Origin of the sequence: Paucisalibacillus algeriensis, assembly GCF_000577245.1 — a bacterium.
In the GTDB taxonomy this organism is placed as follows: domain Bacteria; phylum Bacillota; class Bacilli; order Bacillales; family Amphibacillaceae; genus Ornithinibacillus.
In genome coordinates, this window is record NZ_CBYO010000007.1 from 173,015 (window position 1) to 230,685 (window position 57,671).

At 34.9% G+C, this 57,671-nt stretch carries 45 protein-coding genes (2 of these 45 running past the window's edge); 11 read left to right on the forward strand and 34 right to left on the reverse strand.

Going from position 1 to position 57,671, the window contains the following annotated elements:
* From TY11_RS05430 to TY11_RS05460, 7 genes are all read right to left on the reverse strand, one after another.
* Positions 1 to 789, reverse strand: partial view of a glycosyltransferase gene (locus TY11_RS05430; RefSeq protein ID WP_052345752.1) — the 5' end (the start) only. The gene continues 1,356 nt to the left of window position 1, outside the view; only the first 789 of its 2,145 coding nucleotides appear in the window; its start codon is at positions 787 to 789; the stop codon falls past the left edge of the window.
* A gap of 12 nt (positions 790 to 801) precedes the next feature.
* Complete coding sequence (locus TY11_RS05435; RefSeq protein WP_042143708.1) at positions 802 to 2,955, reverse strand: CgeB family protein; 2,154 nt, start codon at positions 2,953 to 2,955, stop codon at positions 802 to 804.
* Entirely contained in the window at positions 2,955 to 3,269 is a 315-nt protein-coding gene (locus TY11_RS05440; RefSeq protein ID WP_042143711.1) for a hypothetical protein, read from the reverse strand. Before TY11_RS05440 ends, TY11_RS05435 begins: the two co-directional genes overlap by 1 nt.
* A 1-nt stretch (position 3,270) precedes the next feature.
* Positions 3,271 to 4,557 (reverse strand): glycosyltransferase, encoded by a 1,287-nt coding sequence (locus TY11_RS05445; RefSeq protein ID WP_042143713.1) that lies wholly within the window; start codon positions 4,555 to 4,557, stop codon positions 3,271 to 3,273.
* 31 nt (positions 4,558 to 4,588) lie between these two features.
* Positions 4,589 to 5,773, reverse strand: coding sequence for a glycosyltransferase family 4 protein (locus TY11_RS05450; RefSeq protein ID WP_042143715.1), 1,185 nt, complete (start codon positions 5,771 to 5,773; stop codon positions 4,589 to 4,591).
* Between the two features lie 43 nt (positions 5,774 to 5,816).
* Positions 5,817 to 6,377 carry a LuxR C-terminal-related transcriptional regulator gene (locus TY11_RS05455; RefSeq protein ID WP_042143717.1) on the reverse strand — a complete coding sequence of 187 codons (561 nt, stop codon included), beginning with the start codon at positions 6,375 to 6,377 and terminating at the stop codon, positions 5,817 to 5,819.
* A 187-nt stretch (positions 6,378 to 6,564) separates the two neighbouring features.
* Entirely contained in the window at positions 6,565 to 7,218 is a 654-nt protein-coding gene (locus TY11_RS05460) for a response regulator (RefSeq protein ID WP_197025060.1), read from the reverse strand.
* A gap of 502 nt (positions 7,219 to 7,720) precedes the next feature.
* Here TY11_RS05460 and TY11_RS05465 point away from each other — a divergent pair.
* The 3 genes from TY11_RS05465 to TY11_RS05475 all read left to right on the forward strand — a co-directional run bounded on the left by TY11_RS05465 (position 7,721) and on the right by TY11_RS05475 (position 10,983).
* Positions 7,721 to 8,713, forward strand: a complete 993-nt coding sequence (locus TY11_RS05465) for an LCP family protein (protein ID WP_042143721.1) — start codon at positions 7,721 to 7,723, stop codon at positions 8,711 to 8,713.
* Positions 8,714 to 9,387: 674 nt separating this feature from the next.
* Positions 9,388 to 9,807: a glycerol-3-phosphate cytidylyltransferase gene (gene tagD / locus TY11_RS05470; RefSeq protein WP_042143723.1), complete on the forward strand. Its 420-nt coding sequence runs from the start codon at positions 9,388 to 9,390 to the stop codon at positions 9,805 to 9,807.
* A 144-nt stretch (positions 9,808 to 9,951) separates the two neighbouring features.
* A complete protein-coding gene (locus TY11_RS05475; protein WP_042143726.1) occupies positions 9,952 to 10,983 on the forward strand; it encodes an LCP family protein in 1,032 nt (343 codons plus the stop codon).
* Between the two features lie 55 nt (positions 10,984 to 11,038).
* On the opposite strand, the gene TY11_RS05480 is transcribed toward TY11_RS05475, so the two are convergent.
* From TY11_RS05480 to galU, 18 genes are all read right to left on the reverse strand, one after another.
* Positions 11,039 to 12,118 carry a glycosyltransferase family 4 protein gene (locus TY11_RS05480; RefSeq protein WP_042143729.1) on the reverse strand — a complete coding sequence of 360 codons (1,080 nt, stop codon included), beginning with the start codon at positions 12,116 to 12,118 and terminating at the stop codon, positions 11,039 to 11,041.
* Between the two features lie 236 nt (positions 12,119 to 12,354).
* Positions 12,355 to 15,726 carry a peptidoglycan-binding protein gene (locus TY11_RS19815; protein ID WP_052345753.1) on the reverse strand — a complete coding sequence of 1,124 codons (3,372 nt, stop codon included), beginning with the start codon at positions 15,724 to 15,726 and terminating at the stop codon, positions 12,355 to 12,357.
* 276 nt (positions 15,727 to 16,002) lie between these two features.
* Complete coding sequence (locus TY11_RS19820) at positions 16,003 to 18,237, reverse strand: peptidoglycan-binding protein (protein ID WP_052345754.1); 2,235 nt, start codon at positions 18,235 to 18,237, stop codon at positions 16,003 to 16,005.
* Positions 18,238 to 18,398: 161 nt separating this feature from the next.
* Positions 18,399 to 20,015 (reverse strand): YheC/YheD family endospore coat-associated protein, encoded by a 1,617-nt coding sequence (locus TY11_RS05495; protein ID WP_042143732.1) that lies wholly within the window; start codon positions 20,013 to 20,015, stop codon positions 18,399 to 18,401.
* 47 nt (positions 20,016 to 20,062) lie between these two features.
* On the reverse strand, positions 20,063 to 21,064 hold the full coding sequence (locus TY11_RS05500) for a YheC/YheD family protein (protein ID WP_231495784.1): 1,002 nt from the start codon (positions 21,062 to 21,064) through the stop codon (positions 20,063 to 20,065).
* Positions 21,065 to 21,122: 58 nt separating this feature from the next.
* Positions 21,123 to 22,706 carry an ATP-grasp domain-containing protein gene (locus TY11_RS05505; protein WP_042143737.1) on the reverse strand — a complete coding sequence of 528 codons (1,584 nt, stop codon included), beginning with the start codon at positions 22,704 to 22,706 and terminating at the stop codon, positions 21,123 to 21,125.
* 30 nt (positions 22,707 to 22,736) lie between these two features.
* A complete protein-coding gene (locus TY11_RS05510; protein ID WP_042143739.1) occupies positions 22,737 to 23,795 on the reverse strand; it encodes a CapA family protein in 1,059 nt (352 codons plus the stop codon).
* Between the two features lie 31 nt (positions 23,796 to 23,826).
* Positions 23,827 to 25,473, reverse strand: a complete 1,647-nt coding sequence (locus TY11_RS05515) for an acylphosphatase (RefSeq protein WP_042143742.1) — start codon at positions 25,471 to 25,473, stop codon at positions 23,827 to 23,829.
* Positions 25,474 to 25,504: 31 nt separating this feature from the next.
* Positions 25,505 to 27,130, reverse strand: coding sequence for an acylphosphatase (locus TY11_RS05520; protein WP_042143745.1), 1,626 nt, complete (start codon positions 27,128 to 27,130; stop codon positions 25,505 to 25,507).
* 11 nt (positions 27,131 to 27,141) lie between these two features.
* Entirely contained in the window at positions 27,142 to 28,569 is a 1,428-nt protein-coding gene (locus TY11_RS05525) for an ATP-grasp fold amidoligase family protein (RefSeq protein ID WP_052345755.1), read from the reverse strand.
* Complete coding sequence (locus tag TY11_RS05530) at positions 28,556 to 30,733, reverse strand: glycosyltransferase family 2 protein (RefSeq protein WP_052345756.1); 2,178 nt, start codon at positions 30,731 to 30,733, stop codon at positions 28,556 to 28,558. The genes TY11_RS05525 and TY11_RS05530 overlap by 14 nt, the downstream gene beginning before the upstream one ends.
* A complete protein-coding gene (locus TY11_RS05535; protein ID WP_081755840.1) occupies positions 30,723 to 32,651 on the reverse strand; it encodes a glycosyltransferase family 2 protein in 1,929 nt (642 codons plus the stop codon). The genes TY11_RS05530 and TY11_RS05535 overlap by 11 nt, the downstream gene beginning before the upstream one ends.
* Before the next feature lie 27 nt (positions 32,652 to 32,678).
* Positions 32,679 to 34,238 (reverse strand): ABC transporter ATP-binding protein, encoded by a 1,560-nt coding sequence (locus tag TY11_RS05540; RefSeq protein WP_042143747.1) that lies wholly within the window; start codon positions 34,236 to 34,238, stop codon positions 32,679 to 32,681.
* Positions 34,239 to 34,270: 32 nt separating this feature from the next.
* Entirely contained in the window at positions 34,271 to 35,050 is a 780-nt protein-coding gene (locus TY11_RS05545; RefSeq protein WP_042143750.1) for an ABC transporter permease, read from the reverse strand.
* 29 nt (positions 35,051 to 35,079) lie between these two features.
* Complete coding sequence (locus TY11_RS05550; RefSeq protein WP_042143752.1) at positions 35,080 to 35,868, reverse strand: glycosyltransferase family 2 protein; 789 nt, start codon at positions 35,866 to 35,868, stop codon at positions 35,080 to 35,082.
* 71 nt (positions 35,869 to 35,939) lie between these two features.
* On the reverse strand, positions 35,940 to 37,061 hold the full coding sequence (locus tag TY11_RS05555; protein WP_042143753.1) for a glycosyltransferase: 1,122 nt from the start codon (positions 37,059 to 37,061) through the stop codon (positions 35,940 to 35,942).
* A gap of 4 nt (positions 37,062 to 37,065) precedes the next feature.
* Positions 37,066 to 38,226, reverse strand: coding sequence for a glycosyltransferase (locus TY11_RS05560; protein WP_369797393.1), 1,161 nt, complete (start codon positions 38,224 to 38,226; stop codon positions 37,066 to 37,068).
* A gap of 278 nt (positions 38,227 to 38,504) precedes the next feature.
* On the reverse strand, positions 38,505 to 39,386 hold the full coding sequence (galU, locus tag TY11_RS05565; RefSeq protein WP_042143755.1) for a UTP--glucose-1-phosphate uridylyltransferase GalU: 882 nt from the start codon (positions 39,384 to 39,386) through the stop codon (positions 38,505 to 38,507).
* Positions 39,387 to 39,569: 183 nt separating this feature from the next.
* On the opposite strand from galU, the gene TY11_RS05570 reads away from it, so the two are divergent.
* Positions 39,570 to 40,883, forward strand: coding sequence for a nucleotide sugar dehydrogenase (locus TY11_RS05570; protein ID WP_042143758.1), 1,314 nt, complete (start codon positions 39,570 to 39,572; stop codon positions 40,881 to 40,883).
* A 53-nt stretch (positions 40,884 to 40,936) separates the two neighbouring features.
* On the opposite strand, the gene TY11_RS05575 is transcribed toward TY11_RS05570, so the two are convergent.
* Entirely contained in the window at positions 40,937 to 42,394 is a 1,458-nt protein-coding gene (locus tag TY11_RS05575; RefSeq protein WP_042143761.1) for an APC family permease, read from the reverse strand.
* A gap of 217 nt (positions 42,395 to 42,611) precedes the next feature.
* Here TY11_RS05575 and TY11_RS05580 point away from each other — a divergent pair, with 217 nt between their 5' ends.
* Both TY11_RS05580 and TY11_RS05585 read left to right on the forward strand, forming a co-directional pair.
* Complete coding sequence (locus tag TY11_RS05580) at positions 42,612 to 44,054, forward strand: sodium:solute symporter family protein (RefSeq protein WP_042143763.1); 1,443 nt, start codon at positions 42,612 to 42,614, stop codon at positions 44,052 to 44,054.
* Between the two features lie 18 nt (positions 44,055 to 44,072).
* The gene (locus TY11_RS05585) at positions 44,073 to 45,731 is read left to right on the forward strand and encodes an amidohydrolase (RefSeq protein ID WP_042143765.1); all 1,659 of its coding nucleotides are present in this window, start codon (positions 44,073 to 44,075) and stop codon (positions 45,729 to 45,731) included.
* Between the two features lie 46 nt (positions 45,732 to 45,777).
* On the opposite strand, the gene TY11_RS05590 is transcribed toward TY11_RS05585, so the two are convergent.
* The 4 genes from TY11_RS05590 to TY11_RS05605 form a co-directional block, all read right to left on the reverse strand.
* The gene (locus TY11_RS05590) at positions 45,778 to 46,500 is read right to left on the reverse strand and encodes a GntR family transcriptional regulator (protein ID WP_042143767.1); all 723 of its coding nucleotides are present in this window, start codon (positions 46,498 to 46,500) and stop codon (positions 45,778 to 45,780) included.
* A gap of 222 nt (positions 46,501 to 46,722) precedes the next feature.
* The gene (locus tag TY11_RS05595) at positions 46,723 to 47,808 is read right to left on the reverse strand and encodes a glycosyltransferase family 4 protein (RefSeq protein ID WP_042143770.1); all 1,086 of its coding nucleotides are present in this window, start codon (positions 47,806 to 47,808) and stop codon (positions 46,723 to 46,725) included.
* A 186-nt stretch (positions 47,809 to 47,994) separates the two neighbouring features.
* Positions 47,995 to 48,246: a hypothetical protein gene (locus TY11_RS05600; protein WP_155982670.1), complete on the reverse strand. Its 252-nt coding sequence runs from the start codon at positions 48,244 to 48,246 to the stop codon at positions 47,995 to 47,997.
* Positions 48,247 to 48,372: 126 nt separating this feature from the next.
* Complete coding sequence (locus tag TY11_RS05605; protein ID WP_042143774.1) at positions 48,373 to 48,867, reverse strand: hypothetical protein; 495 nt, start codon at positions 48,865 to 48,867, stop codon at positions 48,373 to 48,375.
* 294 nt (positions 48,868 to 49,161) lie between these two features.
* Here TY11_RS05605 and TY11_RS05610 point away from each other — a divergent pair, with 294 nt between their 5' ends.
* The gene (locus TY11_RS05610) at positions 49,162 to 49,503 is read left to right on the forward strand and encodes a hypothetical protein (RefSeq protein WP_042143775.1); all 342 of its coding nucleotides are present in this window, start codon (positions 49,162 to 49,164) and stop codon (positions 49,501 to 49,503) included.
* 235 nt (positions 49,504 to 49,738) lie between these two features.
* Here TY11_RS05610 and TY11_RS20825 read toward each other — a convergent pair whose 3' ends face one another.
* Both TY11_RS20825 and TY11_RS05615 read right to left on the reverse strand, forming a co-directional pair.
* On the reverse strand, positions 49,739 to 49,894 hold the full coding sequence (locus TY11_RS20825) for a hypothetical protein (RefSeq protein WP_231495785.1): 156 nt from the start codon (positions 49,892 to 49,894) through the stop codon (positions 49,739 to 49,741).
* 39 nt (positions 49,895 to 49,933) lie between these two features.
* On the reverse strand, positions 49,934 to 50,434 hold the full coding sequence (locus TY11_RS05615; RefSeq protein ID WP_052345757.1) for a glycerophosphodiester phosphodiesterase: 501 nt from the start codon (positions 50,432 to 50,434) through the stop codon (positions 49,934 to 49,936).
* A 271-nt stretch (positions 50,435 to 50,705) separates the two neighbouring features.
* Between TY11_RS05615 and TY11_RS05620 the strand changes: the two genes are divergently transcribed.
* Positions 50,706 to 51,320 carry a type 1 periplasmic-binding domain-containing protein gene (locus TY11_RS05620; protein ID WP_042143777.1) on the forward strand — a complete coding sequence of 205 codons (615 nt, stop codon included), beginning with the start codon at positions 50,706 to 50,708 and terminating at the stop codon, positions 51,318 to 51,320.
* 199 nt (positions 51,321 to 51,519) lie between these two features.
* Here TY11_RS05620 and TY11_RS05625 read toward each other — a convergent pair whose 3' ends face one another.
* A complete protein-coding gene (locus tag TY11_RS05625; protein ID WP_052345758.1) occupies positions 51,520 to 54,612 on the reverse strand; it encodes a S8 family serine peptidase in 3,093 nt (1,030 codons plus the stop codon).
* A 375-nt stretch (positions 54,613 to 54,987) separates the two neighbouring features.
* On the opposite strand from TY11_RS05625, the gene TY11_RS05630 reads away from it, so the two are divergent.
* Positions 54,988 to 55,395: a hypothetical protein gene (locus TY11_RS05630; protein ID WP_042143779.1), complete on the forward strand. Its 408-nt coding sequence runs from the start codon at positions 54,988 to 54,990 to the stop codon at positions 55,393 to 55,395.
* Between the two features lie 310 nt (positions 55,396 to 55,705).
* Here TY11_RS05630 and TY11_RS05635 read toward each other — a convergent pair whose 3' ends face one another.
* Positions 55,706 to 56,128, reverse strand: coding sequence for a hypothetical protein (locus TY11_RS05635; protein ID WP_042143781.1), 423 nt, complete (start codon positions 56,126 to 56,128; stop codon positions 55,706 to 55,708).
* A 306-nt stretch (positions 56,129 to 56,434) separates the two neighbouring features.
* Between TY11_RS05635 and TY11_RS05645 the strand changes: the two genes are divergently transcribed.
* Both TY11_RS05645 and TY11_RS05650 read left to right on the forward strand, forming a co-directional pair.
* A complete protein-coding gene (locus TY11_RS05645) occupies positions 56,435 to 57,127 on the forward strand; it encodes a threonine/serine exporter family protein (protein WP_081755853.1) in 693 nt (230 codons plus the stop codon).
* A 139-nt stretch (positions 57,128 to 57,266) separates the two neighbouring features.
* Positions 57,267 to 57,671, forward strand: partial view of an RNA polymerase sigma factor gene (locus TY11_RS05650; protein WP_042143787.1) — the 5' portion only. Its footprint extends 150 nt past the window's final position; only the first 405 of its 555 coding nucleotides appear in the window; the start codon lies at positions 57,267 to 57,269; its stop codon lies beyond the right edge, outside the window.

Sequence of the window (57,671 nt, forward strand, 5' to 3'; positions counted from 1 at the left end):
CCAATTAATACCACTCTCACCTTTTAAAGTGATAATGATATCTTTTTTACGCGCAATTAACTCACCTTGGAATTTATCGCCAGCAATATTTAATTTAATATTAGTATCTTGTTTCTTAATTTTTTTATAAGCATCAATAATTTCTTCGGTATACCAATCTTGCGCAAATTTCCCGGAATAAACCAAACTACTATTTCTATTTTTAAATTCAGGTACTTCATTGTAATCTGGAATCATGGGAAGTAGTAGATTCAGCTTTTCACCATTTACATTTGCAACCTTTTTAAAGGCTTCTCCCATCTGAGGAGTTTGTACAAATATTTGTGGGAAATGTTGATAAATTGAGTTTAATAATTTTGCTTCCCTATCAGTAATTATATTTTCATCATGAGTAAAATCGGTAATATAAGGGATTGTTATACGAACTAAGCTAGGTGATTTAAGAATACTCTTTACTAGTTCAAAACCCCTTATAATAATACAATCATAATTATTTTCCGAATGTAGTTCCTCCATTAATTGAACTGCTTCTGTAGTATTCATTCGGTTCCCATTATTAAACTTTTTCTTTCTAAATTGATTATAAGTATCAATTATATTTATCTGATCTAAATCTTCAATCTCAGAAACCAAATTTTTATTTTTTATTTTCGCTTTTAATAGTAAGTCTACATTAATATTTTGATCGTAGTTAAGAGTATTTGCTATGGAAGTTAGCCATACAGCTGATCCATCCAAGAAATTTAAATCAACATCTCCATATAATAATACTTTCAATTTCTTACACATAATTATCACCTACTATAGTTCAATAATTTCCTTGTACTTATTACTAATCTCTTGACCAGATTGTATATAGTTAAATTTGTCAATACTCAACAGCTGATGACCTTTTTTGAAGAATTCGTTTAAACTACCAGCATGTTTAAGTTTTTTTATTACTTTTTCTAAATCGACACCATGAAAAACCTTCTTGTTTACTATAGAACGAGTAATTGTCAAGTCATTAACAAATTCGTATTCATGCCCTGGGTTTTTAGATACAAGCTTTTTTTCAAATTCAAAAATAGTACTTTTACCAATAATAGCTGATCTACTATATTTTGTTGCTATCATTAAATCCATAAGATAATTTTCCCCGTAATAATCCTTAGAGTTAAAGAATGCTATAAACTCTGAGTCTATAATTTCCGAAACTCTCTTATAATGGTTCATATAACTTAGAACAAAAGATGAAATATGAGCACTGTTATATTTATTCATCACTTCGATATACCCATTAAAATTATTGAGCAGTATGATTAATTTTTTTTCTCTCCATGACTGTAAATTAAATCTCTCAACTAAATATTCAACCTGTTTTTTCGAATTAGCAATAGCTAATACTGTAACTGATGGAATTGAATACTCAACACTAATTCCGACTTTTTCAAGTATGAATCTTATTCGATTTTGGTACGTATGATTTAAAAATACTTCCCGAATACCTTCCAAGGATTTTTCATTATAAAACAGGTCATCATTCATTAATTTATCTAAATTTCTTTTAAGTTCTTCTTTATTCTCAGAAACAAGCACAATATCATTAAAAAGATTCTTAACACCATCAGAATAACTACTTACTATAGGAGTTCCAGAAGCTAAACCCTCGAAAACTCTTCTTGAAAACATTGTTGGAGAATTCTTAACACTGTTTACATTTAGCATTACTTTATAGCCCTTATATGCCTTCTCAATTTCATCGTATTCCAAGCTTCCTTTTATATTATTTGTAAATCGCTCAGGAAATCTAAAATCCGATTTTTTAAGGATAAGGTTTTTCTCATAATTTCTATCATATATGTCCAAACCTTTGGCTGCAGCCAGGTCTAACATATCATCCATATCCCTCTTTCTGTCTTCATGTCTATTAGCATAATATGACCCTGCGAAAGATATTTTATTAATACGTGAATCTGCTATTTTTATAGGATTATGCAGTTTTGGTTGAGCAGAGAATGGTAATGCGTAAACATTCTTATGTCCTGCCATTTCTTGATACTTGCTAATCATATTGGCATCTGTAGTAAAGATATAATCAAATAATCTAGCAGAATCAATAAATTTTTCAAAATGAATTGGGTCTTCTTTATTCCAGAATATTGTAGGAATACCTTGCCTTTTACACCAATCTACTAACTCTGAAATTGGCTCTTTATCACCATTATTGTATTTAGCAATTTTATATTCCCATGACCCTTGGTTCCCTTTCCAAGCTGATTCAACCATTAAAACATCAGGCTGATTTTTTATAAGTATTTCTTTCCAATTATTAGGAGTAAAATTTATTAAGTTTACTTCTTCTTGATAGCAAGTAGTTGTAAATTCGTCAAAGATACATGCCATTTTCAAATCTGAAATATTTTTTAATTTTACAGGCGGATTTTTCTTGTTAGTCTTAAGAAAATCATAGTCTTTGTTAAATTCCTTTTTTCTTTCTAGCTTTATATTATAAATATTAGCTAACCCAATGCCTGAAACTTTAAATGCAAACCTGAGTGCATTCGCATGTCTTGAAGTTATGATTTCAGTTGCCTTGTTTAAATGAACAATATATGAATTAATTTTTTCATTTGAAGAATATTCAACAATAAACATATCGATACTGATTTTTCCGAAAGTATTTCCTTGAACTTCAATGCGCAAAGTTTCATCAGGTAGTACTCTTATTTCATTTTTAGGTAATAAACTAAAACTATTATTTTTTTCTCGGAAAGAAATATAATCTCTTTTTGCATTTTCTCCTGCTATATATAATTTGCCCTTTTGGTTATATAGAAAAACATTATTAGAATTTGTATACCAATTTTCTGCTTGTAAAAAGTCATCATTGCCAACAACATAAGGTTTTAAATCATTTAGTATTTCTTTTTGGAAGGTTAATATTTCTTTTTTGAATTCCTTGATGTTATTCATTATCTTTGCCCTCCAATTCTTTTTTTAGCGAGATATTGCCAATATCTAACTGTAATCTTTCCTAGTTTTGATTTACTCAAAGCATTATATTTTCTGTTAACTATAGCCAACTCTTTTTCTATCTTGTTTTTTTTATTTTGAATACTCTTTATACCTTTTTCAAGCTTATTCGTAATAATTCTTTCTTTCTCCAATAACTCTAGTATAACTTTATATTCTTCTAATAAGTCATAAGTTCTTTCTTTGAATAAAATAAAGTCTTTTTCTAACTTCTTATAATCGCCATTAATTTCATTACTTTTATTTCCACTCAAGTTACATCACCTTTTCATAGATTGAAAAAAATAATTTCTTTTCAATTTCCCAATTATAATTTTCACTTGCCTTTTTACAATTCGATTTCATTAGATTATATTTTTCTTTATTGGAGAGTAGAAGGTTTACACCTTCTGCAATAGACTCATGATCATGCGAATCCACACAAACTCCAACCTGCTCTTCCTCAACGACTCTCTTAATCTCCGGAAAACTACAAGCAACTACTGGAACACCACTCATCATATACTCAAATAGTTTATTCGATGATGCCGAGTAATGATTGAAATTCGTATTATTTAAAACTTGAAATCCTAAATACGCATTCTTTGTATAGCTAGGAAGCTCTTCTACCGGAACTTTAGGAAGGAATTTCACTTTTTCATGAAGATTCATTTCATCCACCATATTAAATAGCTCCTGCTTAATTCTCCCATCACCAATAAAAACTAGTGTTCCTTCCTTAAATAGGGGTGCAGCTTGAATCAACTTTTCCAATCCTCTTCCAGCTTGAATACCACCTTGATAGAGTAAAATTTTCTCATCTTTTGGTAAACCAAGTATGTCATGTAGAGGTGCCTTCTGGACATTATTTTCATCTTGTTTAAACGGATAATTATGAACAACATTGGGATAAAAGCCATACAGTTCCTCGTTGTATTTCGCCCTTGTATGGTTTTCTACAATCATAGTATCAATTTTATTAATAAAGAACTTTTCGGATTTCCCATAAGCTCCACTATCATAACCAGTTCGACTAGTTTGAACTTCATGTGAATCATAAATAAGTTTCTTCTTTTTAAAGCGGAGTTTTGAGCAGATATATCCTTGAGGTAAAGTATTTAAATCATTTGAATGATAGAAATCATATTTTTTTTGGAAACCTCTGGCTATCATCCGAGCTATAATAGTTCCTCTAACCCAGACAACTTTTGCTTTTGTTTTTAGGAGAATTAAAGCGAATAATGTTATGATTCCAATTAATATTGGGCTAAAATACATTGCGGCTAACCAGAGTACAAATCCAAGTAAACCGATTAATTTATTTTGCATCAGCTTTCTGTAAGATTTTTGCATCAATTCAAGTAATACTGGGTATCTTCTAACTCTAATCACACGAAAGTTATCATTTCTTACTTCATATTTTGATAAATCTTTATCATTTGGATCGTGAATACAAATTAGATCCACATTATATCCATTCTCTGAAAGTGCAGTACACTCTCTCAATACACGTGCATCATTGGTAAAATGATTCCACACAAACATGCATACATTTTTAGTCATTACGTACCACCCTATCTAGCATTACAATTACCTAACCTTCAAGAATATTTACTAAAGAATCTATATTAGATTCCCATAAGAAATCTCTTTGGACATACAAATTTCCATTTTGACTCATTTCTTGTCGGAGTAACGGATTGTTTTTTATTGTATCAATATAATAGATCATTTCTTTCACATTATTATCCTCTGACACAAACCCGACTTGTTCGGATAGTATAACTTCTTTGGCGATTCCGGAAACGGAGCCAACGATTGGTACTCCGCATGTCATATAATCAATGATTTTTCCTGGTAGCACTGTTTTAAATACTTCTTTATCTTCTAACGAAACTACACCAACCTGATGTGTAGAGATTATTTTAAGACATTCTTCTCTTGTAGTTGGGCTCAAGAATGAAACATTTACTAGATTATTTTCCTTACAATACTCTATGAAACTATCTTTTTTTAATCCATACCCTATAATAGTTAGTTCAGTCTTTCTTTCATTAAGCTCTTTAGCTAATTTTTTTAAAACTAAGTCATCCTGGGCTAATCCAATATTTCCTGCATAAATCACCTTAAATGTTTCTACATTATTAGAGGTGATTTCATCTTTTCTAGCTCCATTGGGAATATATGTTATCTTGGTACTACTAGCTGAATGCCTTGAGACAATATACTCTATAAATCCCCTACTATTAACAATTATCTCATTTGCTGTCTCGTACATTATTTTCTCTATCTTTTTAAAAATCTTTATAATGAAAGGACTGTTAAAAACTCCTACACCCTTTAAGGACTCTGGCCACAAATCACGAATATCTAATATTAATTCGGCCTTATAATACTTTTTAGCAAACAAACCAACTATCGCTATAAATATGGGCGGTGATGTAGTTATAACTGTACTAAACTCACCCTTGTTTCTCAGTATATAAACAAACATTTTAATAGCTACTTCAAGATAGTAAAATAGGCGGTTTAATAAGCTTCTAGAATACTTTTTATTTTTCACATTAATCCGATATATATCAGGATCTTGATTAAGTTCTTCGTCATCCCAAAGATTTCCATTTTCATAGAACTTTCTATTTGGATAAGTAGGCTCTGTTGTAAGGACTTTTATATCATAGCCAAGATTTTTTAATAGTACATAAATACTTTTCATGCGATTTCCAGCACTACCAATCTCCGGATAAAAATTTTGGGAAATCATTAATATTTTCTTCATAAGAGCCCTCTTTCTACAACCATTATCCAAATAATTCCTTATACTAACACAATTCAATAAGCTTCTCCATAACAATATATCGTTCATTCACTTTTAGTTTAGAATATATTTGACTTACATGCACCTTCACACTACCTTCAGACATTCCAAGTATATTGGCAATCTCTTTATTTGTGTGTCCAAGTTTCATAAGGGAGGCTACTTCAGCTTGTTTTAGAGTTAAATCCCATTCTCGTTGAATCTTATTGCACAATTGGTCATATTCAACACGTTTCAATTGAATTACCTTCTCAATAATATCCTTTAGTACCTCGCTTGGTAAAAAGAACTCCTTGTGTTGAATTCTTTCAATTATTTCAAGTGAACTATCTAAGAATTGCTTACTTTTAGGAATAATACTACATACTCCTGCATCAATTAGAGGAAAAATATCTAATTTATTATAACTCTCAGTAATAAGAATTACTTTTTCTGATTTCAGGACTCTAAGTATACTAACCATATCTTCTTGTGTCATGTCTGAATCATCCAACAAAGATAAATCTGCTGGTAAATTTGTTACAATCTTCACATAAGTGTGCTTTTTTAATTTTTCTTCTAGCAATAGAAAAAACTTGCTTTGTTACAGTAAACAAATTCGCATGATAAAAGACTTCCTCTTCATAGGCCGTATTATTTTGGTCCTACTTTTCTTAACTTATAACTATGGTACTAGATACCTAGTCATGTTTTTAGTGACTTAGCAAAATAAAAGTCATATGTTTGTAAGAAATAGTCGAACTTTGTTTTCTTTATAGCAAGTCTTCTAAGAATGTTATCACTTTATTACGATGGTTAATACCTATTTTCAAATAGATATTACTAATGTAATTTTTTACAGTACCCTCAGTTAAATGGAGGTATTTAGAAATCTGATTATTGGTATACCTTCTTAATATTAATTGAACAATATCCATCTCCCGCTTGGTGAGATAAATCCCCTTATGCTCTAGCCGTTTTTCCAGTATTTGGCTCTCACTCATTGATAATTTTCTAATATGATTTACGATTATTTTGGCAATTTCTCCAGAAATAACATTTTGTCCCCTGGAGGCATCGCGGATAGCTTGACATAACATATCAGGAAATAATTCTTTAGACAAAAAACCATCTGCTCCGTTAACAATACCCCTATAGATAATATCAATATCATTGTTTTGTGTAAGATAAATAACACTTGTTTCTGGACTAATATCTCTAATTTGGCTACAAGTCTTAATTGCATCTAAACCAGGCATTTCAACATCCATTACGACCACATCTGGTTTAACAGAAACTACCCTTTCAATGGCCAGTTCTCCGTTTTTAACTGCTTCTACTACTTTCATGTCTGGTTCTGTATTGATTAGCGTTCGAATCCCTTCCCGGTACAATCTTAAAGGGTCCACGACTAATACCGTAATCAAGAACTTCAACCCCTTCATATTAATCATTCTTAGTATTTATCAATCTCATCTGTAACATCTTGATTCCAGTGCAACAATAGCCATATATAGATGGATTATATAGGTGTCACTAATTTAGAATTTTGTAAATTATTGTCTAATAATAGTAATTACAGTATAGCAAATTGTAATAATAAATAACATATCATTAGACTAATATTTACAATAACTTCTCATATTTATAGTTTTTGACGTATAAGTAATCTCTTACATTTTGAGGTTTATTTATAATAATAAACTTTTATTACCTAATAATAGGAATTAACGTTTCACATTAGTTCCTATTATTATTTTATTTTAAACATTAATTAAAATTTACTTGGATAAGTCAATAAATCATTCATCCTCTAATACATTAACTACTATTCTAACCCCATTACATGCATCTAATGTATACACTAAAGCTTTTTCGGAGAAACCAATACTGTACCCTTCACACTAAAAATCTAATTGGAGTTTTTATATGGCTAAAGCGAAACGCAGCAAAAAATGGGTAATCTATAGTATTATTAGCATTATTTTACTTTTATTAATAATAGTTGGTTATGGAATATATCTTTATCAAAAAACACATAACATTGTTGAGGGATCATATGAAGGAATAAATCGAAAGCAATCTAATCTTAGAGATGAAAAAGTGGATCCAGATATTCATAATGTTTCCGTTTTATTTCTCGGAGTAGACACAAGTGAGTTCAGGGGATACGGTGAGAAGAGTCGGACTGATGCAATTCTTTTAGCTACTTTTAATAAGAAAGATGATTCCATTAAGCTACTTACCATCCCTCGTGATACATATGTTTATGTACCCGTTATGAATACCTATACCAAAATTAACCACGCTCATTTTTATGGTGGGCCTGAAGCAACAATGGAAACAGTGGAGCAATTTCTTCATATTCCTGTAGATTACTACGTAAGAATGAATTTTAATGGATTTATTGAAGTGGTGGATGCACTTGGTGGTATTGAATATGAAGTGCCATATGAAATAGTTGAGTCCAACTCAATGGATAAGAAGAATTCCATTCACTTATATCCTGGGAATCAACAGTTAAATGGAGAAGAAGCACTAGCTCTTGCACGAACTAGAAAATATGATACAGATGTTGCACGTGGAAAACGTCAGCAGGAAATTGTTAAGACCATAGCTAATAAGGCTTTATCACTATCTTCTATTCCTAAATTAGATAAAGTTATCGAAGCAATAGGAAATAACATGAGCACAAACTTAACCTTTGATGAATTGACGAAATTTCAGTCGTATGGATTATCGCATGATTTAACTATTGAAACGGTGAACTTTGATGGAGTTGGGGATTATGATGATGGTGCCTGGTATTATCAAGTAGAGGAAGATAGTAGAATACAAATTCAAGAAGAGTTACAAAACCATCTAGAATTAAACCACTTAAGTAATGGGCCGACTAAGAATAAGATTAGTATCATAGAATGAATCTTAGAAAAGCTCGCATTCACTCGTCCTTAAGCGAGTCAGCTGCTTGCGATACTCCAGGAGAGACTTCTTAAATCGACTTCATACAGCTTTGCGAGGAGTAATGCTCAGTTGATTAATCTTTCAATACTACGAGCACTTTCGGAGTTTCTTATGTCGGCGAAAAGTTCTTATACTTTCCTAACTACTAAAATTATCTGGGAGTGGGATTTTATTCTCTGATTACCGTTATTAATGCAGTTTTGTCAGTAACATCAACTTGAACTATATTTGAATAATCATTAGGAAAACGAGAAGTTCCATAAGCAAATATATTTGGCCTTTCGCAGTATTTTTTGAAGGAATGGGAAATTACTCTGAGAATGCAAGAACTGGATTTTTTTCAGGTGATACTTCTTTATCCTCTTATGTTAATGCGAAAATAAATGGAGAACATGTATAAAATAGTAAACTTGCAATTAGTAGTTTGTAAATAAAAATACTTAGTTACTAAATACCACAGGGACTTTCCCTCCTTGTATAAATTTAAATATAAGTATAAGGCCATTCTACTCTATGTAATGGACATATGCTGTATTTATAAACATAAACATTGTAATATCTTGTTGAACCTTGGTGGTTAGCAGTCTCTATGTATGTTAGAATAGCATATATCCGTAATCTGGGGTGAAATGATGAAAAGAGTGCTAACTTACGGGACTTATGATCTAATCCACATCGGGCATATCAATCTTTTACGTCGCGCAAAGGAATTAGGTGATTACTTAATTGTTGGCATATCTACTGATGATTTCAATGCCATTAAGAACAAGAAAGCTTATCACCCTTTTCATGATCGAAAAATGATATTGGAATCTATTCGTTATGTAGATAAAGTTATTCCTGAGCATTCATGGGATCAAAAAATTACAGATTTAAAAGAACATGAAATTGATTTATTTGTAATGGGGGATGACTGGGAAGGGAAATTTGATTTCTTAAGTGATTATTGTGAAGTCATCTATTTGCCAAGAACCCAGGGTATCTCTACTTCAATAATTAAAACAGATATCTCCACTTCATTTGTTAAAAATAGTGAAGAACGAAACCTTTAATTTTAGAATACGTCTAATATAATAGGACTTTTCAATTTCCTATATTTTGTTATGTACGAATGGACTATTTAGTAGTAAAATAAAGGTTGAATTTTCATTATGAGAGTATTACAACACATTTAGATATTAAAGGGGAAACAAAAAATGGTTAAAAATCATTCTGATCAATCACGAATGGTAAAAAGGAAGAAAAAGAGAAAGTTACGTAAACGTGTGTATTTAATTTTAATACCACTATTAATTATAGGTATTGGAGCAGGATATTTATGGTCCTTATATATCAAAGCTGACTCCGTTATTAGTAAATCATATGAGGATGACGATAGAGGAAAATCAGATTTAAGGGAAGCAATGGTAGATCCTGACGTTGATAATATTTCCATCCTTATTATTGGAGTCGACGAAAGTAATCACCGTGCTAATGAAGGTAACTCTAGGTCTGATACCCTAATCCTTGCTACATTAAACAAGGATGATAAAAGTGTTAAACTAGTGAGTATACCACGTGACTCGTATGTAGACATCCCAGACCGTGGTATGGATAAAATAAACCATGCCCACTTTTTTGGCGGGCCACAATTAACCATTAAAACCGTGGAAAACCTAATGGATATTCCAGTTGACTACTATGTAAAGGTTAACTTCCACGCATTTGTGGAAGTAGTAGAAGCAATTGGGGGTATCACTGTTGATGTTCCTTATGAGTTCTGGGAATCAAACTCAGAAGATAAAAAGAACTCGATCCACCTATTGCCTGGTGAGCAACTATTAAATGGCGAAGAAGCTCTTGCCTTTGCACGTACAAGAAAGCTAGATAATGATATTGAACGTGGAAAACGTCAAATGGAAGCTGTAAAAGCTGTAATTAAAAAATCAATATCAGTCGGTTCTGTTCTTAAGCTTGGCGATGTTATTGAAGCAGTTGGAACTAACATGACCACAACAATGACATTTGATGAAATGAAGAGCCTAGTTTCATATGGATTAAATGGTGGTGGTCTTGACATTGAGTCTATGACATTAGAAGGAGAGGATTATCAACCTGCTAACATTTATTACTATAAATTAGATGATGTCAAACTAGCAGAAACTAAAATGATACTTCAAAGCCATCTAGAATTAGAAAACACAGAAGTCGTAGATAATACTATTGAAACTGTCGATGGAACCTATTAAACAATCAAATAATAAACTAAAAAACTGCTAATCTCTCGTTGAGATTAGCAGTTTTTTACTTTTGTATTTTAGTCCAATAGGATAGCTTTTTTAGACTGTTCAATAGTGGTTGTCTTTTCTCTGATGTAATTCCAGCTAGTTCAGAAATTAATTGAATCGCTAGTATGATAAAGAAAAAGATAACGAGTGAATTAAGTAACCTTGTACTATTGAAGATTATAGCCATGCTGCCAAAGAAAGCACTAAATGCATATATAATGAGCACTGCGGATCGATGAGAATAACCCATAGCTAACAACTGATAATGAATATGTTTTCGATCGGCAGTTGCTACACTTTGTCTATTCAATATTCTTCTAAAAATCGCTAGTATCGTATCAAATACAGGTATTGCAATCACAATAATCGGGATTATAAAACTAAAGAAAGCTACATTTTTGAACAAGCCAAGCATCGATATAATGGCGATAGAATAGCCCAAAAATAATGCCCCTGTATCTCCCATAAATATTTTAGCAGGATAGAAATTATGATATAAAAATCCTACACAGCTTCCAATTAAGATTACACAAAGGGAAACTACGATGAGTCTTGCATCCATAATGCCCATAATCAACATGCTAATTAATCCTATACCTGACACTCCTGCCGCTAGTCCGTCTAAGCCATCAATGAAATTAATTACATTGGATGCTGCAACAATCCATAGAATAGTAAGGATAATTCCAAAATGATCAATATATACTGTTCCCATAAAAGGAATGGTCAGCTTTTCAATTATTAGTCCAGATGAGACAACAACAACCGCTGCTGCTATTTGTCCGGCTAGTTTATATAACGGTTTTATACTATAAATATCATCAATCATTCCAGTAATAATCATAATAATTGCACCAAGTATAATGGCATTCATATGAGCTTCATATGGCTGCAGGTACAGAAATCCTGCGGCAGCACCCATAAAAATTGCTAACCCGCCCATACTCGCTCTTGCATCACTATGCATTTTTCTATTTCCATCTGGTTTATCAACAGCATTTAATTTAAAAGCTAATTTTTTAATTAATGGCGTCACTAATAGTGTAGTGACAGTTGAAATGCAAAAAGCAATAGATAATTCAACTACATTAAACATAATGCACCTACTTAATATGATATAAATTCATAGACATTGTACCATATAATACGGATTGGTGCGTTATTTTTGTGGGTTGGTTTGATAGTTGAGTTATTAATTAAAGATTGTGGACGCGAGAGATACTCTCTAAAGCGTATGGCTAGCCCATAATGTCTGGCAAAAATCTTTGATTCTTTATTCAATCGATAAAAAAAGCCTAGTTCTTCATTTTAGAAGAACTAGACTACTAGATATTACTTATAGACTGGTACGTCAAATATTAAATTATAAGTACCTTTATCATAGATCTGTTTATAATTGTATATTTGTTTAGATGCCCAACCAATGTCTGTTGCATACTGATGGGTAGCATAGCCATTTTTATCCATTGCAGCTGGGTTCCAGCGCATTTCATATAGAGTATTTTGCCCAGCATTAATGTATTTGTCTCCGGCAAATTTGGCACCGCCTTTGATAGCATCATCAACTGTAAACCAACCCTCTTGGATTGCTCTTTGTGTACCACATTCTACAGCACACTTATCTGTTGCACCAATTCCAAAGAAGTTATAAACAGATTTACCATTATGTTTAATACTACCATTTGCTAAAACGGATTTGCCTCTTCCTGTCTCTAAAATAGCATGGGAGACTAAATATACTTCATTAATCCCTGCATCTTTAGCTGCTTGTCTAAAGACTTCTCCCTTACCTTCTAGAACTCCAGCTCCTTCTAGAAGCTTGTTCAACTCTGAAGCGGGAACGCCAGTAAAGTAACGTAAATCTAAGAATTGGAACTTCTGATTCGCATCATTTACATAGTTAGTTGGATCTAAATAATTACGAGTATCTGCAGAAGTAGCATTTCTCCAATCATATGTTAGCTTGACCTTAGTCCAACTTGTTCCTTCTTCTAAAATAGTAAATGTTTTTCCAGCATTAACTGTTTCATAGATATGAGTATTTGTTCCTTTACCAGCTCTTATCCTAACTCCATTGGCTGTAGTTTTACCAATTCTAGAATCTATATCAGCTAAGGAACTATGAACGTAAAGCACTTTACCATTGTACTCAATTTTGTACCAGCGAGTACTGTAACTGTATATGTCCCCTTTAACATTATCATCCAATACCTTAAATGGTGTTCCAGCTTCTACAGGAGTAGAAATATTATTGTTGTTGCCATTAATTAGGTATGGTGATGTACGTAGGTTTACATAGTATCCGGTAATTGTACCACCATCATAGATATCTAATAAGTTACTGCTGATATAACCAGTATAATATTTATCAGATTGAGGGGTTACCTTCATCTGTAAATTCAATGCTTGACTTAAAGTTATATCATATTTTGTATTGATGTAAATTTCTTCTGCTTTTGCAGCCTTTACAAGTAATTGGAGCGTAATATCATCAATTATTCCACTGATAGGTAATTCATAATCAGCTTGGAAGTCTTTAACAGCTTGCTCAGTACTTGCACCGTAAAACCCATTTGGTGGGTTTTTCCACTCAATATAACCTAACTTTTCCAGATACAGCTTAAGCTGTATAGAATCATCATTTGTTTTCCCAGTTTGGAATGGACTGGACAGGATATCATTAATTTTTTCTGTTGTTTTCGGATTAACAACACCACTAGCAATAAGACCATAATGTTGTTGGAAGTCAGTTACAGCTTTTTCAGCTTGATTTTCAAATTCTGCCGATAAGTCGGTTATTGGGAAGCCCAATCGATTCATCTGTTCTTTTAATTTAACTACTGCCGAACCGCTATCTCCAACTTTTAAGGAATTAGCAAGTACCTCTACCAATTTTTGTTTAGTTACATCTTCAATGATACCAGATACTAGTAAATTATAATCCCTTTGGAAAGCTTCTACAGCCGCTTTTGTTCCAGCACCAAAATAATTTGTAGGATTTTTAAAGTCAGCATAACCTAATTGTACTAATTGTTCTTTCAGTGCAATAGAATCTTTATGACTTTTTCCGTTTTGGAATGGACTAGCTAATACCGCTGCGATTTTATCCAAAGTTGCTTTATCGGCTTTACCTGTTTGAGAAAGGCCATAATACTTCTGTAGGTCAACTACAGCCTGCTCAGTGGAAGCTCCATAGAAATCATTTGGAGGGTTCTTCCAGATTACAATACCGAGTTTTTCCAAATTCTCTTTGAATTCAATTGCATCACCACGGCGCATTCCATTTTCAAGTGGTCTAGTTGCCAATTCCGTTAACTTTGCTTTTGTTACTGGTTCAATGATACCAGATACCGCTAACCCTCGAGCCTTTTGGAATGATTTAACCGCAGCTTCTGTTGAAGTTCCAAAGTATTCAGTTGGATTTACAAAATCGGCATAATATAACAGAGTTAAATACTCTTTTAACTGTATTGAATCAGCATGGCTCTTACCTTTTTGGAAAGGACTAGCTAATACCTCTGCCATTTTATCTAAGGTTGCTTTGTCACCTTTACCAGTTTGTGCAAGACCATAATATTTCTGTAGGTCAACTACTGCATCCGCTGTAGAAGGTCCAAAGAAATCATTTGGAGGGTTCTTCCAATTAGCAAATCCTAGCTTTTCCAGATTCTCTTTAAAGCCAATTGCATCTTGGCGACGCATTCCATTTTCAAGTGGTGCAGTTGCCAATTCCGTTAATTTTGCTTTTGTTACTGGTTCAACAATTCCAGATACAACCAATCCGTTTTTCTTTTGGAATGCTTTTACAGCAACTTCTGTCTGAACACCATAATAAGTAGTTGGGTTCACAAAATTTGCATAACCTAAGTTAGTTAAATACTCTTTAAGTTTAATTGATTCATTATGTCTTTTTCCGTTTTGGAATGGACTTGCCAGTACCTCTTCTACCTTGGCTAATGTTGCTTCATCAACTACACCAGTTTGAGATATGCCATAATACTTTTGTAAGTTAATTACTGCTTGCTCCGTTGAAGAACCAAAGAAATTATTCGGCGGATTCTTCCAATTGACAAAGCCAAGCGTATCTAAGTTTTCTTTAAATTCTACTGCATCATCACGATACATCCCATTTTGTAATGGCCCTGTTGCTAACTCTACTAATCTAGCTTTCGTTACTGGCTCAACGATACCAGATACAGCTAATCCTTGATCCTTCTGAAATTCCCTGACAGCATCAGCTGTTTGGCCACCAAAATAATCAGTTGGATTTGTAAAATTTGCATATCCCAAAATAACTAGATATTCTTTTAGCTTAACAGATTCAGCATCTCTTTTTCCATCTTGGAAAGGACTAGCTAAAATTTCATCCATTTTAGCAAGAGTTGGTTCATCTGCATTACCTGTTTTAGATAATCCATAGTAGGTTTGGAAACTAGTAATTGCCGTTTTAGTTTTTTGATCTAGGTTTCCTGTTATATCTTGATTGGTTAGAAAGCCTAATGTAACTAATTTACTTTGCAATTCACTAAAATCTTCTGCTTGTTTTATTTCTAGTTGAACAGTCTCATCAACCTCTTGACTCTGTGTTTCCACTGGGTCATTATTTACTTCCTCTTCTCCACTCGATGTTGCTCCTACTGTAAGTGGACTAAAGTGGAAAACAGATATTAATAGCAAGAAGGCCATAAAATGTCTAATCTTCACTTTAGTTTCACCTCCTCTATTAAATTTATATACTACTCTAGTATCTGATAAATCAAATGATATTTCAATAAAATTAACTAGAATTATAGGTTATTAAGTCGAATTTAGAAGGTTATTGTTGAATTTCGAAATTTGACCTTAATATGATGCGTAAAAAGTAGAATAACTTACGATAAATTTTGATATTTCTGCGAGAGAATTATGACAAGTAACACCACACGGCATTAGCATATGAATACAAGTTTAATAGAAAAAGAGATAAACCATAAAAATGATTTATCTCCTCTTTAATCCATAAGCATTAGCAATAGCATCTGCAGTTATAAGCCCTAAGTAATTTCGGTAACTCTTAGATCCTAACAACCGATTTTCTGTCTTATTATCAATATACATATATTCTAGTAGTATAGCAGGCATGTTCGTATTACGTAATACATTAAAGTTTGCATCCTTCATGCCCCTATCGTTAACATTGATACGTTTTGCTAGGTAATTATGTATGTCTGCTTGTCTAGATTTCTCTTCATTTGTAACCTTGCCATTATAGATATAGGTTTCAAAGCCTTTAGATAGTCCTAAAAATGCGTTTGTATGGAAGCTTACAAAATAGTCCGCATCCCAATTGTTTGCCATTTTACTTCTATCAGTCAACTCAATGAAAGTATCTGTTGTACGTGATAACATAACATCAACACCAACATATTTACTAGATAAGACGGATGCAGTTTTTAATGCTATGTCTAGTACTAGATCTTTTTCTTTTAATCCATAACCTTGTCCACCAGGATCCTTACCACCGTGACCAGGGTCTAGGAAGACTTTTACAATCCCTTTAGATTCTTTATTGATTGCTTTTAGCGTTATCTCATCAACTATACCAGAGATTGGTAGTCCGTTTTCCTTTTGGAATTTCTTCACAACATTTTCTGTTGATTTCCCAAAGAAGTTATTTGGAGGGTTCTTCCAATCTACATAACCTAATAACTCTAAATCTCTTTTAAGTCTTTTAACATCAGAGTTACTTCTACCATTCTGCATAGGACTATTCTTAATAGAATCAATCTTGGCTAAAGTAAATTTGTCAGCTATCCCATTAACTCGTAGTCCAAAATGTTTTTGAAAACGGATTACTGCATTTTTAGTACTTGAACCAAAGTAATCATTTGGATTATTTTTCCAATTTATAAAACCTAATTTTTCTAGATCTTTCTTCAATTGAACGTTTAGAGGATCTCTTTTTCCTGTTTGGTAGGGAATATTCAATACTTCTATAATTTTATTGAATGTAACTTCTTCTGCAATCCCACTTATTGGAAGAGAGTAATCTCTTTGAAAAGCTTGTACAGCTTGTTCGGTACCTGCTCCAAAATAATCATTAGGGTTGTTTTTCCAATTTACATAGCCTAATCTTTCTAAATCTCTTTTCAATTGAATAGTATCGGGTTGTCTTTTTCCATTTTGAAGTGGGTTGGATAATACGCTATCCATTTTCGTTATTGTTACATTATCTAAAATTCCAGTTTGCTTTATCCCATAGTAGCGTTGGAAGTCTTTTAATGCTTTTTCTGAAGAAGCACCAAAGTAATCATTCGGTTCATTTTTCCACTTAATAAACCCTAATCTAGCTAGATTCTTCTTTACATGTACTGCATCAGACCGGTACATTCCAAGCTGAAGAGGCGCTTCTGCCAATTCTACCAATTTGGTCATTGTTGTTGGATCAACTATTCCGGAAGCTGGTAAACTATTATCTCTTTGGAACTTTATAATTGCAATCTCTGTTTGTTTTCCAAAATAATCATTAGGTACATTATTCCACTTTACATAACCTAAAACAGCTAAATCCTGCTTTACTTTTACTGTACCCTCATGGATTTTTCCATTTTGAAATGGTATCGCCAACATTTCTTCTATTTTATGTAATACAGGTGTATCAGCTATACCGGTTTGATTTAAACCATAATAAACTTGGAAGTCCAGTACTGCCTTTTCGGTGGAATCACCAAAATAATTATTCGGCTCATTTTTCCAACTTACGAAACCAAGTTTTTCAAGTTCTTTCTTAAGCTGAATAACGGATTCGTGACGAACACCATTATGTAACAATAATTCTGCTGGTTCATTTTCTTTTACTAAATCCTGATTTTGTTCATCCTTTTGAACATTCTCAGAAAGGACTTCTGGTTCAGCACTTCCATCACCAGGCTCCGAGTCATTAGCAGATTCTGTTGCCTCGATGCTCTCTAATTCTGCCTGCTGTTCTGTTTCACCCTCAGTATTTACAATAACATCTTTGGGAATCACATTATCAGATTCTATCTTATTATCTAATTCTGTATCTTGTGTTTCTATTTCACTCTGTTCAACTAGATTATTGCTCTCTTCATTTACCAAATCATCGGCACTATCATATGTATCTTTTCCGGTAATTTCTGTAGCGAATACCTGTGGAGTAAAGATAAAAAGATAGATTAGTAGAAATGAAAAATAAAATAGGCCTCTTTCCCTCACTATCGTTTCACCTCCAATATAATATTTGTAATTAGTGATACCTTATTAGTATCGGTCAACTATCCCCTTTTTTCAATAGTTTATTCGACTTTAGATAACAAATTTCGCAATAAGTTGTAAAGGTCTTTCCTACATAAAATAGGAAAGACCTTTTATCATTCTTAAAGTTCCTGAACACTAATAATACTTTTCTTACGATGTTCAGTACCAACCTTTATGTCATCTATGAAATGATACAACTGTTGTCTTGTTCCTTCTAATTCAACTTCCACTTTTTTAATAGTTGTGTTATAAGTCACTTCTTCTGGAAGTCCACGTTTTTGAAACTGTTGCTTAATTTTTTCGATTAAATTGTTCTTTTCTTTAACTGGAATAGCAATTGTCAGTTTGTACCGTTTCTTCGTGTTATCATTTGGAAATGAAAAGTTAAATAGTATATCATTTCCTTGTTCACCAAAACCTGCTAGATGTTTTGTGTACATGATATTGGTATGATGTATATCAAAGTATACATCTTTTTCCCCAATTTTATTTGCTAAAGAGTCATCTGGATATCTACTATTTATTTCAATAATCCATATCTTCCCATCTTTATCAATTACGAAATCGAAAGCTAACTTCCCTAAATTCAATCCCGTACGTTCTAGTAATTCAGCTACAAGTTTGGCGTTTCTAACTAACTCATCCTCATAATATTGAACTTTATCTTCCGAATAACCATAAATACTTCTTAATACATCCGAAACTCTTTGGATTTCTCCACCACTAACAGCTCTATTACTAACAATGCTATTTTCTCCACTAACTCTTGAAACGAACATGATGTTATTCCATTCACCATGCTGATCCTTGTCCATCCCTACACGGATATCTAACACTTTTTGATTAATATTAATATCAATCGTATTTTGCATAATATATTCGGATTCTGCGAGCTTCATGTTCATAAAGTCAGCCAGCTCTACTTCGGTCTTAAACTCCCACTCAATGTTACCTTCTTTTTCACGGGTTCTAACATAAAAAGTATCCGCTTCTTTTACAAGATTGAAAATACCTAATCCTTTTTTACCATCTATTGGTTTAATATATACATCATTGTATGTATTAATGAACTCCAACATATTGTGACTGTCCTGGTATAACACTGTTCTAGGCAACAATTCCAATGCTTCAGGAAACTGTTCTAATCGATTATACATATTCCATTTATCAAAAGTGTTGTAATTAAATATTTTGTTTCCATAGAAGGTACCGAAATACTCCCGTAATTCTAATGAAAATGGACTCCTTTTGTAAATTGAGGCTGGATATGGTAACGTTGCTTTTTCCCATATGTCTTGTTTAGGGTTGTAGAAATAACCATCAACCAATAAATCTGCTTTATTCAAATTTTCTAATGTAAAAGCAAATATCACACCATTTATTTCATTATATTTTAGGACATAGCTATTTAAGAAACGTAATTTTTTTAACACAACAGATTCTCTTGCACCTAGAAATATTCCAATAAACGGTCCAAATATTAATTCGTTGTCCTTTAAAAGGATACTGTATTGGCAGTCCAAAGGAATTTTTAACTTCTCTACAATAAAATTAGGTAATTCAATTTCATTGTTATTAAGTGTATCGTCAATTTCAATTCGGATTTCTGCAATCCGAAATCCAAATCTAATATTCGTGTACCTTAAGTGATTAACCTTTAACAGCTTAGAAAGTGAACTATTCATCTTCAGTATCTTTTCATCAGTATTGTTTAAACTAATGTTGTAAAATCCCATTTAAACTTCTTCACCTACTAACTTCCCGTCAAATACGGGATTCTGAGTTATTTTCTATTAATTTTCTTTAGCATGTGTACGTAGTACTGTGTACGTAGTAATGCAGCTTCTGCTTTTAGTGCTGCGGTTGCAGGCGCCCCATTCACTTCAAAAATAGATAAACTTCCATCACTGTGTACCGCTACATCCATACCCAAGGACATTATAGAAGTTCCTCTTAGTTCCTCAATCTTGTAGGGGAGTGTATTACCAAGTTCGTCCAGTTTTAATTCAATTTCCTCCCATAGATCAGGAAAATTAGCTTTAAAGAAAACATCGGAATCAGCTATTCCCCCACCTTGGTTAACATTAGAAATGACCTTTTGTCCAATCCCAATCCGGATATACTTCCGAGCAATTTGCCATTTTCCTTCTCCATTTTTTTCAACATGGACACGGCAGTCGAAAGGATCACCATTATTCGTTCTCGAATTGATATACTTTTGCATAATATATTTTCTTTCTTCAGTTCTTTCTTTAACAAACATCTCTAAATCTTTAAAGGAAATCTCCTTTTCTGACTTCTTGTAACCGAGAATATAGCTCTCCATTTTTTCAGTTAGGATGTAGACGCCCTTACCACGTTCACCTCTTAGAGGCTTTAATACAATTGTTCCATACTTTTGAACAAAATTCTTAACAGTTGTAACGTCTTTCACATCCTCGGTAGGAATAACAAGGTGTGAAAATTTTTCGTCCTCAACTAATTTGTCTTGTAATTTCTCTTTTGAAAGCAAATTTGTTCTATCATCTGATAATATAGTGTTTTTTCGAAGGTAGTTCATTATTTTGCTATTTTTCGCTTTAAAACAATATGGAGAAATGTCAAAGAAAGTAGGTAAATCAGTTGTTACATCAATCCACGTATCATCAATCAACATTTTTCCCTTCACTTTATTGTTCACCATATCCACGCCACTAGGAAGTGCATAAACCATGTCTAATCCATAAGCCTTACAAAACCTCGCTGTAATCTCGGCCATTATTGGTGGTTTTATAAAATTCCTCATATATCCAATTAACATATTACATCAGCTGCCTTAAATTATATTAGGTAAAGTTTTGAAACTACCTTTTGAATAGTCTTCCTACTCCACGCAACGGTTTCGTTATTTTCCATGAAGTACTATTGATGATCTGCTGGTATTTCTTCTTTAAATGTTTATTATTTTCTTCTAATGATCGATATTTTACACTATTCGACTCGTTATTTAATTTTTTGACTATATTTGTATTTTCTACTAATTCAAAACCTACTTTAACTGGTTTACTCCAGCTTTTTTCCACCACATTTTGGACACGGTGTTTCTTTAATGAATCTTGCTTAAGGACATTGCGGAATTTATTAATTAAGTCGGGGCTGCCTATTGCTACAACAGAGGTTCTCCCATCCTTAAGCAATTTAACATAACCATTAATCCTTAATTTACGAGCTTGACTTCTCACCCATATTCTAAAGTCCTCTGTCTTAACCGCATTCATATGAAAACGGGTGGCAGTCATATTTCCAGAGGGAATATTTGGGATAGTTATTTCTTTAGCATAGCCATTACGGAATGCTTCTAAAACATTCTTAAAATCAAAATAAAAGAGTTCGGCATGTTCTTTTTTCTTATTGGTCGTCTCTGGGAAATAATAATCGATGACTGCTTTTGGGATATCTCTACCCTTTCCCTGCATTGGGAATAGATGTGAAGTAATGTGAGGCCTTGAGTTTACTTCTAGAATAACACCATTCTTTAATGACTCATCTACAATCATGTCGACTCCACCCTGGACTAATCCAGGGATTGCGTTGCAGGCATCAATCGCTATCTGCTTTAGTTCATCAGTTAAGAGATCGGTGACATCGATGGGGTCTCCACCCGATGACACATTATTCTTTGTTTTAAGAAATACTTGTTCGCCATCTTTCGGTACTGTGTCTAGCGTATAGCCTTTTTCTTCTAAAAGTCTAGTCGTTTCCTTATCTACCTTTATTAAACGGTTGTGAAAGGCTGGTATACTATCCCTTTCACCATTTTTAAATTGTAATAATTCACGGATTGAGCGAATACCATCTCCGATAACATTAGCAGGTATTTTTTTAAAGGCACCAATTACATTATTATCAATTACGTATAGCCGGTAATCCTCTCCTTTAAAAAATCTTTCCACAATAATGTCCGAATAATTTAAGTCATATCTAACATATTCTAATGCAGAAACAAACTCTTTTTCATCTCGAATATTGGCAATGACACCATGTCCACCTGTACCATTGACTGGTTTTATCACTACTGGATAACCTAATATATTGGAAGCATATTCGATGATTTCTGTATCAGCCGATGCTTTTGTAAAGACATTTCCTTTAGGTATAGGAATGTTATGCTTTTCCAAATATTCCTTTGTTAAATCCTTATGTATACAGATTTTAATAGCTTCTTTTGGTACTCGATCTCCTCTAGCAACGGTAAAGAAATGCTCTTTTTCTCCATTCGAGAGAGAATAGTGTGTCTGAGCTGGTGCTGTATTTTCATTGATGAATTTTAAGGTTAATCCTCTTCTCCACCCTTCTAATGCAACACTATACATACTAATATTATAGCCAAATGCTTCCGGTGGAACGGCATTTTTTAGGCTAGGTAAACTATCCTGATAACTATTCAAGCCCAATCACCTTCTTATTAATGTATCAATCTAATCTATTTCTAGATTAGTAATATTGCTACGCATTCTTTGTTTCACATTTTCATATACTTCTAGTGAAGGGAATAACCCATCATCTGTTTCAATATTTTTATTAGACTGTACCCAATCCTTCAATTGGTGGATGACATATTTCATCTTCTTTTCCCGATGGACATATGTTAGGGTATATCTTGGGTTAGTAACCTCAATCGCACTATATTTACTACTTGGTTTACTAATGTTTAATGTCAATGATGCGCCAATTTGACGATGGAGCCCATTCTGTCCAGAGAAAAAGTTACCTAATGAATACGCAACAAATGTCTTCGTTCCACGAGAGGTTTCAATATATTCAGGTGGTTGAAGTACATGAGGATGATGTCCTAAAATAAGGTCTGCCCCAGCATCGGCAAGGGATGCACAGACCTCTTTTTGTAAGTTAGAAGGGTGTAAATGATACTCTTCTCCGTGGTGCAGATTGATTGCAAGAACATCTACCAAGTTTTCTCTTTTTATCTTTCTAATTTTTTTAACAATATTCAGTACCGAGTTATACTTAATACTATTAACTAAATATTGTTTATCGCTTGGCACCTTAATTCCATTTGTCCCTCTTGTATACGATAAGAAGCCGATTCTCAGACCATTTTTATTTACTACACGAAGCCTTTCACTATCCGCTTCTGATTTATATGCACCATCATATTCGAGGCCAATTTCCTGTAGTTTTTCAATGGTCTTTAGTATTCCTTCTTCTCCAAAATCAAACACATGATTATTAGCTAACGTCACTAGGTCAACACCCATCTTTTTAAGTGTATAACCAATTTCCGTAGGGGCATTAAATCTAGGAAAGGAGGATAATCCAATTTCATTTCCGGCAATGATGGTTTCTAAGTTAGCAACCGTAATATCCGTTTTACCTAGTAAACCTTCGACATTTTTCAACTGGCTGTCGAATTCATAATTCGATTTTTTATTTAATCCTCCATAGACCCTTCCATGTAATAAAATGTCACCTACTGCCGTTAATGAAACTGAGCTTGTACTTTTTCTTAAAAAGTTCAAGTGAAACCCATCCTTTCCCAATCTTAAAACATTATTTTTTTACCACATTTTTTACCATATGGCCTATCGCACGAGCCGGTGCCATTACCTTCCATGACGTACTATTTAAAATATGACTATTGTCTTTTTCCAATCTATTTTTCTGTTTCATCATTTGTTTTAAATCTTTGTCCATTTTACGAAGTGCATACTGTACAGATCGCAAACTAGAAGTATTGTACTTTTCCGCAATTTCGAATCCAACGATTACTGGTTCTCTCCATATCTCTTCTTTTATTTTTTTGATATGGATGTTTTTATATTGTTCAATAAGGGTTCTAAATTCATTAACCTTCGATTTATCTGTTCCGCCAACCACAATTTCAATTTCATCAAAGACCATATTTTTTACATAGCCATGTAATCCATTATCTAATGCTTGTTTCTTAAGCCACAAATGAAAGCTATGGCGTTGAACATCTCCGGATACGACATAGCGTTTTGCAAAAAAATCCCCCATTGGTGCTGGTGCTACTTCCACTTCAAGTGCTGAACGATTTTCTAATGGCTCTAGTACTGTGGACATATCAAAATAAACCTTCGAATTCGTTGTATCCATCCCTTTAGTTTCTGGAAAATAATAATCAATAATTGCTGCAGGGATATTTCTTGCTTTCCCTCTTAATGGGTATAACGCTCCACCTATTTGTGCAGTTGGATTTAATTCAATGACAACAGCAGGATCTTTAATAGATTTATCTTCATTTACAATTATATCAACACCACCATGATATAATCCAGGAACTGCTTTCAGTGAATCAATCGCAATTTGCTTAATTTCATCTGGCATTGTATCTGTTACATCGATTGGATCACCGCCAGAAGAAACATTAGTTTTTTCCCTTAAATAAAGAAGTTGCCCTTTTTCTGGAATATCCTGCATGGTATACCCAGCTTCTTGAACAAACTCTAATATTTCTTTATCCATTTCAATGAGACAGCTCTTTAATCGAGCATTCCTTCTACGTTCAATATTCTTTAATTCAATTAGCTCCTCTATCGTGTGTACACCATCACCTTTAATGTTTGCCGGTACCCGGTTATAGGCAGCAATAACTTTATCATCCACTACATAAACTCGGTATTCTTTCCCTGCAACATGTTGTTCGACGATAACTTCCGGATATCCCAGTTCCTCTCTTACATACTTTAATGCTTTTATAAAACTACTCTCATTCCTTATGTTAGTAACTACACCGTTCCCCAAACTAGCATTAGTCGGTTTTAATACTTGTGGATATGGAATTGTTTTACTATAATTAATTATTTCCTCGTCTGTTGTATCCTCGTCAAAGCCTTTCCCCAATGGTACAGGTACCCCTGCTTTTTCCAGCCAGATCTTCGTGTCATCTTTTTCTGAACCAATTTCAACAGCCTGATTAGTGACTTTATCTCCTCTGGAACGGAAAAAGAAATGAGTACGCTTGTCAGAACTTAAGGAATATAATCTTCCGGGTGGGTTCACTCCAAAAATAATCATATCCTTGTAATATTCAGAATCCCTTGTATACCATTTTAATTTTAAACCTCTTCTCCAACCTTCCAATGCTATAGCAAACGCATCTAGCCTCGTTTTTTGAGCATGAACAACGATTTCATTCGGTAGTTGAGGCAAGCTGATACCCTGCTCCTCTTTCATGGATGAATTCCTCCTATAAGAAACAATAAAATTATTTAAACTTCTTTAATAAAGTTCCTGCTAAACGTACTGGTTTTGAAATTTTCCAGGACAAGCTTTGTTCAAATTTCCGATTTTGAACCTCTGCTTTTTTCAGTGCGAGCTCTGTTACTTCTAATTCTTGAAGAATTAGCTTCAACTCATCCAATTGAGTTTTTAGGTCTGCTTTGATTTCAAACCCCACTTTGATTGGTTCTTCGTATATTTCTTCTTGTATTTCTAAAACTGTAGCCCGCTCAGTGTCTTCTGTTAGTCCATTTCTAAAATCATTAACCATTTCCTCATCCGTACCAGCAACAATTACTTCAATATCACCATCTTCCAGATTACTTACAAAGCCATGCAAATATCTTTCAAATGCCTGCTTTCTGAGTCCACGATGATAGCCTATATCTTGTACATCCCCTGATACCGTATACTTCTTAGCATATAGTTTTCCTACTGGTGATGGCGTTACGGTGGTGATATACCCTTGTCTAGAATTCAAAGGATCTAGTACATCATGAAAATCAAAGTATGTTTTTCCTTTATTCTCTAACACTCCTTTAGTTTCCGGGAAATAATAATCAATAATTGCTGCTGGAACATCTCTTGATTTTCCCTTTACAGGATAAAGAATACCACCTAACTGTGCTGTAGGGTTAAGTTCAATCACAGTCCCACTAGTAGAATTTGGACTATTTTCATCATACATTATATCCACTGCAGCATGAATAAGTCCTGGAACGGCCTTAATTGCGTTAACAGCGTTTCTTTTTACCTGTTCTGGTAGCTCATCCAATACATCGACTGGGTCGCCGCCTAATGAAACATTACTTATAGAACTTAGGAATAAAGGTTCGTTTTGGCTAAGGATAGAATCCAATGTATATCCTTTACGCCCAATAAAATTCGTTAATTCTTGATTGATTTCAATCGGACAACTTATTAGTCGGGGGTTCAGGCTTCGTTCCTCATTCTTTAGTTGTATTAGCGCTCTAATTGTATTAACCCCATCCCCAGTAACATTTGGTGGGATACGTTTAATCGCTCCAACAACTTGATCATCCACGACATAAATTCTATAATCATCGCCAGTAACAAATCGCTCCAAAATGACATCTCTAAAGTTTAAATCAGAACGTACATATTCAAGGGAGTATTCTAATTCTCCAGAGCTAGTGATATTTGCTATAACACCTTTACCAAAGCTTCCATCAGTTGGCTTCAAGACCACTGGATAGCCTAAAGCATTAGCGTACTTAATGATTTCTTCATTTGCTTCCGTTTCTGTAAATCTTCTACCTTCAGGAACAGGTATTCCTGCTTTATTTAGTACTTCTTTTGTTTTTTCTTTATCTCTACCTATTGCCACCGCTTCGTTAGATACCAAATCTCCTCTGGTTCTAAAGAAATAATGTGTTTTATCTTTTGAGCTTAATGAAAATAATTGACCTGGTCTGTCCACAAACCATGTGGTCATTTCAGCAAATTTCTCTGAATCCTTTACATGCCATCGAAGCTTTAATCCTCTTCTCCAGCCCTCTAAAGATACTGCATACGCGTCCAAAAGGTTACCATGTGCATCTGAAACAAATTTACTAGATAAGTGTGGTAGCCACTGCTTGTCATCTTCCATCGGATATCCTCCTAAATCTCTTCCTCTATAAACCCATCTTCAAACTTATTTATCATTTCGTCAAAAAAAGTAAATTCTTTATCATTTAATAAATCTTGTACTAATCGTCCTTCCGCTTCCATAAAATAATCTCCTAACCACTTATCAGTGGCTTCATCGAATTCATCATAATTACCGGGCTTTGGTGTAAATTCTCCAAAGACTAGACCTTTATTTGAACGGAGGAAGTCAATCCTAATAAATGGAGCTGGAATTGTTAAACTAATATGATTAGCTAGCTCAATTTCTTCCTTTGTACATCCCTTCCCTTTAAATGAATCATTATTGTATTTACCTGTATTGACTCGCTTTCCATCAGCTGTCCACCAGCAGTATTTCAATTCTGGATAACGAGATATCTCCAATATAAGACCAACCTTACCATAAAAGCAATAAAATTTTATATCACGAGCAGGGACTTTTTCCTCATGGTTTTCTAAAATTAATTCCTCTATCATCCATTCGTCTTTATAAACCCAGCCTGAATCAAGATCTTGCTTCAAAGAATCCATTAATCCCTCCCAGCTTTTTAGGGATTTAGAGCGCTTTATATCAAAAATATCTGTAGTAGTATAAACCAGATATACACCACGGGAACCAGCACCGTCAGCTGGCTTTATTACTATGCCATCCTTTTTAGGTATTGTTTCCAGTGTAAAGGCCTCATCTATAACCCCTGGAACTGGAACATTAAGACTTTTTATAAATGAATAAGCATTCCGTTTATCATCAAGCTTCCATTCAGGGAGTGTACTTGTTAATTGCATTTTCCTCATTCGCATATTCAGACTTGCTCTGAACGAAGATGCCTGTCTCAGTTCAATTGGCTCTTTTCTCAATCCTTCTCTGATCATAAATTCTGGTATATCTTCAATTTTCAAAGCAGGTAGGACCTTTTGGTAAATCCAGTCACGATATTCTTCTTTTTCTTTCATGAATAATCTAGCTGAATATTTCAATGCATTATTATAGTTTTCTTCATGCCGTTTTTTATTTTCGATGATTTTATCTAGAAAAGGAATTAGTTCCCCCTCTTCCTTTTTATCCTTTATCACACCGTTCATCTTATAGCTATTTAGTAAACGGTCGTTTACCATTAGCTCATTTAGCTTTTCTTTTGTTTCATAAAGCTCTTGCTGAGCCAAGGATAGCTTTTCCTCTAATTCAGCTATTTTACTATCCTTATTTTTCCGTTTAGAAACTGGCTTAAAGATTTTGTATGTATTACTTTCTAGTATTTGTTTTGATTTCTTTTTATCTTTTTTTATGGTTCTTTCTTCTTCTTCTATTAATGCTTCTTTTTGAATAATACTTTTAATTAATTCTTCATTATCCTGCACTATTTTTTTTACTTCTGCTGATTCTTCTATACTATTTGGATGTTGCTCATATTTGTTCATCTGAACCGTCCCCTTTGCCATTTTCTAAATGAAATGGGTTTTCTTCAACTATCCAATCATCTAAACGGTTGTAATATGACTTATCATTAGTATTCCAATTTTCCTTTGATAACTTAATGTACTTCAATTCGGTCTTGGCTTGTGACTTGAGAGTCTCTCTAATTTGCTGATTGGTAGGGTACCATTTACCTGGATTACCGAAGTACTCAACTAGATGTTTGGAACATCTTCTAAGATTATAGCGTAATTTATTATTTTGAATTGGGGCTTGATAAATTACTACCTGAACCGAGTTCGCCTCAATTTTTGGAAGGTATTTTTGCTTTTCATTAAGAATTACAGGATCCTTGACTAGAAGGATATCACATTGAATCTTCTCACCATATACTAAAAATTGTACATCTTTTCCATTTATTATATCTCTTATATGTGTATTTACTTCCTTCTGACTAGTAAAATCGTATTGATTGAGCTGCATTAATCCTGTAAGAAGCCCCCTCTCCTTATGGATCTTTATTTCCTGTTTTACAGAGTCTAAAATTTCCCCTGTTATTCGGAAATCCGCGGCAATAACAATATCCAGATGCCTTTTACCAATTTGCTTAGGTTCCATATTTATCTTCAACGGTTCAGGCACTGTAAACAATCGATTTTTCATCGGGAAATTATAATAAAGTGTATTAGCCTTTTGGTGGTAATCCTGATAAGCCTCTCGATATTCTTTTCTAATTCCCATTAAGAACCCATTATAACCAAAGGCAGAGCTACTCGTTAGGGAACCTGTTGATTGTCTAGCAAAGGAGAGAGGACCTGTTTTTAAATCCGCGATACTACCTTCTCCAAACACTTTCAAAATACGTTGTTTAAATTCACTGTCGGCAGCAAAGCGAACACTATCCCAAGCTCCCAGTTTCTCTAAAATCGGTTCTCTACGAAACATTAATGATGACATATTGGAAAATATATATTGACCTGGTGTACCTCTTCGGTAAAATTGAATATCTTCCGTGATCCGAGTGTGCTCTGAAGTGTTGGCAACAAACGACTTATTTTCCATTAAGTGTTGAGCTTGTCTTTCAATTTTTTCTGCGTGGGACCAATCATCAGAATCATTTACTGTTACAAACTCACCAGTTGCCTCCATTAATCCTATATTTCTAGCTATGTATGGACCACTATTTTTACCGGTTGACAATAATTTAATCCTGGGGTCCTTTTTCATGTAGCTTTGAACTACCTTTACTGTAGCGTCTTTGCTACAATCGTCAACAACAATGACCTCGAGATTTTGCCATGTCTGTGACAATATTGATTCAATTGCAATTTGGATACCTTCCTCCGCATTATAGGCTGGAATAATTACGGATACTGTTGGACCATTCTTATGTTCTGGCTTACTTGTAATCGTATATAGGTTGTCATATAGATTAGATTGGCTTTTCTGTGATAACCCAACTGGTTGAAGGTCATAGTGTCCAAGGGCCATATTAACCCACTTTAGTTTTTCTGTAGTGTCCGTCTCTAAATTAACTAGGCCAAAGTATATATCTGGATGTGTTTGTTTAGACAACATATTGGTTAGATCATCATGTGCCTGTTCTACTTGATTACATAATAACAAGCATTCAGCCTTTATTATGATTGCTTTTCTTTGTTGATTCATATCACTGAAGTCTTCTAAAGAATCAAAATATCCTAAAGCAATTGCTGAGTCCATGACTGTATATTTATTTGCATGCCAAAGAGCAAGCTCCCATGCGACAGCTTGCTTCAAATTGCGATTGTCTGTATCTCGATAGATGCTTTCTAATTTCTCAAGTGATTTTTCCGTAAATCCAAGTGTGTATAAACGATACTTGTCATTCTTTAATATATTGGAAGCCTTCTTTTGTTTATATACTTTACTATAGAGCTGCCTTTTATCTCTTTTCCCTAGAACATAGGCAACCGATTCCTTAGTAAAAGACTTCCACTTAGTTGAGGTTTTCATTAATTTATATGCACGACTATTTATGATATCTCTGTAATCATTTTCTAAGGAAACACGTTTTTGTCGTGCTTCCTCAGCAAGTGATTTTTTTTCTAACCAAATCTTTTCTAATCGAGATAACTCATCTTGTAATACTGCATGTTGTTTTCTTAGCTTTTCCACTTCATCGTTCATCCCGCATCTTCCAATCTTCATCTATTAGATGGAAATCAACTTCATTTGGATATTGTTCTTTTATAGATGTAAATATATCGCCATTGATAGCAAACCATTTTTGCAATCCTGAGAAATACGCATCAAGGTTTTCTTGGCTTGATTTTAGATCTATATTTTCTTTATTTTTAATCAGAATCTTTATTTGATTAGCAACTACCTTTGGAATATACCGTTGTTTCTCTTCTAATACTGTTGAATCTAGAATAATTAGCTCATCAGTTTCGATGGTCTCTCCAAAAACTAGCATCTGTACTTGACTACCGTCTATTAATTGTCGTATAGATGAGTCAATTTTTGAATTAGTTAATCTCAAATCAAATTTATTAATTTGTACTAATCCAATTCTTGAATCAGGGCTGACGAAATCTTTGATTTGTTTCACTGTATCATTAGTTACTTCCCTGAAATCAGAGGCTACAACAACATCGAAATGTCGGCTTCCCATCTGTTTTTCTTCTCTTTGTGGCCACATTGGTTCCGGGACCGGGTATATTCGTCTGTCCGTTGGATAAGGATAATATAAGGATTTACCAGAATTATGATAAAACGACAGACTTTCAACATATTCTTTACGAGCTCCCATAAAGAATCCATTATATCCAAATGCTGAACTACCCGTAAGTGAATTCACGGATTGCCTTGGTAACGATAATGGTCCTGATTTAAGATCTACATATCTATTTTTCCCAAAAACTTGGATAAGTCGTCGCTTAAACTCCCCATCTGCTGCAAAACGTACATTATCCCAATTTCCAAGCTGTTCTAAAACGGGTTTTCTGCGAAACATCAAGGATGACATATTAGGAAATATATATTTACCAGGTGTCCCTCGGCGATATAGTTTAATTTCCTCTGTCAACCTAGCATGTTCCGACGTATTAGCAATGACCGGGCTATTTTGCATTAAATGACGCGCTTGAATTTCAATTTTCTCGGAATGTGACCAATCATCTGAATCATTAACTGTAATAAACTCTCCAGTAGCATGTATTAAACCTATATTTCTGGCAACATAAGGACCGCTATTTTTAGGAGTTGATAACAAGGTAACCCTGGAATCCTTTTCTACATATTCTTCGACAACCTTTGCTGTGTCATCCGGACTACAGTCATCCACTACAATTAATTCGAGATTTTTCCATGTTTGTGAAAGAATTGACTCTATTGCAACACGGATTCCATCTTCTGCTTTAAAGGCTGGTAAAATGACGGAAACTTTTGGACCGTCTGTAACGGTATGTTCTACCTTTTTGGTTTTTAAATCATCATAAGTACTATCGTTACCATTTTCAAAGAGAATCGGCGAGAGATTATACTTTGTAAATGCTTTATTAATCCATCTCAATCGTTCTTCTATTGTGTCTTCAAGATTTGCCATTCCTAAATATAAATCAGGATGGTCTTGAAATTGCAAGACATGATTAAGAGTCTCTTTACCTTTTTCTTTTTCATCTAAAATGTCATAGCACTCCGCTTCTACTATTGCAAATCTTCGTATTTGATCTTTATTTTTCTCTTGAGACTTTGCAATCGCAATATATTGGAGAGCCTTTTTAGCTCCTTCTTTTGAATAGTCGTTTGCATACCAGAGTGCTAACTCCCATGCAGCCAACTTTTTTATATATGGATACTTATTATTTTCATAAAAATTCTTGAGATCAGCTAAGCCTTTTTCCGTGAACCCTAAACTATATAGATGGTGGCGAATTTGTTTTAGCTTCTGTCTCTCCAATTGTTGTTTACCTAAAATAATTTGTTTTAATTTTTCCTTCTGGTCGTCCGAGAGCAAATTCCCCAGATTTTTACGTTGCTTTTCATTTAGGATATTAAAAAGAAACCAATCTATTGGACCGGTTATTAGCTTTTTCATTCCCATTTTCTCCACCACCTAAATCGAAGCACTCTAAGCTTTGTTGTTTTTATTTGCATTGTTATTATTTGGTTTCAACTGAATCTTTCGTTTTGCTCCGTTTTCCTCACGATATTTAGCTACTGCCTCTTCCGCTGTTCCATCAAAGCGAATCTGACCTTTTTCCATCCAGATTCCCCTTGTACATACCTTTTCAATGAAGCCCATACTATGAGAAACAATAATTACTGCTTTTGCTTGCTCCATCATGTCCTGAATTCGTTCACTAGCTTTCTGTTGGAAGGCCATGTCACCTGTAGATAATGCTTCATCTATAATAAAAATATCTGGTTGCAGTACCGCCGCAATACTAAAACCAAGCCTTGATTTCATTCCCGCAGAGTAATTTTTGACTGGCTTATGGATCGCATCGCCAATCCCTGAAAACTCAACAATCTTATCGAAATTCTTCTCTACTCTTTTCTTAGGAATTCCTAATAACATCGCATTTAAATAGATATTATCTACACCAGTAAGTTGAGCATTAAAACCTGTTCCATATCCAAGTAATGCTGAAGTATTACCGTTTACTTGTAAAGTACCAGTATCAGGTGCTAGGATATTGGTTAAGACTTTACATAACGTACTTTTTCCTGCACCGTTATGACCAATAATCCCTATTACCTCTCCTTCTCTAACTTCAAAATTCACATTTTTCAGTGCCCAAAATTCACCCGTGTTTAATTGATAGGAAACACCTACATTGTTAGCTTTAATAATAATATTATCTTCAATATTCGTTTCTGTTTTCTTTAATTGGAGATTCTTATTTCTTCTAAGCGGTCTCGGTGGTACAGTTGCTCGATATTTTTGAATAATTTCTTTGGGATCTCCAATTTCTCGCACTTCACCTTTATCAAGCCAAATTAAACGGTCACAATTTCGTTGTGCATAAATTAGCCCGTGTGTCACGATAATTACCATTTTTGCTTTCGTGACCAATTCTTTCATCTTTTCTGCTGCTTTTCTACTAAAACGGGCATCACCAGTATTTAGTGCTTCATCCAATATTAAAACCTCTGGTTCAAGATGAGCCGCTACACTAAACCCTAGTCTTGCACGCATGCCGCTTGAATAATATTTCATCGGTTGGTCGATGAAGTCACCAATCTCTGAAAACTCATGGATATCATCGATGTATTGATTTATGATTTCCTTATCAATCCCTAGCATCATGCCGTTTAAGTATACATTTTCTCGTCCTGTTAACTCTTGATTAAAGCCCATACCAAAAGAAAACAAAGCTGTTACTTTGCCATCAACCTGAATATTCCCTTTATCTTCTTTAAGGATTCCTGAAATAATTTTACTAAGCGTAGTTTTACCCGCACCATTTGAGCCAATTATCCCGAGAATCTCACCTTGGTGCCCATCAAAGCTAATATCTTTTAAAGACCATACTTTTTTATTCTTTTCTTTTTTTCCTTTTTCCTTAATAGCTCCAAAGACAATAGATTTAAAATCATCTCTTTTTCCGGATTGAAAGGAGACACCGATATTTCTAGCTCGAACTACTTCTTTTTCATTTTGAATGGGATCTTTCTTATTTTCCAAATTAAAAACCCTCTTCTTTAAAAGTCATCTCACTATAATGCTTTAATAATCTTATGTTCGTTTTTGCTGTAATGATGAAGCATAAAAATTACAACTATAATCGAAACTAGGAAAATGATACCTAGCCCAATGAAATTTGGACTTAAACCTTCTCCCATTAAAATAGCTCGATAGGAATTAATAAGAATTGCAATCGGATTATAATCAACAACAAAGCTATATTTTTCAGGCAACATGCTTCCTACCCAAATAATTGGTGAAGCATAGAAAAAGATTCGTGTGACATAGGTAAGCAGATTATCAATGTCACGAATAAAGACTGTAAAATACCCTAAGAATAATCCTATTGCTAGTAAAAACACCAATGTAATCATAATGAGTACTGGTAGATATACAATTTGCCAATCTGGCATTACACCAAAAAATGCTAAAAACACACCGATTACAACTAAGCCAAATGCAAAGTTAAACAGCTGTGTAAGTGTAAATGCTAGTGGAAAAATAGACTTAGGTAAGTAAACTTGATTGATTATGGAACGGTATTTTAAGACAGACCTTGCAGAAGAATTAATAGACGAACTAATCCATCTCCATACAACCAACCCAATAACTAAAAAAGTAGGATATTCAGGTCCACCTCGTTCTAGTATTATGACAACCACAAAATAATAAACAGCCACATTTAACAACGGATCAAGTAGCCACCAAAAATACCCCAAGAAGCTATTTCGATGCTCCGCCTTCAATCCTGACTTTACTAGATAAAATAATAAATCTTTACGCTTAAATAATTCCCGCAAATACGATTTCATTAGAATTTTACACCTTTCTTCGCACTGCCCTAATTCTTCCTTTTAGAAAGTTTAAATTTAATTAAATTTCGTATCCCCTTACTTGCATAATGCAAAAAGTACCAGATACTTTTTAGTATTGATTGATTTTCAACTTTTCGATAAACATACCACTGTCTTTTAGCAGCTTTTACTTTATTGCTTGAAATGGAATTCTCTACATTACGATACTTCGCAAGTACTTCTGGTAAACCATAGGCTCGGAAACCCTTCTTCGTTATAGCTAACCAATAGGCATAATCCTGGCGCGTCCGAATATTAACCATCTTTAAATCTCCAATTTTCTCTCGATCAATCATAACGGTTAGACATCCAATCACACAATGTTTCATTAAATCTTGATAGCCTACAGATTCAGGGGCTCTCGATACAGCATCCTTTAGTGTACCATCTTCTTCCATTCGAACATATTTTGTAAATGAAAATGCAATATCTTTTTCTTGCATAAATTGAACCTGTGTTTCTAATTTTTCAGGAAACCAAAGGTCATCACTATCTAAAAATGCAATGTATTTCCCCTTTGCATTTTCCATTGCTAGATTTCTTGCAACCGCAGACCCACTATTTTCTTCAAGTTGGATTAAATGGACTCTATTATCTTTTTGGGTAAACTCATTAATAAATTCCACCGTTCTATCTGTAGAGCAATCATCTACAATAATCATTTCCCAATTTGTGTAGGTTTGTGCAAGCACGGATTCAATTGTTTGCTTAATGAATCTCTCGGCATTATAAGCAGGAGTAATGACTGAAATTAATGGGTTATGATTTTCTAACAACTTCTCCCCTCTTTTCTAATACCTTTCCTTGGTAAAATCTTTCGTTATAATTATATCCATTAAGGTAAAAACTAAGTTAGCAGTTCTTCGTACCAGCTAACAAGCTTTTTTTCTTCCACATTCCAATTCAAGCTTAACAATACAGCTTTCTTGCCGTTTTCTCCCATCTTTTTTGCTTCCTCTGGATGAGATTTCAAATAATCAATAGCTTTTTTTATTTCCTCATCATTATATGGATCTACTGCTATCCCACATTGATAGGTCTCGATAAAGTTCTTCCATACCGGAAAGTCTGAACAAAGCACCGGGAGCCCCGCACTCATATACTCAAAAAACTTGGTTAATTCTTTTTTCATGTAATGTTCTGTCGGTGGAAATAGAGCAATTCCCGCTAACCAATTCTTACTTAGATAGCACTCTTCAATTCTTTCCTTCTGGACAAACCTATCCAAGCCTTCTATGACTAGTTTTTCCTTTTTATTATTTGCTACTTGATACATTTCATTTGCTACATTTCTGGAACATTTACCAACAAAATGCACCTTAATAGACTCATCAATTAAGGGTAGTTTGGCATGAATTAGTGCCCCTCTAACATGTGTCACATTTCCCGTGTACAGTAATTCATTTTCTAGCATACCATTATCCCTTTGTTGATTAAGAATATTTTCATTAATAGTAGGGTAGTTTAGTATACATTTTCCCCTTGGATAGATATCTTTATAATACTTTTCTGCCAAACAAAGCTCTAATTTGTGACTAAAGAGTGCCTCCATAAATTTATACGTTTTGGCAATAATCTTTTTTATGGGTTTACTCAAATAATCTTTCTGCAAAATACTGGTAATATAGTCTTCATGTATGTCATAAATGACGATATTACTTTTCTTCTTTAATAGCCAACCCACTGGTAAAAGCTCTGGATCGTGAAAATGATAAACATCAGCATCAAGTTTTTTAGCTTTTTTATATGCATCAAAAGTTCCAAAAATCATTCTCTTCAAGCGACTATCGTATTTTTTTAGTTTTATATGTTTTATATCTCTAGTACTTGAAGGTTCGTCTGCCTCTTGTGCAATAAGTGTAACATCAAAACCAGCTCTATTCAGCGATTTACATTCTTTATGATAAATTCTCGGGTCATATGGGTGATGCACAGTTGTTAAGTGTACTACTCGTTTAGGAGTACTCATATTATCAGCTCCTACCTGCTAACCTTTGTTCCATCTTCAAAGTTTGACGGAAAACATCCTCATATTGTTTCACAATTTCCTCTGCAGCAAATTCACTTGCTCTACTTAGTCCGTTATCAATCATGATAAACCTTTCTCTTTCAGAAAGATTCAACACGTCATAAATTTTCTCTGCCATATCCTTAGCGTTTCCTATTTCACATAATTTACCGTATTCACCATAATTTAATACTTCAACCGCCCCAGGTTTACAATCCGTGGAGACAATTGGCACCCCTGTTGCTAAAGCTTCTGCTAAAACATGACCAAATCCTTCTCGTAATGAGGATAAGACAAATAAATCTGCTTTGGAAAAGTAAATATAAGGATTTTCCATAAAACCTAAAAAGAATACACTATCTTCTATATTCAACCCTTTGACTTGTTGTATAAGTTGTTCTTCTAGTTCACCTTCACCAAGAATGACTAACTTCACGTTCATTTTTTCTTGAACCTTGGAAAATGCATTGATTAAGGTTTTATGGTCCTTGTCGTTCACTAGTCTACCCGCGGTGATAATTACTTTTGATTGTCCATCGAAAATCTTTTGATGTTTCTCATTGATTTGTCCATCCGTTATATTTTTTGTAATAACTTCAATATCAACAGGATTATAGATTACTGTAATCTTTTCAGAAGCTACTTTATAACGTTTAATAATATTTTCTTTTACCCCTTTTGACAATGAAATAACCCGACTTGAAAACTTGTATAACAATCCAACTAGCCTTAATTTCATATCAGAAGAAGTTGTTCCTCCTAAATAAGCCGCTTCCCTCACAACATTCTTCGCTCGCGAAAAGGAAAGTAGTCTAGCTAAAATTGCTACTATATTGTAATTCGGAATTGTACTAAATACTAAATCAACTTTTTCCTTCCGTATTAGTTTTGCTAACGGAAGAATAGCTGAACGTAGTCGTGTTGTTTGTAATTTAATAAATTTTATATCTTTATTTAAGTAACTTTCATAGCTACCATTGTAATTTAAGGTTACAAGAATTGGTTCGAAATTTCCCCTGTCCATATGGTTCACTATATTTAATATTGTTCTGGCTGCACCACCGGCTCCCATTTGATATATAAAAAACAGGACTTTTTTCTTTTCCATTATTAACAGCCTTTCCATTCTGTGGCTTCCAAAAATAGCAAATACTCATGGAATTATAACACAGCTAGCGAATTTTATAAATTATTGTCAAACCCTTTTTACAACAAAAAAGGAATCTGGTGTCCTTACCAAACTCCTTATTCTTTAACTATGAACTGTAGCCCGACCAAGTGAGTGATATTTAAGTTCAGAGAATAGCATTTATCACCACCAAATATCCTCATAAATTTACTACAATTTTTTAATAGATATTCCTTTTATTCCTTCCATTTATTAAGATGGTTGCTACATCAACATCAACTTAATGATTTTAGTTTTAATTCCATATATTTTTTTACATCATGATGTAAATCAGGACGATTCAAAGCAAAGTCAATTGTTGCTTGAACAAATCCTAGTTTATTCCCGACATCATATCTTCTACCTTCAAAATTATATGCTAACAGCTGCTCTGATTGATTAAGCTTTACTAATGCATCTGTGAGCTGAATTTCATTATCTTTTCCTGGTGCTTGATTTTCCAAAATAGGAAAAATATCTGGTGAAAGGACGTATCTACCCATGATTGCTAGGTTAGAAGGTGCTTCCTCTCTATTTGGTTTTTCTATTAAGGTTTCTATAGCTGTAATTCTAGGTCCGTATTGTGCACTTTCTAATGGTTTAATTACCCCATATTTAGAAATCTCCTCCATCGGAACATCATGCACTCCGACTACAGAGGACTGATATTGCTCATAAACATTTATTAGTTGTTTTAATGTAGGCTCATTTGATTCTACGATATCATCACCTAGCAAAACAGCAAATGGCTCATTTCCTACAAAACTATGTGCGCATGCTATTGCATGACCAAGTCCCTTTGGTTCTTTTTGTCTAATATAATGAATATTAGCAAGGTTAGATATAGCGCGGACCATTTTCAGTGTCTCATCATCACCTTTGATAGATAGTTTTTCCTCGAGCTCATAAGAGATGTCAAAATGATCTTCTATTGCTCTTTTTCCTCTTCCGGAAATAATGATAATATCTTCAATACCTGAAGCCACCGCTTCTTCTACGATATATTGAATAGTTGGTTTATCTACAATTGGAAGCATTTCCTTTGGTTGTGCTTTCGTTGCCGGTAAAAAACGTGTACCTAATCCTGCGGCTGGAATAATTGCTTTTTTTACTTTCATACCGTTATCTCCTCTATTAAAAGTTCATATACTGGTAGTTTATCATAATGAATTTCCTCAACCAATTTTTATGAGACATTGTAATAAATGCATTCATAATACAAACATTGTATAATATTAAATAGAATGAATGGTCACTATAAAGTTATACGATGTAAACAATAAAAAAAGGTAGGCAAAATGATGAATTTATATGAAAAAATAGAAGCTAAAGAAGAAAAAATTTCGGTTATTGGGTTAGGATATGTTGGGCTACCACTTGCAATAGAGTTTGCAAAAAAATATGATGTTGTAGGCTTAGATACCAACATAGCAAAACTTGATAAATATTTAAGTGGTATAGATGTAACGGATGAAGTTGGCGATGAGGCAGTTAAAAATACAACTATGAAATTCACGAGTGATGATAAAGAACTGCAACATTGTAGATTCCATATTGTAGCTGTGCCTACTCCAATTAACATCGACAAAACACCTAACTTAGCCCCTGTTATAGGCGCCAGTGAAACAGTTGGACGAAATTTAACCAAAGGCTCTATTGTGGTATATGAGTCTACAGTATACCCTGGTACAACAGAAGAAATATGTATACCTATTTTAGAAAAAGAATCCGGACTAAAGTTTGGAACTGACTTTAAGGTTGGATATTCTCCAGAAAGAATCAATCCTGGGGATAAAGTGAACACATTAACAAAGATAATGAAAATTGTTTCTGGTTCAGATGAGGAAGCACTACAAGAAATCTCGAAAGTATATGGATCCATCATTGAAGCAGGAGTTTTTGAAGCAGAATCCATTAAAGTGGCTGAGGCTGCTAAAGTAATTGAAAACTCGCAGCGTGATATCAATATTGCATTTATGAATGAACTGTCTATGGTGTTTAACAAGATGGACATTAACACAAAAGCTGTGCTTGAAGCTGCTGGTACCAAATGGAACTTTCTTAAATTCACACCTGGACTAGTAGGTGGACACTGTATTGGAGTAGATCCTTACTACTTTACCTATAAAGCAGAACAACTTGGATACCATTCGCAAATTATCCTATCAGGAAGAAAAATCAATGACGATATGGGAAAATATGTTGCTGGCAATATCATTAAGCAAATGATTAAAGCAAAACAAGATATAGACGGTGCGAGAGTTGCCATCCTTGGTTTAACCTTTAAAGAAAATGTTGGAGATGTTCGTAACACGAAAATCATAGACATTGTTGAAGAACTAAAAGAGTATGGCGTAAACGTTTTGGTCCATGACCCTGTGGCTGAAGCAGATGATGTTTATCATGAATACAACATTACCCTTGTCAATGAGGAAGAATTAAAGGAAATAGATACTGTTGTTTTGGCAGTTCCACATAAAGAATATCTTGAAAACTACGACTTAAATAAATTAAACGGACTTTACCGAAATGATAAGAAAGTTTTGGTTGATATTAAAAGTGTATTGAATCGACAAGAATGCGAAGCAAAAGGCTTCCAATATTGGAGTCTATAATAAACATAAAACCTGTAAGCAGCTACTCCTTGCCTACAGGTTTTTTATTTTTGCTATTCTCTTGTAGCCTTAATTTCCTTAGTTCCTAAAATCAAATAGTTCAATTCTTCCTGTGGAATATTTTTTAGTTCTTTTCTTTTCACTAGATAAAAAACTAAACCTAGGACAATCCAAGCAACTAAAGCAACACGTGATTCAATTCCTAGGAATGCAGGTGAACCAGGGAAAAGCAATAAAACTAAAAATGTTATACTAGCTACCATCCCCAAAGCAGCAATCGCCTTTTTCCAAGGTGAATCTGTATGAAGAGATGGATTAAAGCTGGTACTATTCTTACTCTTAAAGAATGAAAATGCAGCATAACAAGAGTAAAAATATGCAATAGTAACTCCTACTGAAGACATATCAACTACCCAAAGCAATGCTTCGCGTCCAAACCAAGGAGCAAATAGGGCAATGATAACAGTAAAAATAATTCCCCAATAAGGAGTATTGTATTTAGGGTGTACTTTTGCAAACGCTTCTGGAATAAACTTTGCACGAGCCATTGCGAATAATAGTCGACTTGATGATAGAATGAATCCATTTAACCCAGTAAATATCCCCATTGAAAGTGCAACTACTAATAATACTAATCCAGTGGTACCAAGTAAATTTTGGATTGCAGTACCTGTTCCCCATAAATGCCCTGCTTCAACTAAGTCAGTCCACGGAGCTGCCATAGAAGTAGCAATAATCATTAAGCTATAAAGTACTGCTGCTGCAATTATCGCGAAAACAATTAGACCAAAAGCCTTTTTAGTAGAAAAGTTAAATTCCTCAGCAGCCTGTGGAACATTATCAAATCCCACATATGCCCATGGCGCAATAGCAACTATAGAGATGATAGCTGCAAACGCTGTAGTTCCTGCAGGAAATAGTGGATCAATATTAGCAAGTCCTGCATCAGGCTGTGCTCCAACCATAAATGTTAGCGCAACTATTGCACCGATCATCACACAACAAAATATAAACTGTAACCTTCCTGAAAAGGAAGTAGCTTTTACATTAAAGTAACCAAATAAAGCTAAAGCAACTGTCGCTATAATGACTTCAGTAAAATAAACATTCCAGTTTGCTACTTGATATAGCTGCATATTTTCAACAAATTTTGGAAAGACAAATTTAAACATTAGTGCAAGTGCAGAAGCATTTAATGCTACGATACATATGTACCCTAAGGTTAAAAACCAACCACAAATGAATGCATGTGTACGCCCTAAACTTGCAAACGCATATGCAAATTCCCCGCCAGATACGGGAAAACTTTTTATTAAAAATCCATAACTTACAGCGATTAATATCATCAATAATCCACCAATACCGAAGCCAAGGATGACCCCTAGTGGACCAGCTGTAGACATCCAGTTAACAGGCTGAACAAAAGCTCCCCAACCTATCGCAGAGCCTAGCGCTATCGCCCAAACCCAATGGGGCTTAAGGGATTTATTTAAAGTAGTTCTCTCTTTCATGTGTACTCTCCTTTGAATATCTGAATTATTTCATTATTATATGTTAAGTTAGATTTCTTATCGATACAATATTGTTCGGACGTCCGTACCAGTTCCATTCATCTCAGCTGGTACGAACATTCTGACAACCTTTCCACACAGAATTGACTCCCGTAAAATTTCCAATAAGTAATCCCTTAATTATACGGGGGAAAAATTCGAAAGGTGTGTTCATATTTTGAATTGGTATTTAATATGGATAATTACATTTATCCTTTTCATTACGGCTATAGGAGTTTATTATGCAAAGAAAATAAAAACGGCTGATGACTATACAATGGCTAACTTCAGTCTAGGTTTCTTTCCAATTTGCGGTAGTATTATTGCCACCTCGCTAGGATCAGCTGCTGTTATCGGAAGTTCGGGTAAAGGTTTTGAGATTGGCTTTGGTTGGTTTTTAACTAAATTCCCGGTTGCTTTATTCTCTATCCTGTTAGCAGTTCTACTTGGTTCCACAATTCGAAAACTAAAATTATATACTCTGCCAGATTTATTTGTAAGGAGATTCGGAAAGGCATCTGGAATTATCCCATCTCTAATCATTAGCATTCTATACATGACACCGACATTTGGAATGCAAATTGTTGGAATGGGGGCAATATTGACAACAATAATCGATATCTCCATGATCAACGCAATGATAATCGGATTTGTAATTTCCGTTGTTTTCACCCTTATGGGAGGATTACCTAGCGTTGCTTGGACAGATGCTATACAATCCGTCTTAATCCTTGTAGGGCTTATTGTTATGTTTTTAATGGGCCTCCATTATGTTGGTGGTATGGATGTTGTTATTCAAAATACCCCTTCTCAGTATTTTGACTTATTTAGTATGGGATCTACCGAGTTAATTAACTACTTAATTATCTTTGGTCCATTTTATCTAGTATGGCAAACTACCTGGCAGCGTATCGCTGCTGCAAAGACTGAGAAGATTGCCAAAAGAGGTGTTTCCATTGGTTTCATTATCACATTTTTCGTTGCATTATTCTCTATAGGAATAGGAGTAATTGCACGGCAATCAATACCTTTAGATACGGATCCTGATCTAGTATACACTGCATTTTTAACAGAGGTATTCCCTCCTGCAGTTGGTGGTTTTTTTATGGTTTCTTTATTTGCAGCTGTACTTACTGGGGCTACATCTTTTCTTCTTAGTGGTGCTCTGAATATCTCCAAAGATATCTATCAAGGGTGGATAAATCCTAATGCTGATAGCCAAAAGGTATTGAATGTCTCTCGGTTATCGGTAGGTGGTATGGCTATTGGTGGATTACTAGTTGCGCTACTAATTAATGATGTTATTGAAATTTACTCCTTTGCATTAGCACTTTCAGCTATCACAATGGTCATGCCAGTTTTAGCTGCAATGTTCTGGAAGCGTGCAACAAAAACTGGTGTTATATCTAGCGTTATAGGTTCCTTAATTATAGCTGTTATATGGAATATAATGGGAGAACCATTTGGTTGGCATATGATTATTCCAGGAATTATATCCTCTTTTATTATCTTGTTAATAGTTAGTCTGTTAACCAAGCATTCAACTGATGAGAATGTAGATGCCTATTACTTTTCTGTGAAAGATGTCAAAGAAAGTGAGTCTATTCAAGATGTTATCTAAAGAAGGAGGAGAATTAGTTTGAAAGATATCTCACTGCTTATCAAAAATGCGAATGTACTTACATTAGATGATAACAACCGAATTGCTGGTTCTGTTGCTGTAACAGATGGGAGAATAGTTGGAATATGGGATAGCCCTGAACCCCCAAGAGGGGCTATATCGCTATCCGAAAAGACAACTATCGTTGATTTAAAGGGCGAAACCTTAATACCTGGTTTCATCGATACACATAACCATATATTGATGTATGCTTTAATGCGTTCACAGGTTAACTGTAGTTCACCATTAAATAGGTCCATACAAGACATTCTTAGAAAGATTGAGGAGAAGGCAGAAGATACACCGGATGGAGAGTGGATTCAAGGGTATGGTTTTGATGATACTTTAATTTCTGATCAACGGCATATAACCAGGGATGAACTTGATAAAGTTGCTCCACATAACCCTGTATTTATTAAACACATCTCTGGACACTTAGCCTATGTTAATTCCCAAAGTTTGGCGCTTGCCGAGCTCGCTGAAATGGAACAGGATCCAATTGGAGGTCACTATGGCCGTTATGAAAACGGAAAGTTAAATGGGATACTTTATGAAGGTGCAGCAATGGCACCTATTACTTCAATTATTCCTAAAAAGTCGGTAGATGAGATGGTTAATTCTTTAAAATATACAGCCCATGAATATTTAGTCCAGGGAATTACAACGAACACAGATGCGAAAGTCAATAATATAGAAGAATTGACTGCACATCTTATTGCAGCAAAAACAGGTGTGAATCCAATGCGTACAAGGCTAATGGTGATGCATCCCCTGCTAAGAAAAGGAGAAGCTTTTAGCCGTTACACACCTGAGGAATTAAACCAAGAGTTAATGAATAAATCTAATAATCTAGTTAAATTAGATAGCATTAAGATGTTCCAAGACGGATCCATTCAAGGTTTAACTGGCGCTCTAAGAAAACCTTATTTTAATAACACACATTTACTTGGGGATTTGATCCATTCACAAGAATTATTCCAAGAAGAAATATTGGACCTACATAAAAGGGGATTCCGTATTGCCATTCACGGTAATGGTGATCGAGCTATTGGCTCAATACTGGATGCGTTCGAATATGCCCTATCTAAATTTCCTAGGCAAAGACACCAACATCGTATTGAACATGTCCAAACAGGAACAACTGCTGATATAAAAAGAATGGCTAGATTAAACGTAGCAGGCTCATTTTTTATTAATCATGTCTATTATTGGGGAGATCGACACGAGAAACTATTTTTAGGGCCGGAGCGCGCAAGCCGTATTAGCCCTTTGGCTGATGCCATTAAGAATAACCTATTATTTACGTTGCATTCGGACTGTCCTGTTACACCTATTTCTCCCTTATTCTCAATTTGGGCAGCAGTAAATCGTAAGACAAGTTCCGGAAAGGTATTAGGACCTGAACAACGTATAGATGTTATTAATGCTTTAAAATCAATGACCATATTTGGTGCAAGATTGAATTTTGATGAAGCAAATACAGGAAGCATCGAAATTGGCAAGCTAGCAGACTTTGCTGTTTTGGAGGCTGACCCTACTATTGAAAGCAACATAGAGGGGATTAAAGATATAAAGATTAGAGCAACTTTTATAAATGGTACACCTGTTTACGGCGAGAAAATATTAGTAAGCATATAGATAGTTAGCCCGGGTAACCAACATTTGTTTACCCGGGCCAATACCTTTAATTACTTTTTCTAGATAAATTTATTTTAAACGAATACATGTCAGAACGGTAATAAGCAATTTCAAACTCTACGAAGTTGTCATTAACATCTGTAATTCTTCGCTCAGTATTTAGCACACTAAATGCGGAGGAAACACCTAGTAATTTGGAATCCTCTTTAGTGACTTTACTAGATTTAATTATCTGTTCTGCTGCAAACGTTTTAACACCCATTTTTTGTTCTAAGAGATCATAAAACGCTTCTTTATTTAAATCGTATTTAACTAATTCTTGACCGATTCTCACCGGATAGTAATGTCTCTCAATACCAATAGGAATCTTATTAGCATAACGAACTCTTTTAAAGAAATATGCTTCTTCCAACCCTGTGATATCTTTTAGTCTATCATCTAGTTCAACAATCTTATGCTCAATTAATCTGGCACCTGGGACCATTCCCATTCTTTCTATAGTTTCTGACGTACTACTTAGATTACCTAGCCAATCATTAATAGGTTTAAGCTTAACATAAGTACCTCTACCAGGTCTTTTTTCTAGGACGCCCTCTCTAACCAATTGAGCAATTCCTTCTCTAACAGTACTTCTACTTACATAATATTCATCCATCAATTCCCTTTCACTAGGAATTTTCTCAATGTATTCACCTTTAAATATCTTTTCTTCGATTTGATTTTTTAGTTGAATATGAAGTGGAACAGAATTTGTGTAATTTAGTGGCATAAGATTTTTCACCTCTATATAAAGTATAATACATTTAGAAAGTATTCAAAAGTAGAAATTCTTCCCTGTGCACTTGAGGAAATAACATAGAATTAGTAATAAGTTTAGTTACTATTCAGAAATAATAAACCCACATGATATCATGCGGGTTTATTAATAACATATCTTTTTAAAAGTTATTACGGTTACAAATCACTTTATTCTCACTTGAATTCAAGTCTTCTAATGCTGTTCTTGTTTCGAACCCTTACGTTTAAATATTTTCCCAAACATATCCAGGACTGGTCGTTTCCCTCCAAATACCAAACCAGCGATCTCGGCCAATATGTGCAATAAAAAGATTAATATGATAATGATATATAAATTTGTTGTAATAGTGGCCTCGTTAAATATGACAGCAAGTGCACCAAATATTGCACTGATTCCATAAAGAATGAGTACAGTTTTCCGATGACTATATCCAGACGCAAGTAACTGGTAATGTATATGCTTATTATCTGGCATCATAATGTTCTGTTTATTAAGGAAGCGACGCAATATAGCAAATAATGTATCAAATATTGGTACCGCTAAAACAATAACCGGAATAACGAAACTAAATAACGCAATATTTTTAAACAAACCGAGTATCGAAATGACGGCAATCATGTATCCAAGAAAATTAGAACCAGTATCCCCCATGTAAATTTTTGCAGGATAGAAATTATGGTATAGGAACCCCAGATTAGCTCCAATTAAAACGACACAAAAATAAGCAACTAATAAGCGTGAGTCAATTATTGCCATGATAAATAAACTAATTAATGCGATGGAAGTAACCCCGGTAGCCAACCCATCTAACCCATCTATTAAATTTATAGCATTCGTTATCCCAACAACCCATAACACTGTTATTAGAACACTAAAAAACCCTAGTTCTACTTGCCCGATAATTGGTAGCGTAATACGCTCAATTATCAGACCACCCGATATCAAAAAGGATGTGGCTATTAATTGCCCTGTTAGTTTTGCAATTGGACGGATAGTAAACCTATCATCGAGTGCTCCAGTAATTACGATGACAATAGCACCACAAACAATCTCAAGTAAATGCTCATCTTGTGGTAGTAAATATAATGCACCAAGAAAAGCACCAATAAATATTGCCAGGCCCCCTAGCCTTGGTGTCACTTTCTTATGTATCTTTCGGTGATTAGGCAAATCAACTGCACCAATCTTAACCGCAAACTTCTTCACAGGAAAAGTTAACACAAAAGTAGAAAGCAAAGCTATGGTAAAGGCTATTCCTAAATCCAAATAATTAAACATAGCATTCTCCCTAATAGTTTTGTCGTATTATCTATGTAGCATTATATCGGAGCAGACAACTACTGGCAAATTTGTTTGCAAACGGACGGAGGTGTTGTACATCATGTTGTACATCCTTGTTCCTCTATTTTTCGAATTAATAGCGTATCCGAACAAGGTGCACATACGGTTCACGTGATTCAACTTCTATCTTTGTTCCCTTTTATACTCCTCGTAACGCTGTTTATATTCTTCTTCGGTAACTGCATGAAATAATAGGTTGTGGGTACTTGCCCAAAAGGACAAATCAAAACTGGATGCATCTTCTTGATGGAAGTTTCCTTCTAGTTTCATTGTTTTTCCTTCTACTGTCGTGTGGAACTCTATCATTAGCCCATCCGTTATTCCGTACAAAACATAAGTAGATTCTTCGTAGGAATTATCTTTGTTTGTCACCATAAGTAGGGATCCTGTCAACTCCCCTTCTAGAAGTGCCTCGTCTATCTTTATGAAAAGTTGGAAGGATTGGTCCTCACTCGTGTAAAGAAACCCGTAGATACTTTTTAAATCGTTAAAAAAGTTTCTCTACCGTTCGTATTCTTTATGTTCTGCATAATACATTATGTTATCAAACTCTTCTTTCAATCCATTTATATGTGTCTGTAGTTCTTCTTTGGTAGCAACTTTATAAAATATGCCATCACTATTCCCTTGAGATCGTACAAACAGATCTCCTTCTCTAAGTTTAGCGTTATAAATCGTAATTTCTTCACCCTTATTTACGGTAATCTCATACTCATTATTATGTTTTTCACCCTTTAATTGGTATATCTTCTCTTCCAATACTGGAACTTGTCCGGGTTCATCTATTATCATCTGCTGGTGGAATCTTCCTTCCAAATTTTCTTCTTGTATGGTTAGCTCAAACCAGTGTAGTTCACCTTGATCATGGAAAATAAAAATCTCGGGTTGATTCATCGCTGCCTTTTTCTCATTAGCCTCAGATATCAACCACCATAGCGATACAATAATTAGCATAGTTGCTAGAAAACCTATTGCCCTATTTTTTATTGTCTTCATTTCATTTCACCCCGTAGAGTTTATATTTTCAACTGAATATAATTATTGGTTATAAGCAGTTCATTTTTTATAGTTTATATTAATTCAACTAATTATCTTTTAATGATATGTATATTACAAACAATATAAGTGTAATGATTACTATTTTACAAATCTCCTTTTTTACCGATATACCATATAGAACTAATTTTAATAATATATAAATTTACTTTCCATTTGATACGGTAAAAATCCTGCTTCATCAGATGATTTAATAAAAAATAAATATACTCCAAGATAGAGGAGCATGATAATGTGTTCAAAAGCAAACTAGCTAAAAAAGAATACCTATTTCGTAGAACATTCTTTATGATTTCTAATGAAGTATTAGTGGAATTGGTCGCTTTACTTATAGAGCCCGATCAATTTACTTATACAGAACTTCATGAGAGTAGTAATACGGTAGCCACCGTCTCAAGAGAAATGCGGATTGCAGCGCTTCCTAGAAGAAAGGCAAAACTATTACTAAGTAGTGAGTATCTTATCGAACAACATCCTATTAATCATTATCAATTCAACTATTTAGTAACTAGTTATAGGGAAAATCTACTTGATGTAACAAACGAAGTGCTTGACCGCGTTAAAAAAGGCCGATAACGTTTCGTTATCGGCTTATAATTTTCTTCTACCTCCCAAGAATGGATCAATTCAGTTATCTTAAATAAATACAACCGACACCATTCAAGGTATCGGCTGCACACTATACTCTCACATACTCTTCACGACGGAAGTTCTTTAAAACTGCATAAATCATAATAGGGAAAAGCATCAAATAAATCATTAGTTTCAAGTAAGACCTTCTCTTTTTTATCAACACTAACAATCCTCTCTATTAAGAAAATACTGCCTTGTATCTCTCCAACTCATCTGTTGTCACCAAGATAGAAGGATATTGCTTAATCGTTTTCATCTGCTCCACTGTATTTACTGTCCAAACTACCAGTTGAACACCCAATTCCTCACATTTTCTAATATGCTTCTCCTTCACGGAAGAATATTTCACCGCGAAATATTCTGCATTTAACTTTTAAATGAGCCGATAATGTGACGGACGAATTCTATTAGCAAGTGGACCAATCTGAATGTCATTCGATATGCCTCGTAATGTTTGTAAGGATTCATGATCAAAGGAGATCACATATATCTGATTTTCCATGTTGAGTTTTTTGATTACCTTATAGACCTTTTGTTCAATACCTGGATAAAGGTTTGGGTTCTTTAGTTCAATAGATACTATAATGCGGTCTATCGCTAATTGTAGCGCTTCTTCTAATGTAGGGATTTTCTCATTTGGAGCGATTGTAAATTGCTTCAATTCCTCCAATGTATATTTGCGGATCTCGCCATTTCCATCTGTCATACGGTCAATCGTATGGTCGTGCATCACAACGGGAATTCCATCCTTACTCATATGCACATCAAGTTCCATATGTGAAAAACCTAAATCAATCGCTGCCTGAAAGGATGATAATGTATTTTCCGGGTAGTTCACTGGATAACCACGATGGGCAATGCCTCGAATCGTCATCTTAATCCTCTTCCTCCCTTTACCTACATGTTATACCTCTTCAATTTACAGTATACAGCTCCAATGTTAACTGGATATTAGGGGAGTGTGAAGTAATTGTAAAACAAGATTTCCTTCTTCCAAAACCTAGTACATTTATGTTTCCCTTACACGTATATCCACCACCACATAGGAAATCATGAAATTAATAATAAAATTTGCCATGTTCGACAACATTCTTAATTGAGAACAACTATAATGAAACTAGAACATACTTTTTAGGAGGGATAGGATGAAGAAAAAGATACTAACAGCTGTACTAGCAGGTGCTTTATGTATAGGTACACTGCAACTTGTTCCTGTTATTGCAGGAGAAAAACAAGATAACACGTCGCCAAAAGAAAAACCGTATACATCCACAAGTGAGTTGCGAGCAGATAGAGATACTAACGTTAATAACGATCGACTTACATCTTTAGCCGAGGAATATGGTATTTCCTTAGAAGGCAAAGATTTAAAAACCGTTCAAGAGGAATTACGAAATGCCTTACTCAATGCAAAGGCAAGTGAGTTAGGAATTTCAACAGAGGGTAAGAGTTTGGAAGAGTTAATGAATGAATTTAAAGCAGCTACTGGAGAAGATTTCAAATCCAACAAGGAAGAAAACACATTAGCTACCGATATAAACGATTACCGAATGAAGCTCGGGAACCGAAATGACTTGCTGAAAGACATGGCGAAAGAATATGGAATCGAATTAGATGAAAAGAATCCGCAAGCTACTCAACAAGAAGTTTTAGAGAAAATGATAAACGAAAAAGCTGCGGAATTAGGTATTTCAACTGAAGGAAAAGATTTTGATACATTAAAGGAAGAGTTACAGGAAATTATGGATCGAGGTAGGTAGTATATTGGCTATCTACATAGAGATAGTAGAGCAAACCTCGTGAGGTGCTCTACTATTTTTTATTGTATTAACTGATATTTGTTGCTTTAATTTCTTTCTACTAGGACAAAGGGTCAGGAACCTTGTCCCAACTGGGACGAGGTTCCTGACCCTTTGTCCCCGCACCACTGTTAGTAGTAGTGCGGAGTTGTTTTTTTAATTATCTAATTTTATCAAACTTACCGTTTCCATTACCTTGTGGTCCCATTACTACAGAGTAAGAAACGTTACCAGCATAGTCAACGGTTGTAACTTCTACTATTGAACTTGGGTGAACATTCTTTAATAGATACGTAGTTTCACCTTCTGGAACTTCTACAGTCTCACCATTTACTTCAATTGTGAACTCTTTAATTCCGCTTCCTTGTCCATCACGTACCATAATCACTGCTTCACGTTTACCACGTTGAATCACGGAGCGAACGGATGGAGCAAGTGTATCAACCAATACAGGAATTTCAATAGACTGTGCTTCTGCACCTTCATAGTCAATTACCCCTACAGCTTGAAGCTGGTACTCGCCATCACGTGCTACCTTACCATCAATTGTTCCATCCCACATCCAGTCAGACGAAACCTTGTAAGCAGTACCTCGACCATTGTCATAATAGTCTTTACGTAGGTATGACTCTGTCGCAATGGTTTCTACTACATTACCATTTGCATCTAGAACATTAAATGAAACTTCCTTTACGTTTCTTAAAAACGATAGGATTAACCCTGCATCATCTAGTGTGCCATCTCCATTTGGAGAGAATGCAAGTTTAGATGGATCTTCACTAATATGCCCAAAACTTCCCTCTCCAAGAGACGTAACGACACCTGTCATTTCATAGAAACTTGTACCACTCCATAATTCTGTATCAAAAATTGGAGCGTCATCCCACTCACCTTTAAATCCAACATATGGTACTGAAAGTTCAGGGTTTGTGTCAGTTGGGTCTGTTAACGTAACATAACCTTCTAACCAGTATCCGTTTGTATAGATTGATTTCAGATCTGCATCCCAATCACTTACATCAATGGAAACTTCAAATGTAGCGGTACCGTTAGCCGGTACTTCAATCGTACTAACTGCTTCACCATCAACAGTCGCAACTCCTGGCATGTCTAATGCACCAAATAGGTTTGGCGCTGTTACCGTCACACCAGCATTTACTGGCGTATCTGTTTGTGCATTTGCACTTACTTCATAGCTTACCGCTTCATCTGTGAAGTTTTCAGCTGTTAATTCAAATGTTACTTGGTTTTCACTTACTTCTTTCAATGCTACTTTTGCTTCACCTGTTTGCGAGTCAGTCACAACGACTGGAGTGGATAGTGCAGCATGTAGTTGCATTAGGCCAGCACCTTGACGACGAGGTGATACAAGAGCACCATCAAATTCTACTAGATCAGATGTGTTCATTAATAGTTTCTTAGCAAGTTCTACACGATCTCTTCCTTCTAAACCGAATTCAGAATCAACGCGTTCCATTACTAACGCACTACCACCAGCTACGTGTGGAGCAGCCATAGAAGTTCCACTCTTCACACCGTACTCACCATTATTAATAGTAGAGTAGATTTGCCCTCCAGGAGCCGTAATTTCTGGTTTGAAATCAAGGTTCTGTGTTACACCCCAAGATGTGAACGTACTCATGTTTCCAGCTTCCGCATTTGGAACTGCTGTTTTTCCACCAGTGAAAGTTACCGATGTAGCTTGCCCTTCTAAAAGAGCTGCTGCTAGAGCATCACCATCTGTCTTCGCTAAGAACAATTGTGGAATCACAATTGCAGGATCAGACGCCATATTAATCATGCCATCTGTATTGTTATACACAATCACACCGCTTGCACCAGCGGCTTGTGCGTTTAATGCCTTCGTTACGAAATCTAATTCACCACGTTGAACGAGAGCAAATTTACCTTCTACTTCTTTTCCTTCATAATCCTCTGGATGACCTAATCCAGCTTCTACTAATTCAAACGTTGTTCCCGTTGTTGGGGCAACTGCACCTGCTGACATAAATCCAGCTGCGACCGCTTCCCCACCATCAATATTATACTGAAGCTCATCAACAGAAACATGCGAGTTTTCAAATGATGCTACTTGTAAAGAATCATAAGAAATACCAGGTGAACCTACTACGCCATAATCAGGGTTAGATGCGTATGGATAGAAGAATCCACTACCTAACATATCTGAGTTACCAGCGGAAATAGCCATCATAATTCCATTCTCCACAGCACGAGAAACTGCTACTTGATCTGGAGATTCATGATCAACAAATCCAGCTGGAGCACCTAGACTCATATTTAGCACATCAGCACCTAGCTTAATGGCGTCATCAATTGCCGCCACATAGATATCACTGTATGTACCACCAAATGCTGGATCGTTACTAAATACTTTTAAGTTTAAAATTTGTGCCTCTGGAGCAATACCAGTAATTCCACCATTAGCTACATCACCATTTGCACCAACTGTACCTGCTACGTGCATTCCGTGTGCGCCTGAGCTATCGTTAAAGTCTGTATACTCATGGTTTTGGTCAAAATAATTGTATCCATAAGGAACCTTTTCTGTATAATACACCCCAGGAAGCCCTTCAGAACCAATCACAGAATTTACTTCCGCTTCTGTTAAAGCAACCTCGGTTTCCTCTGAAACAACGAGATCCTGGTGATTATGATCAACACCAGAGTCAATAACCCCAATGACCATCCCTTCACCTTTATAGCCATATTCGTTCCAAGCAAGTTGTGCCTGAACTAAATCCTTTGAGTAAGCCATGTCTGGTTCAACAATTGGCTTTTCATATAATGTAGAAATCACTACGTTTTTAACGTTAGGAAGCTTTTCGATTTTTTCAATATCACCATATTTAACTTCCGCACTAAATCCATTCATAACTGCATCAAATTCTTGAAGGTACTTCGCATTAATATTCTTATCCTTCATCGCCTTTTTTGCAGCATTTTTCTTTGCTTTTGCTTCATTTAGAAGCTTCTTTTTCTCCGTAACACTTAAGTCGCCAAACTTAACCCCTTTTTCTGTTGCTTTTTCGATTGGGGCATCACCGTCTATTTCAACCGTGACACGTACTACTTCATCTACATCATATGCTTTAATTTCTTCTTCCGAAAGGGTTTCTTTCTTCAGATTGGTTCTATTAACGACAATATTTCCCGGTGCAGCATACGCAAAGGTACTAAACGCTAATAGAAAAATTAAAGATAATACCGAAGTCCTCTTCAACATCTTGCGCATTTTCTTCCTCCTCTGTAAGTTTGACTAGATTATTTAAGTCTTTAGTCTCTATTAATCTATTAGACTAAAAACTTAGATTATTATAATGATAGATAATTCCTAAAACTTAGACAAGATACAAAGGTCGTAGTACATTATAATTATAGATTCCTGCGATTTCGCTAAAGTTTGCAAATTTTCTGTGATATACCGCATAAGATTACGGGTATATTTACCTATTTTTTGTTGAAATATAGTACTAGAAAAATACCTAGAGTCTGTTATCCAAAGATGTTTTTCTTCTATTAAGGGGCTTTTTTGAGAGTTGAGTAGAGGGGCTACTTATGCTAAGATACCCATGAGCAATTTAAAATTTTCAGAATGAGGTGATTTTCCATGAGCAGTCCTTACTATTTCGCATTTGCATCCCTACTAGCAGTCATTCCAATTCTATTACTCTTTAAAGTTAACATTGAAAAAATCAAAGAGAATCCCGCGGAAATCGGTAAAGTTCAAACCAAATTTTTCATCGGGGTTGCGATCGCAGAAGTAATCCCTATCATCCTAATAGTCTTAGGTATGATGGACCTAACAGCCGTTTCCACCATGGAAGAATTGTACATACCTGGCCAAATCGTGATCCTATCACTTGTGTTTTCACCATTTTTCATCTTCCTACAAAAGTCAGTAGGAGTACCAGAAGAAGCAAAACAAGTTGTTAACACCTTTTCCTTTATTGGGATGGCAATGGCCAATGCTATTCCTTTTATTTCGTTGGTTTGTTTAATTATGTTGTTGCCTTAGAGTTGAAGCCTTCCTGTAGTGGGGAGGTTTTTTGTTATGGTTAGGTGGTGGTTGGTTAACTTTTGGTGGTGTTAGGGTGGTTAGTTGCTGGGTTGGACTCATGCTCTCTTTGGAAGGGAGCATGGTTGTTGGGTTTGGGCTCATGCTTTTGTTGGAGAGGCACTTGGTTACTCGGTTCTGGCGCATGCTCTGGCTAGAGGGAATTATGGTTTCTATTCCCGGTCAGATCATTCATCATAAACAACGTATCACTTTCCATTGTTTACAGAATAAAAAGCTCACTATTCAATTAGAGAGCTTCCATTTGCATTTATTTATTATAAATTTCCTTATAAGCTATTACTTTCAGTGCAGTTATTTCTTCTTCGGTTAATTTTTCTTCAATATTTTGAAGGATCTCCTCTTTGGAAACTCGCCCTTCTTGAACCTTAGTTTGTATGTCTTTTATTCCTGAGATGCCAAATTTTTTCACGATTACTCTTGTTGCTTCTTCTTTTGTGGTAAATGGCAATGTGCTTGCATCTGCTGATTGTGCATCATTAATAAAAGCCCGCAGTTCGGGGTCACTTTCAATTGCTCGTTTGATGTTTTCCATTTCCCCACTATTCTCTAATTCAGCCATAAGTGCTTCCATTAATTTTTCTGAAGCAATTTTTGTTCCAAAATGGTAAAGCCCATAACCAAGACCACCTAGAATAATGATGATGATCAGAAAATATTTAATAATTTTCATACTGCCTCTTTCACCTCTCGAGGACTATTATACCTGTTTTTTACCTGGATAGGGATTAAAATTTTGGGAAACGGGTTGGGTGCATGCTTTAGATTGTTGGGTGGATGATTGCTCGGAATGGGTTCATGCTCCAGCTTACAGGTGTCATGATTACTTAGTTCTGCCACTTCCCCCCCAATCCAACACAAAAACTTCCATCTCTCCCCATTCCCTACTATAATAGGAAAAGACAATACAGTTCGGGGTTGATATAATTTGGAAAGACATGAGTACATTACAAAACTTTGCTTGCTGACTGGGAAAATCATGTTAGAGAGTAGTGCGGAGACGTATCGGGTGGAGGATACAATGAACCGTATTGCACGGGCTTTTGGCGTGGAGAATCCCCAGAGCTATGCGACACCGACTGGGATTTACTTTTCTATTGACCAGGCTGAGCCGGCTAATATGATGCGGATTGTGAAACGGACGACGGATTTAAATAAGATTGCTGAGGTTAATAGTGTTTCTCGGAGGATTGCTGCTGGGGAATTGAATATGGAAGATGCGTATCATGCATTAAAGGAATTGGAGAAACAGAAATCCTTGTATTCCAACAAACTCATGGTTTTCATTGCTGCGCTTGCGAGTGGATGTTTCACCATTATGTTTGGTGGGATATGGGCTGATTTTCTTCCATCGGCTATTGCTGGTGGGATTGGGTTTATTGGATTTTTGTGGTTTGATAAGCTGGTGGAGATCCGCTTCATCTCTGAGTTTGTAGCTGCCTTCTTTATCGGCCTTCTAGCAGTCTTCTTTATCCATACTGGTTTAGGTGTTGAGCTGGATAAGATTATCATAGGTGCGGTTATGCCCCTCGTACCGGGACTGCATATTACGAATGCTGTCCGCGACTTATTAGCCGGGCATTTGGTTGCAGGGTTATCAAAAGGAGTCGAAGCATTGCTGACGGCTTCGGCGATTGGTGCTGGAATTGCTGTGGTGCTTGCTTTTGTATAAAATTCATTGGATGGTCTGTCCTCAAATTTATGAGGGCAGGCCATTCTATTTTTGAAAAAAATAGATTTACATAAAACTTTTATCCACCCTTTTTCGACTATAAGGATAGAGGGGCATGGAGAGGATTACGTGGTGAGAAATGGATTTAGAGAAAAAGTGGATTAGAGAGATTAAGAGAAATGCAAGTTCGGATGCTGCTAATCAATTGATTTCCAAATACTACAAAGAAATCTATGGATTTGTATACAAACAAACGACAGATACCGAACTATCACTTGATTTAACACAAGAAATCTTTATTAGCGTGCTGAGGTCCATTCGCCATTTTGAAGGACGGAATGCAACGTTCCGGACATGGCTTTATCAAATCGCTTCCAATCGAGTGGTGGATTTCTATCGTTCTAAACAATACAAAATGAGGCGACTATCCGAAACCATTGAGGAAATTAAGTTGAGTGATCAAGAAGATATGATGCTTTCCCTTGAATATAAGGAAGATATAGAAAAAATCACTTCGATTATCAACACACTAGAAGCAAGCTAC

Excerpts from the sequence above, each read along its gene's own strand:
- TY11_RS05435 (WP_042143708.1), bottom strand. The coding sequence starts at position 2,955 with ATGAATAACATCAAGGAATTCAAAAAAGAAATATTAACCTTCCAAAAA.
- TY11_RS05445 (WP_042143713.1), bottom strand. The coding sequence starts at position 4,557 with ATGACTAAAAATGTATGCATGTTTGTGTGGAATCATTTTACCAATGAT.
- TY11_RS05450 (WP_042143715.1), bottom strand. The coding sequence starts at position 5,773 with ATGAAGAAAATATTAATGATTTCCCAAAATTTTTATCCGGAGATTGGT.
- TY11_RS05465 (WP_042143721.1), top strand. The coding sequence starts at position 7,721 with ATGGCTAAAGCGAAACGCAGCAAAAAATGGGTAATCTATAGTATTATT.
- tagD (WP_042143723.1), top strand. The coding sequence starts at position 9,388 with ATGAAAAGAGTGCTAACTTACGGGACTTATGATCTAATCCACATCGGG.
- TY11_RS05475 (WP_042143726.1), top strand. The coding sequence starts at position 9,952 with ATGGTTAAAAATCATTCTGATCAATCACGAATGGTAAAAAGGAAGAAA.
- TY11_RS05480 (WP_042143729.1), bottom strand. The coding sequence starts at position 12,118 with ATGTTTAATGTAGTTGAATTATCTATTGCTTTTTGCATTTCAACTGTC.
- TY11_RS05495 (WP_042143732.1), bottom strand. The coding sequence starts at position 20,015 with ATGGGATTTTACAACATTAGTTTAAACAATACTGATGAAAAGATACTG.
- TY11_RS05500 (WP_231495784.1), bottom strand. The coding sequence starts at position 21,064 with ATGAGGAATTTTATAAAACCACCAATAATGGCCGAGATTACAGCGAGG.
- TY11_RS05515 (WP_042143742.1), bottom strand. The coding sequence starts at position 25,473 with ATGAAAGAGGAGCAGGGTATCAGCTTGCCTCAACTACCGAATGAAATC.
- TY11_RS05520 (WP_042143745.1), bottom strand. The coding sequence starts at position 27,130 with ATGGAAGATGACAAGCAGTGGCTACCACACTTATCTAGTAAATTTGTT.
- TY11_RS05525 (WP_052345755.1), bottom strand. The coding sequence starts at position 28,569 with ATGAACAAATATGAGCAACATCCAAATAGTATAGAAGAATCAGCAGAA.
- TY11_RS05530 (WP_052345756.1), bottom strand. The coding sequence starts at position 30,733 with ATGAACGATGAAGTGGAAAAGCTAAGAAAACAACATGCAGTATTACAA.
- TY11_RS05535 (WP_081755840.1), bottom strand. The coding sequence starts at position 32,651 with ATGGGAATGAAAAAGCTAATAACCGGTCCAATAGATTGGTTTCTTTTT.
- TY11_RS05545 (WP_042143750.1), bottom strand. The coding sequence starts at position 35,050 with ATGAAATCGTATTTGCGGGAATTATTTAAGCGTAAAGATTTATTATTT.
- TY11_RS05555 (WP_042143753.1), bottom strand. The coding sequence starts at position 37,061 with ATGAGTACTCCTAAACGAGTAGTACACTTAACAACTGTGCATCACCCA.
- TY11_RS05560 (WP_369797393.1), bottom strand. The coding sequence starts at position 38,226 with ATGGAAAGGCTGTTAATAATGGAAAAGAAAAAAGTCCTGTTTTTTATA.
- galU (WP_042143755.1), bottom strand. The coding sequence starts at position 39,386 with ATGAAAGTAAAAAAAGCAATTATTCCAGCCGCAGGATTAGGTACACGT.
- TY11_RS05570 (WP_042143758.1), top strand. The coding sequence starts at position 39,570 with ATGAATTTATATGAAAAAATAGAAGCTAAAGAAGAAAAAATTTCGGTT.
- TY11_RS05575 (WP_042143761.1), bottom strand. The coding sequence starts at position 42,394 with ATGAAAGAGAGAACTACTTTAAATAAATCCCTTAAGCCCCATTGGGTT.
- TY11_RS05590 (WP_042143767.1), bottom strand. The coding sequence starts at position 46,500 with ATGCCACTAAATTACACAAATTCTGTTCCACTTCATATTCAACTAAAA.
- TY11_RS05595 (WP_042143770.1), bottom strand. The coding sequence starts at position 47,808 with ATGTTTAATTATTTGGATTTAGGAATAGCCTTTACCATAGCTTTGCTT.
- TY11_RS05600 (WP_155982670.1), bottom strand. The coding sequence starts at position 48,246 with ATGGTGACAAACAAAGATAATTCCTACGAAGAATCTACTTATGTTTTG.
- TY11_RS05605 (WP_042143774.1), bottom strand. The coding sequence starts at position 48,867 with ATGAAGACAATAAAAAATAGGGCAATAGGTTTTCTAGCAACTATGCTA.
- TY11_RS05615 (WP_052345757.1), bottom strand. The coding sequence starts at position 50,434 with ATGACGATTCGAGGCATTGCCCATCGTGGTTATCCAGTGAACTACCCG.
- TY11_RS05620 (WP_042143777.1), top strand. The coding sequence starts at position 50,706 with ATGAAGAAAAAGATACTAACAGCTGTACTAGCAGGTGCTTTATGTATA.
- TY11_RS05625 (WP_052345758.1), bottom strand. The coding sequence starts at position 54,612 with ATGCGCAAGATGTTGAAGAGGACTTCGGTATTATCTTTAATTTTTCTA.
- TY11_RS05630 (WP_042143779.1), top strand. The coding sequence starts at position 54,988 with ATGAGCAGTCCTTACTATTTCGCATTTGCATCCCTACTAGCAGTCATT.
- TY11_RS05635 (WP_042143781.1), bottom strand. The coding sequence starts at position 56,128 with ATGAAAATTATTAAATATTTTCTGATCATCATCATTATTCTAGGTGGT.
- TY11_RS05645 (WP_081755853.1), top strand. The coding sequence starts at position 56,435 with ATGTTAGAGAGTAGTGCGGAGACGTATCGGGTGGAGGATACAATGAAC.